This window comes from uncultured Dokdonia sp. (assembly GCF_947492535.1).
Lineage (GTDB): Bacteria > Bacteroidota > Bacteroidia > Flavobacteriales > Flavobacteriaceae > Dokdonia.
In genome coordinates, this window is the sequence record NZ_CANLNH010000012.1 from 1 (window position 1) to 57,671 (window position 57,671).

Consider the following 57,671-nt stretch of genomic DNA (forward strand, 5'->3'; position numbering starts at 1 on the left):
ACTACTGTAGCGGTATCCGTAGAGGTCGATCCATCTGGATTCGTCACAACTACTGTATATTCAAAACTATCCGTTCCGTTAAAATCAGGATCTGGGGTATAAGTCACCGTTCCATCTGATTCGATCGTTACCGTTCCATTGGCTGGATCTGTAACATCAGTCACATCTGAAGTAGCTCCTGTTGTATCATCATTATCTAATACATCAATATTAACAGCAACATCCTCATCTACAGTTGCTGTATCATCTTCAGTGACAGGAACAATTAAGAATCCACTAGATTCTAATTCCACACATACATTATCATCATGCGTAACTACTACAAAAAATTCTGTCCCTCCCAATCCTGTAACATCCACTATAGTAAGTGTTGCCGTGGTAAAATCTTCAAAATTTGTATCAGAACCATCTATCAATACACCTGCTGAATTTGGGTCTCCTTGATACCACTCATAATTAAGTCCTCCATTTGCATTACCTGGAGTCCCATATACAGGCGCGCCAGAAGAATAACTTGTTGCATTATCACCTCGAGCTCCTACAGTAAAGGTTGTTCCTCCAGAAACGATAGCTTGATCAGAAAGATCTGTTGTTATAACAATTTGTGTAGCTTGATTTTCATTTCCATTTACACCATTATATCCTCCTGAAATATCTCCTCCACCAGTTACCTGTCCAGTTCCATTTACTACAGTAGGATCATCTCCTAAAACACCATCTCCATCATCATCTGTTCCTCCAGACTCTAATACATCATTACATCCATCTCCATCTGCATCTGTTTCTAGATGATTAGGAATACCATCATTATCAGTGTCTTCAAATGTACAATATCCAAAATCTGAAAATAGAAAGGTTACATTTCCAGTATTGACATTATCTCCATCTTGTCTTGCTTTTCGAGTTGAAATACTAAAACTAGAAACTATTCCTGTAATTTGGACATCAGAGCTATTTAAAGAGGTATTTCCAGAACCTTGTGTAAAAGAAGTAATGGTAGCAGCGTTTGTATTGTTATTTTCTAGATCAAACAACAATGCTCCACTTGGATTTTGAGATGGAAGCGGGGTCCCATCATAACCACCATCTAAGGCTGTTTTATTTTCTAACGGTCCTAGTTGAACAATTGGAGTATTTGGTCCTACTGCACTTATAGTAACTCTATCTCCTCCATCAATTCCTGAGAATACAAATTGAGGATTCAAAACAGGCTCGCTAAACGTAAATATATAAGTCAAACTTTCACCAATACCATCATCTACGGCTTGTCCTTGTACTCTTAATGTCGTTGCATCTTCAACTAATAATTGTGATAAAGTGGTTGGTGCATTTACATTTACGATAGACGTTGTTACATCTACATCTACACCGTCAAAATCATAAATATCATTAATAAAACCTACCCCATTTTGATTTCCAGAAGGAGCAGTACCTACATTAATGGATGTTGCACAACTAAACCCTTCATTGGTATCTAAAATACCATCGTTATCATCATCTACATCTACAATATCAGACACGTCATCTCCATCAAAATCAGGATTCCCAGAACCTGTTGGATCTGAAGGGTCTGCTACTACTGTAATCTCTAAGATGGCTGTATTAGAAGATGTCCCTAAGTCATCTTCTACTCTAAATGTTATATTAGCCGGGCCCGTATAGTTAGCTGCAGGTGTATAGGTTACATTACCTGTTGCATCTACTACATAGGTACCCACTCCGGGAATTACTAAAGGACTCCCCACAGTGCCAATATTTGTAGGATTATTAGGGTCTATTAATGTAACTGCAGAAGAGTCTAAATTACCATCAGGATCTGAAGATCCTGCTAACACATTTATTGGAGTATTTCCTGTTGAATTTGCTTGAACTGTATTATCTAGATTATTGACAATTGTAGGAGGGTCATTGGTTGCTACACTTGTAGGATTCCCAAAAACAACTTCTCCTAAAAAGCCTATAGAAATCTGCCGTGTTGTAACTGGATCATTATTTGCTCTTCCTAATGTAAAATTAATATTACTTGTATTCACATAATTGAGTCGAACTACAGATCTTGTATTTGCAGCATCAACTCCTGGATCTGTGATATTTGCACTATCAAATCGTATGGTACCTCCCATAGGAGCTCCCGCAGTAATTATAGTTCCAGGAGGTGTTTGACCTTCTAATTCATAACTAGCTGGTATCGTAACTATTGCAAATTCTTGAGCATCCATGTCTATGATTTCCATACTATAGGAATCTAGAGGGATTGAAACTGCGTCTGCTAGGTTTGGTTCCGAAGAATCTGCAATAATAAATTGAATATTCCAAGTTACCGCATCACCAGGAGTTCCATAAGTAATGGAAGGCTCAAATCTGTTTACAACAGCTGTGGTTCCATCTACCGTATTTACTACTGGAGTTCCAGTAAAACTCACTAGTGTCACTAGCGCATCTACATTCAATGTTCCTCCATTAACATTTAATGAAACATCTGAAAATCTATAAACAGATCCTGGTTGGTTTATAGTACCAGATACCAACACTTGATTATTAGGAAAAACAGGTGTTTCTTGACTATAAACAGGTATAGTAGCAAACAATGTTAAAACACAAAGCACACCATATATAAATATAGTATGAATTTTGTTTAAAATGATTGAGAATCGAGTATTGATTTTCATACGCTTCTTCTTTTAACACCTGAATATATCAGATGCATATTATTTTGATGTTGAGTTAGTGTATCTATATTGTATGTACGTGAAAAAGAACTCAATAGCCTTTTTAACGCATTCATTTTAATCAATTCACTAAAAACAATTAGAGAGCCAAGTGTAGTCACAGCAAAGAAATCACTGTGTTGTTGAAGAAAAATTAGAAACACATACCATAATAGCATTATCAAATTTGATATGCTTTTTAGGATTACACATGTTTCTGACAACAAGGCGAGGGCTACCTTATTATTCATAGGGTTTTTTTGGTTTGATTATTATTTATTCAAAAAAATTAGGAACCTTTTATATAGTAGGGAACCATATAAAAGATTGAACATTCTAATCATTATGCTAAAATAAAAATTACTGTTTTAACTCATTTTTAAGGCTATCAATATTCCAAATAATCGATAAAGTGCTTAAAAAAATCGACAAGATACATAATTTTATTCACATAGTTATTAACAATATGTGTTTTTTACGGAAAAACCATAAAAAATTAATTTAACCACACTATAAGGGGGTGATAATATAGATGGCTAATCAAAAAACCTTTTCAAGTTATATATAGAAACTATCTTTTTTTAAGAAAAACTACAAAACTTAAAATAAAGCATTTTAAGGACTGTAAAGATGAAAATACTATCTAGGGTAGATAAAATACAAAAAAGAGATTTAAGACGTCTTAAAAAAGTTAAGAAAACTCAAAACTATAACAAATGGCTATTGATATTAATTAAATAATAAGATTTTACTATTATACGCTTTCGCGAAAGCAAAAGAATTTATTTAAACAAATTCCAGATATCATTTCCAAAAATTACGACCATTAACCCCATTACTATAATGAACCCAATTATTTGACCACGTTCTAGTGTTTTTTCTGAAGGTGCTTTTCCAGAAATCATCTCATATAATAAAAACATTACATGACCTCCATCAAGTGCAGGTATAGGTAATATATTTACAAATGCTAACCAAACAGAAAACATAGCCGTAAAAGACCAAAATGCAGTCCAATCCCAAGTAGGTTCCATCATCTCAACAATTCCAATAGGCCCTTTTACATTTTTATATCCTTGGACTTCTTTATTAAATATAAGTTTGAATTGTTTTATCTGATTTTTTAACACTCCAATGGTTTGGTTCCATCCTTCAGGAATGGATGATAAGATACTATACTCATCTGTTTTAGAATATCCTTTGGTATCTGCAAAAACTCCAAATGTTCCATTCATTGGTAAGTGAACAAATTTATGAGAGAAATTTCCATTAAGAGCATACTTAATTTCTAGAACATCTCCTTTACTATCTTGTATAGCGGTATGCACATCACTCCAGAAATTAACTTTCTTATTATTCATACTCAAAATCTCTGAGCCAACTTCTAAACCAAGGGCTTCTGCAATACTACCTTCATCTATATCACCAACTTTAGGAGCAAATGCAGGAGTAATAAATCGTCCTCTCTCAGCATTAAGTACCAGTTTTTTTCCAGAGTCTTTAATAGGAAACGTCATTTCTTGATCCCCTCTTAGGACTGTCACCTCGTCTCCTAACAGCACATCCATAGGTAAAAACTTATCAAATCGCTTTACTGGTTTTCCATCTATTGCAAGAATTTGATCTCCATTTTTAAAACCTAAGCCTTCACCCGCTTCACTGACATCAATTCCATATTTTAAATTATTTGCAGGTATATAAGTATCTCCATTTACAACAAGCATTGTACTATAAATAACCCAAGCGAGTATCACATTTACTGTTACTCCTCCTACCATTACAATAAGGCGTTGCCAAGCTGGTTTTGATCTAAATTCCCATGGCTCAGGATCTTTTTTCATTTGCTCCTTGTCCATACTCTCATCTATCATACCCGCAATCTTCACATATCCTCCTAATGGTAACCAACCAACTCCATATACAGTTTCTCCTATTTTCTTTTTAAAAAGGGCAAACTTCACATCAAAAAACAAGAAAAACTTTTCTACTTTAATTCCAAACCAGCGTGCTGGTAAGAAATGACCAAACTCGTGTAAGATCACTAAAATAGAAATGGCAAGGACAAATTGTGATATCTGTATAAATAGCTCCATGGCTGTTGTAAGTCAAAATTTAAAACGCACAAAAGTAACCTTTTCACATGGTTTAAGAAAGCAATTACTACTTTGTACATGCCTTTTCACTTTTTTTTAAGGTAAAAAAGCATATCAACTCGAATTCCAGTCGTAATTTTGCAAAAAATGAGTTGTATGTTACACTTTTTTAAGCGGTATAAAATTTTTATCATCACAATGACTACTTTGTCCGTTATTATTATGATATTAATATATAGTCAACTTAAACCTCAAAAGAGATTAGGCTATATTAAAGCAAAAGATATAAATCGCGCTTTAGTAGATTCTACGTTACAAGACAGTAAAAGAAAGCAACGTATAGGAGATTTTTCTTTAATTAATCAAAATAATGACACCATCACCCAAGATAATTATAAAGGAAAGATTTACATAGCAGACTTTTTCTTTACTACGTGTCAAACAATCTGTCCTATTATGACAGAACACATGGTGGAGATTCAACAAGAACTCAAGAATGATCCTGAAATAAAATTATTATCACATTCTGTTATACCCGCATATGATACTCCTGATATCCTCAAAAAATATGCTATCCAAAAAGGCGTTGATGATACTCGTTGGAATTTAGTAACAGGCTCTCAAAAGGAAATATTTACGCTTGCGCGAAAACATTATTTAGCTGTTCAAGATATCCCTGGAACTGAAGACGATCTTGACATGGTGCATACAGAAAACTTTATGCTCGTAGATAAAAAAGGATATATCCGAGGATATTATGATGGAACTAAGGATGAAGCTATTCTAAACTTATTAGAAGACATTGAAATTTTGAAAATGGAGTATGAACCAAAAAAGGGATGGTTAGAGAAATTATTAAATTAATCTTATTGAAAGTCAATTCATCTTTTTAACAAAAAATTCCCTTTCTCCTTTCCTAGAAATACAGTATTTTTGCCTTGTTTAAATTTAATCTAAATAAGCATTGAAGAAAACAGTTGCTCACTTACAGAAAGGAGAAAAAGCTATTATTAAAGATATAGCAACAGATAAAGTTCCTCTTAAGTTACTTGAGATGGGCTGTCTTCCTGGCAATGAAGTGCAACTTTTGCAACTAGCCCCTTTTTCTGATCCAATGTATATTAATGTAAATGGGAGTCATCTTGCCATACGTAAAGAGACTGCTTTACATATATTAATAGAAACGCCATCTTAATTTTATGGCAAAACAACTCAATGTAGCACTTATAGGAAATCCTAATACAGGAAAGACTTCTGTATTTAATCATCTTACAGGGCTTAACCAGCAAGTAGGAAACTACCCAGGTATTACAGTAGAAAAAAAAGAAGGAATTTGCAAACTCGCCAGAGGTGTAAAAGCTCATATTCTCGATCTACCAGGCACCTATAGTCTTAATGCTTCTTCTCTTGATGAAAATGTCGTTATTGAACTATTACTCAATAAAAAAGACAAAGATTTTCCCGATGTCGCTGTTGTTATATCTGATGTTGAAAATTTAAAAAGAAATCTACTCCTTTTTACGCAGATAAAAGACCTTGGTATCCCTACTATTTTAGCGATCAATATGGCTGATCGCATGAAACGCAAAGCCATCAGTTTAGACATTCCAAAAATGGAAGAGCATCTAAACACAAAAATTGCTTTAATAAGTAGCCGAAAAAATCAAGGAATAGATTATCTCAAGCAACTTATTTCTGAATATAAAAATATCTCTACAAAACCTTGTGTAAATGCTTCTGTTATTGCACCTGATTATTTTGACAGGTTACGAAAGGCATTTCCTAATCAAGACTTATACAAATTATGGCTTGTCATTACACAAGACGTAAATTTTGGAAAAGTAGAACGTAATGAGATGAATACCATTGCTTCTTTTAAAACAGAATCGGTAAGTAATCTTAAACGCTTACAACAAAAGGAAACCATTATCCGCTATAAGTTTATCAATGATGTTTTAAAAGAAACATTAACGATAGATAGTGCTAATGCAAAAGATTTACGCACGCGTTTAGATAGAACGTTGACTCATAAAGTATGGGGGTATGTAATTTTCTTTGCCATATTAATGCTCATTTTTCAAGTAATTTACAATTGGTCTCAATATCCAATGGATTTTATTGATGCTAGTTTTGCTTCTTTAAGTGAGTGGGTTAAAAATACGCTTCCCTCTGGCGCACTCACCAATCTCTTAGCTGAAGGTATTATTGCTGGATTAGGAGGGATTGTCATTTTTATACCACAAATAGCCTTTTTGTTTTTATTCATTTCTATTTTGGAAGAAAGCGGCTATATGAGTCGTGTGGTATTTCTCATGGATCGAGTGATGCGTCGTTTTGGTTTGAGTGGAAAAAGTGTTGTTCCGTTAGTTTCAGGGACTGCCTGTGCAATTCCAGCGATTATGGCAACACGTAATATTGAGAGTTGGAAAGAACGCCTTATCACGATTTTAGTTACTCCTTTCACAACCTGCTCGGCAAGATTACCTGTATATCTTATTATTATTTCATTAGTCATTCCAGACGAGAAGTTTTTATTTTTCAACCTACAAGGACTTACCCTTATGCTATTATATCTTATAGGATTTGGAACAGCTATTGGGTCTGCATGGTTACTCAATAAAATACTCAAGATAAAAAGCAAGTCTTTCTTTGTGATTGAAATGCCTAATTATAAGCTTCCGTTATTTAAAAATGTTGCTATTAACGTTTTAGAAAAAACGAAATCATTTGTGGTTGATGCAGGTAAAATTATCCTTGCGATTTCTATTGTTTTATGGGTATTGGCTTCTTACGGACCTACGAAAGATTTTTCAAATGCAGAAGCTATCGTCACTGCTCAAATGGAAGAGGGCGCTTTCGCGAAAGCGGATTTAGAACAAAAAATTGCTTCCTATAAATTAGAAAAAAGTTACATAGGATATCTCGGAAAGTTTATAGAACCTGCTGTTGAGCCTTTAGGATATGATTGGAAAATAGGTATTGCATTGATTACCTCATTTGCTGCGAGAGAGGTTTTTGTAGGTACGCTTGCTACTATATATAGTGTTGGAGATGATGAAGAAGAAACTATTAAAAATCGTATGGCTCAAGAGTTAAATCCTGTTTCTGGAAAACTTCGATTTAATTTTGCTAGCGGTCTTTCTCTACTGTTATTTTATGCATTTGCCATGCAGTGTATGAGCACATTAGCTATTGTAAAACGGGAAACCAACGGCTGGAAATGGCCCATGCTTCAATTAGGAGTCATGAGTGCTTTTGCGTATCTTGTAGCTTTAATAGCTTATCAAACTTTTAAGTAGTAAAGAAATCTTTTTCAGTACGACTTATCGTAGAGAATTTATTAAATAGTTTGTTTTATGGATCAATTTCAAAACATCATTGTCTTTTCAGTCTTTCTAATTGCTATAGGCTATTTAGTCTCTAAATTTGTATGGACACCTTCTTTTCTAAAGAAAAAATCGAAAGATGGATGTGGTGATGGTAATTGCGGATGTCACTAGATGGGTCTACTCTTTGTCATTATAGGCTATATTTTTGATTACAAAAATGATAAAGACAATTTCATTAAGGAACTGGCTGTAGGTTTCGACTATTTTGTTGGAAATTTTATTCTAGCGCTTATTCTCTATTACATATTTGGCATTCATTATCTCTTATGCATTTTTGCTTTTGCCATAGAAATCGTATTGCTTTTTTCTGCCAAAGCATATATACAAACTAAAGAAGCTTCATAAAAACAGCTAAAATTACACTTGTAATTCTAAATAATACACACGATTATTTTTAGCTGTACTTGTTTCAGGATATGGAGATAAGCGAACTGCTTTTATAACTAAATCATCAGAAATATGTAAGATATTATCTTTTCCTGATGCATCAAAAACCACCTCTTTTTCTACAGGGTTCAGTCCTTTTTCTTCAATACGTACTTTAACTTTTGCTCGTCCAGCCCATACACAGTCTACATCTTTTGGACATCTAGAATCTTCCATCACTTCTAAAAAAGTAACTTCTACAGCATTGATTTGCTGATGTTCTCCGATGCCAAGTTCAAATGCGAGATGATCTACAGAACTTGTGGTTGGTGCGTTTTGTGCTTTCGCGAAAGCGCAAAAAGAAATAAGAACTAGGAATATACGTATGGTTTTCATAAAGTCTGATTTACTATATATTAACGACAAGAATAATGCCATGTTGCATATTTATCCTCTAAAAAGGAAAAAATTGTCTTTCATGTGCTCAATTTTTTCATCTTTATTGGTAATGATATACTCCAGCGCAAGATCAGTAAACTCTTTTCCTTTGGAAGTTAATGTGACGATACTATCTGTAATCGTAATCATATTATTCTTCTGAGCGAGATCTAATACCGTTTGTGATCGTACTCTTTGCCAATTAATATGCTCGTTAAGGTGATTGATATGACGTTCACTTTCTTCTGTGTGATTATTCAAATGCAACAAGAAGGTAAGTAATGACACCTCTGTGCGTTGTTGCTTTTGTCTATACATAACAGCAATCAATCCTTTATTAGGAGCAAATAGATATACCATTAAAAACACAACACCTAATACCGTAGTCATAGATCCCGAAATAGAGGCATCAAGTAAATGAGCTACCCAATATCCTGCAATGGCAGAACTCACACCAAACAGAATCGATAGTCCTAGCATCTTTTTAAGATCTGAAGTGAGTAGATACGCCGTAGCAGCTGGTGCAATCATCAGTGCAACTACAAGAACGGCTCCTACCGCATCAAAAGCACCTACCACAGTAACTGATGATACAGACATTAATCCATAATGTAATACCACTGGAGAAAACCCTAAGGCAGAAGATAATCCTGCATCAAACGTGCTTACTTTAAGTTCTTTAAAAAAGGCAATTAATAATCCTATCGTGATGCTTAAAATAATTCCCATTACCCATAATGATTTAGGACCTATATCTGTTCCAGCAACCATAAGACGATCAAAAGGGGCAAATGCTAATTCCCCAAGTAATACAGCATCTACATCTAAATGAACATCGTTTGCATTTTTAGCGATTAAAATAACGCCAATACTAAATAATGCTGGAAACACAAGCCCTATAGCCGTATCTTCTTTGACTAAGCCTGTTTTTTGAATAGCCTCTACTAAAACTACTGTAATTACACCTGTAACAGCGGCTAGCAAAATAAGCCAAGGAGAATTCAAATCTTCTGTCAGGAAAAAACCTATTACAATACCTGGAAGTATAGAATGGCTTATCGCATCGCTAATAAGTGCCATTTTACGCAATACCAAAAACACGCCTGGTATGGCACAAGCAATGGCAACGATAGCGGCTATTAATTGTATTTCTATTTGAGGTAATGACATTATTGTTTATATAAGTTTTCGGCAGCGTTATAACCGTCTTGTGTGAGTGACCATTTTTGTCCTTGCACTTCTACCCATTTTTTTTCTTCCATTTCTTTTAACGATCCTCTAGTAAATCCTTGGAAGTTATTCAATATTTTAATGGCATGTGGATGCGATATATCTTCATGTGTTTTTGCAATATCAAACATGAATTGTAATGTTTTTTGAAGTTTTAAATCTCTTCTATTTTGCCAGAACCGAATTTGTTTAAAAAGAATCCCTCTTCCGGGAGAAAAGATAAATGAGAATAACACAAATACAGCTGCTACTAATACAATAACAGGACCTGTGGATAGATTATTTTGACTTGCACTGATGGCTGTTCCGAACACTCCAGAAAAAGCACCAAAAATTGCTGCGAGTACAATCATAACACTCAGTTTATTTGTCCATTGTCTAGCTGCAGCAGCAGGTGCCAATAACATCGCACTCATTAATACCACTCCTACTGTTTGTAACCCTAACACAATAGCTAATACAATAAAAAAGGTAATCAGTACATCTATAAATCGTGTATTAAATCCTAGTGTCTTGGTATAATCTGCATCAAAAAGTAATATTTTAAACTCTTTCCAAAATAGCAATAGCACGACAAGACACACTCCAGTTACTATTGCCATAAGGGTGACATCTTTCTCAACTAAAGTAGCTGCTTGTCCAAACAAATATTTATCTAGCCCTGCTTGATTTGCATTGGGTTGTTTTTGGATAAAAGTGAGTAGCAACATACCAAATCCAAAAAACAATGATAAAATCAGCCCTAAAGCTGTATCACTTTTGAGGTGTGTTTTTGTAATCATACCTCGTATCCAAAACGTCCCTATTAATCCACTTACTAACGCTCCTAATAATAGCAAGTTTGTGTCTTTTGTACCTGTAATAATAAACGCCAATGCAATACCAGGCAATGCAGCATGTGAAATAGCATCTCCTAAAAGGCTTTGCTTCCGAAGTACTGCAAAACTTCCTAACATACCACAAATAGCACCAAGAATAGCGGTGCCTAACGTAATAGTACGCAAGGTATAATCTGAAAATACTAAACTAAAATACTCTTTGATGTCCATAGTCTTTAGCTTTTGGCTATTAGCCTTTAGCTATTGTTCTTAATGAATTTTTTAATTCCTTGAATCATTTTTGCCAGCTCTTGAAGTTTTTCTCTAGATTGATAATCTTCTTGTTCTGAAATATAATTTTGTCTTCTTGCAACTGTCGAACACACAACGCATTCTTTTAAAGAATCTAACGTTATATTTAAATATCTATTAAATTGAGCATCGGAGCTACCTTGACCTTCTCCAATATTTAAAGATATCGACAAAGCTGCTCTTTTATATTGTGAACTAAGACCATATAACTCTTCTTTTGGAAATTTTTTTACTAAAACATATATCTCATCTACAAAATCTAGTGATTTTTGATATACATTAAGTTTTTCAAAATTAAAAATTATCTCCATCTACTATGTTTTACTATTTTATCTAATAGCTAAGCACTAAAAGCTGAAAAGCTATTGATTAACCGCTACTTTATAGTTAATTCCATACGTCTTGGTCAAATTATCGTCATTAAAAATATCTTTCACAGGACCTGTTGCTATTTTCTTGACATTTAAAAAAGTCACCCAATCAAAATATTCAGGTACAGTTTGTAAATCATGATGAACAACTACTACTGTTTTTCCTGCTTTACGTAATTCTTTTAAAATATTAATAATTGCTATTTCTGTTGTCGCATCTACTCCTTGGAAGGGCTCATCCATAAAGTAAATAGCTGCATTTTGCACTAAGGCTCTTGCTAAAAACACACGTTGCTGTTGCCCTCCACTTAATTGACTAATTTGTCTGTTTTTAAAAGGAAGCATTCCTACTTTTTCTAATGCTTCGAGTGATGCTTTTTTCTCTTTTTGACCAGGTCGTTTTATCCAACCTAGTTTCCCATAGGTACCCATCATCACAACATCAAGTGCTGTGGTAGGGAAATCCCAATCTACACTTCCTTTCTGAGGCACATAAGCAACTAGCTTACGTTGTTTTGCATAAGGTTTATCATAAATGGTAACACTGCCCGCAATAGGATCTATAATCCCTAAAATTGATTTAATTAGCGTAGACTTACCGGCACCATTAGGACCTACAATAGCCATTAACACACCTTCTGGAATGGTTAAATCAATATCCCACAATACAGGCTTATAATTATAAGCTACCGTTAAGTCATCTACACGAATGGCTATTTTTTTTGAACTCATTTTTATGTTGTTTTTGCTTTAACGCTTCGCTCTCTCTATGGTTGTGAACCTGCTTGCCAGCAGGCAGGTCTTGCAAGTTCGATTTCGCGAAAGCGTATACAATTTACTTTAGCGAGTTTACAATGGTTTTTACATTATAGGTAAACATTCCTATGTAGGTTCCTTCAATGGTTCCTGCATCCCCTAAAGCATCGCTGTATAAAGACCCTCCAATAACTACTTCATGATCTTTTGCTTTTACAGCCGCTTCTAATGCTTCTATAGTACGTCTAGGCACTGAACTCTCTATAAAAATTGCTTTCACATCGTTATCTATAATAAATTGAGACAAACGTTGTACATCTTGTACCCCTGCTTCTGTTGCTGTAGATAATCCTTGTAATCCAACTACATTAAAATCATAACTCTTTCCAAAGTAATTAAACGCGTCATGTGCCGTTACTAAAATTCGCTTTTCTTTAGGAAGCGTTTCTATAATTCCTTTTACTTCACTTTCAAGTACATCTAATTTTTCAAGATATATTTTAGCATTAGCTGCATAACGATCACTATTCTTAGGGTCTTTTTCAGAAAGGACTTCTACGACAGCATTTACAAATTGTTTAAAATATTGAATATTAAACCATACATGTGGATCATAATTTGAAGCAAAATAATCAGATCCTATAAGGGTTGATTTATCTAAACGTTCTCCTAATGCTATTTGTGTTTTTGAAGACGACCCCATCTTTTCAAAAACCTCTACCAGTTTCCCTTCTAGATGCAACCCATTATAAAATATGATATCTGCACCAGAAAGTTTTGTTACATCTCCTGCACTTGCTTTGTAAAGATGCGGATCTACACCTGCACCCATAAGTCCTTGTAAATCTATCATATCACCACCTACATTCTTTACAAGATCTGTAATCATAGATGTTGTTGCGACTACATTTAATCGATCGCTTTTGGTTGTCGTATCGTTTTTACAGCTTAGTACGCTTAAAGCGAAAAGAAATACGAGTATATTTTTACTGTTCATTGTTTATTTTTTATCAATTCTAAAACTAACACCTACACTAAGCAGTATGTCTTGACCTTCTGTAATGCTCTTCCCTACGGTAGCATCTAATTGGATAAGTGGTGCAATAGCGTAGGTAAGACCTGCATCCCAAAAGTGATTAGCACTACTATCTTCTGGCAAATCCCCATATACTTCTACGTAAGCTCCTAATTTATCTGTAATTGAATACCCGTACGCAAGTGTATATATATAGGCAAACTCAGCAGATTCACCTCCTAATTGACCTCCTACATTATAAGCTATACCAGAACGTTCACTTAACGTATGATTAAACGCAAATCTAAAATCGGCGGCTGTAAATTCTGATTTAAAGTCAGAACTTGCTGTAAAAGGCAAGAATATATGGCCAATTAATCCTATTTCTGGAAACCACCTCTTTTCTTCACTTATAGCTACTTTAGCCCCAAATAACAAAGGAGATAAACCACTAGCGACATCACCAGATTCCATTCCATTAATTGTGGTCTTCACTTCTTCAAAATTCCAACCTATTCTCAACTCTAGATTATCTAAAATCCCATAACGTAATAAGGTTGTATTGTAGGTGAAAACTTCTTCTTTGATGCCGTTATCTTCAAACGAGGTTGTAAATGCACCTGTTTCTACTTGTAAACTTCCTACAGGTACCACTGTGGGTGCTTCTGTAGCATCAGGACGATCTGTAACAAGCCCTGGGGTTGTTTCTGTTTCTTGGGCTATTGCTTGTAAACTATGTGCCAAGAGGAATAATATGATTATTGATTTTTTCAAAAAATTTAGTTTTAACATTGTGTATTATACTTGGATATATAAATTTTCGGCTATCTTTTTTGAGATGAAAAATTGTTCTTTTTTAACTTGAATAATCATTGAACCATCAAAAAATTCTTTCCCTAGCACTTTTATTTTGGTCCCTATAGCGATGTTACGCTTATCAAGATATTGTAAAAACTCGCCGCTAGTTTCACGTACCCCCACTAAAATACCATGTTGACTTTTACTCATTTCTGAAAGTACTTTCTTTTCGGTTTTCTTAATATTTCCATCTTTATCGGGTATAGGATCTCCATGCGGATCATAATCTGGATGATCTAAAAACTTATCAAGTCGTGTGATTAATTCTTCCGATTGGATGTGTTCTAATTGCTCAGCTATTTCATGAACTTCGTCCCATTGAAAGTTGAGTTTTTCTACTAAAAACACCTCCCAAAGTCTGTGTTTTCGTATCACAGCAACAGCAACAGCAATACCTTCTTTTGTCAGCGTAGTTCCCTTGTACCTTCGATAGGAAACGAGTTCTTTATCTGCAAGACGTTGTATCATGTCTGTTGCAGACGATGCTTTTGTACTCATCATTTGAGCAATGGCATTTGTTGCAACAGCTCCTTTGTGCTCTTGTTCTAAATGAAAGATACATTTCAAATAATTTTCTTCTGCTCTCGTATACATATACGGCAAAAGTAAATTAATTATGTTGGGTAATAAAAAACTTATTTTAGATTAGACTAAAAATATACTCTTGCGGGGCTAATTATATAATTTCTTACTATAAGAACACATAAAGTTTTATAAAACAATTATTTAAAATCTATTAGAAGTTATTTCTGATTTTCTGGAAAGCAATTCTTATTTGAGATTCGACTGTTTTTATGGAGATATTTAATTCGACAGCAATTTCTTTATTCTTCAAACCCTTCTCTTTACTTAACAAAAGAATCTCTTTACATTTATCTGGCAAGTCATTTATAAGTTTTCTAATTTTTTTTGATCGCTCTATACTCACTTCTTTATCTTCTTCTATATATGAAGTAATAATTTCATATTTCATCTTTTCTAGCATAGATACTTTACGATTTTGTTTTTTAGTCTCATCTATAAACAAATGATAAGCTGTCTGAAATAAGTATGATTTTAGAGATGTTGTAATATGTATTTTATGTCGTTTTTCCCAAAGTTTAATGAATGCCGTTTGAACTATATCTTCAGTATCATTCACATCATTTGTAAACTGTAAAATATAAGAGCACATTATTTTATAATATAATTCAAACACTTTTTTCAAAGCTAAATGATCATCTTTTTGTATTAGTTGCCATAATAATTTATCGTTCATAAATTTCTAAAAGAAATAAAAAAGTTAAGTGCATTAAAAATAAATATAAAAAAGTTAAGGGTAATTTATTGTTTTGTCGTCATATAGAATACATAATTAAAATTATTTTGGAAAAAATTATTATAAAGTACTTAACGAGTAACATTTCATCAGAAGAGTTGAAATTACTAGAAAATTGGATGCTAGATCCAGAGAATAAAAAAGAATTTGAAAAATTAATTAAAACCAATCAAGAATTAAACGATACTTATTTGACAATCGACACAGACAATGCCTTTGATATAGTGTCAAAAAAGTTAGATTCAATAAATAATACTGCAAAATATAATACACAAAAAAAAATATTACACTATGCAGCATCAATAGTATTATGTATAGCAATATCTATTAGTTCTTATTTTATTTTCAAAACGAACAATACTATAGCTCAAAATGAAATTATATTAAGACTAGGGGACGAAAACATAGCAATAATTAATGACTCTTTAAAAAAGAAAATTTTTAATAATGAAGGAGATCTTATCGCCACTTTAAAAGAGGATACCTTATTCTTTGAAGCTAGAATACAAGAGAAACATCCATTTAACTCGGTTAGTCAACTTATTGTACCTAACGGGAAACAATTAAAAACGAAATTACCTGATGGAACTTTAATTAATATTAATTCAGGTAGTATGATAAAATTTCCTAGTTTATTTGACGGAAGGAAGATAATCTTAGATGGCGAAGCTTTTTTTGATGTTCGTAAAAATAAAGAATTCCCTTTCATTGTATCTACGAAACAGATGGATATAAAAGTATTAGGAACAAGATTTAACGTATCAAATTACCCCAATAATGAGACGTCATTTGTAAGTTTAGAAGAAGGAAGTTTAGCAGTAAAGAGACCTTCTATTAACAGTTACGAAATGCAAAATATTATTATAGAACCTGGAGAACAAGTTTCTGTAAAAGGAGAGGTCTTTAATGTTAAAGAAACCAATATTGAAAAGGATATTGCTTGGAATTTTGGGAAATTATATTTCGAAAATGATCGATTTGAAGATATTATTAAAAAACTGGAACGTCATTATAATATTCGTATCCAAAACAAATCAACAAAACTAAATAACACAAGATATACAGGAACTTTTACAACAGAAACTATCATCGAAGTACTAGATACATTTAATGAGCTATCTGAATTTGAATATCAAATACTTGGACAGAAAATCATAATGGATGCTAAGTAAAATTAAATTTTACAATACATGAAAATAACTAAATATAAGAGAACTATAATCTATAAAACATCTTTCGGATTACTTATCAGTCTATTTTTTATTTCCAAAATTGGAAATGCAAGCACCTTAAAATCTGATCAAGATATAGTAACTGTAGATTTAGAATCAGTTACACTTGAAAAAGCATTAGCGACCATAGAAGGCATAACTGAATACAAATTCTTTTATAGAAATGAAGATATTAACCTAGCTCAAAAGGTAACTGTTAAAGCAACTAACAAATCATTAAATTATGTGTTATTAAAACTTTTTAAGAAAGATGATATAAATTTTAAAATAATCAACCATCAAATTATTCTTAAAAAAAATGTTTCAAATGTATTACTACAGAAAAATCACAAAGTAAAAGGTAAAGTTATAGATATCAGTACAGGCAACCCTATTTACAATTGTAATATTAAATTAGCAAATACATATACTGGAACGGCAACTAATGAGCTTGGAGAGTTTGTCATTCAGATCAACTCTTTTCCTGTTCAACTTGTTTTTTCTCATTTAAATTACGAATCACAAGTTATAACACTTTCAGACACAAAAACAGCACAAGTCCAATTAATTCCGCGTATTAATACTTTAAATGAAGTTATTATATCAGGAACAGATAATTATGCTATTGACCTTGCAAAAAAGGCATTCAAAAAAACAATAAAATCATCTACTACTAACAAATTTGGGACAGCATTCTATCGTCAAACTATTAAAAATGATGAAGATTATTCCGAATTCTCTGAAATCATTTATGATGCCCAGTACTCTACCGCAGGTATCGAAAAATGGGATATTATTGAAGGTCGTTACGCTATAAAAGAAGAAAAAATAAATAATAAAAATTACACATTACTTTCTAAATTATTAAAATCAATTCAACCAAATACTGAAGAAATTTTATTTCCCTTAAACAAGCACTTAGATAAATTATATACTATAAAAACACTACAAAAAATCAAATCTAAAGATAATACCGTCGCTGTACTTTGGTTTGAACCTAAAGAAAAAAACCCATCTATTCCTTCATTTGAAGGAGAAGTATATATAGACACAAAAACTCATGATGTATTAAAAGTAACTGGGGAAATTTCAAGAGATGATCTTGAATTAATACGATTAACTAAAAAAAATACTACAAAAAGAAATTACAACTTATCATATGAAATGACATTTAAAGTTGATTCCATTTTAGGTCTTGTCATAGATTATATAGATGTTAAGCAAGAATTTGATTATTACCAAGACAATATTTTTCAAACTCATATATCTTCAAAATCAAGTCTTAATTTCTTTGAATATTACATTCCTACTAATAAAAAAAAATTAGGACGACAGTTTGAAAAAAATATAAGTGATTGGCAGCGTTTAGATGAAATAGGTTATAATAAGAAGTTTTGGGAGGATAACCCTATTATAAAACGTACTCCTGTTGAAGAAGAGGTAATTACCTCATTTGAAAAAAACAATGCTTTTGAGTCTATCTTTTTAAATAGTAGAAATCAGATTGCTATAGAACAATCAGACATCTCTAATTATACATTTATAGAAAAACTTAATAAACAATTCCAAATACATAATGATCATACTAAAATAGAGAAGGTATATCTACATACAAATAAAGACATATGTATTTCTGGGGAAAACTTATGGTACAGCGCTTATGTTACTTTAGGTTCTTATCATAACTATTCTCTAGCTAGTAATGTCCTTCATATTGATCTTATAGATCCAAATGGAGAAATTATAAGCACACAGAAACAAGAACTAATAGAAGGAAGAGGTTATGGCACTATATCGATCCCTAAAAACCTTGAAGTAGGTATCTATCAATTACGATCATATACTAATTGGATGCGTAATGAAAATAGTGCGTTCTTTTTTACTAAGACAATAAAAATAGTAGATAATAAAAATATCGAGTCTCATCCCATTTCAAAAAAAGACTCCATTGATTTACAGTTCTTCCCAGAAGGAGGCAATGCCATTGCTGGAATAAACAATACTATTGCTTTTAAAGCAATAGGATCAGACGGATTAGGTGTTAATATTAAAGGAAGAATAGTCGATTCAAACGGAACAACCATAGCTCATATAAATTCCCTCCATAAAGGTGCTGGAATATTTAACTTAAATCCTCAAAAAGGAGAACAATACAAGGCTATATTAGAAGATAACTCTGAAGTATCTCTTCCTAAAATACAAGATCAAGGTTATGCATTTTCTATAGACAATAAAAATGAGCGTACTATTCGTGTGAAAGTTCAGGCAACCGAAGCATTAAGAAGTAATGCATTTTATATTATTGGACATGTACGAAATCAAAAGTATTATCAAGCACAATTAGAATTTGGAAATACTAACATAGTTGACTTCGAAATTCAAAAAAAACGTATCCCTAGTGGCGTTATGACATTAACCCTCTTGGACCAAGATATGAAGCCTTGGTGTGAACGTGCTATATTTATAAATAATCAAGAAGAGTTAGTCATTACTACGCAAGTAGATGAAGCAAATTTAAAGCCAAGAGGTGAGTTAACAGTAGATATCAAAGTTACAGACCCTTATGGAAATCCTATTTCTACAGATCTATCCATATCAGTAACTGATGCAGATAAAATCAACAAAAATAAATATAGTTCTAATATTTTAACTCAACTTCTATTAGAATCTGACATAAAAGGACATATAGAAAACCCTGCATTTTATTTCCAAGACACACATAAAAATACACACGCAAAATTAGATTTATTGATGCTTACTAATGGATGGCGTAGATTTAATTGGGGAAGTATGCAAAATGAAAAAAAGAAATTCTCATTTACAAAAGGATTACATATCTCTGGAATTATTAAGGATAGAAAAAATAAAACTTTGAACAATACTAAATTAGATATGATTGCAAAATCTAATAACAGTTTTAGGTTATATTCATCCAAAACAGATTATAAAGGACGATTTGACATTTTAAATTTCAATAATATTGATTCTACAAAACTCATGTTTAAAGTGTATAATGAAAAAGGAGCTATCGTAAAGGCTAATGTTTATCTCGATAAAAATGAAATAAAACCTCCTGTATCTAATTTCAGAAGTAACATCTTAGAAACATTTATTGATAATGAACAGAATTCAAAGTATATAAACACAATAAAATATAGAAAAAGAGAAGATTCATTATTGGATTTAAGCAAAACTATAGCGTTAAATGAGGTTTTCCTTAGAGGAAAAAAGAAGGTGAAAAAACTTAAAGAAACACCTAATTTTTATGGAGTAGAACCAGATGCTACATTATTTATAACTGAAAAAAATAACATAGGTAGCCTTATTTTACAAATTGCCAAATTGCCAGGAGTTTCTGTACTTGGAAGTGGAATTGATGCAAAAGTAAGTATTAATAGATCTCAAGCACCACTATGGGTTTTAGATGGCGTACCTATTTTTAATAAAAATGTAGTTTCAAGTGATGGTCCTTCTCGAAAATTTTTACCCTATCCTCAAGGTGTCGTAAAAATACCTAGTATTATTTCTCAATTATCGCTGTTAGATATCTACAGAATTGATGTTTTAAAACCAGCTAAAGCAGCTGTTTATGGATCTAGAGGATCAGAAGGTGTTATTTCAATAGAAACAAGGCGAGGTAAAAACATTTTATTTAATAGTGCTTCTGAAGAAAATAAACCCTTATGGACACACTCTGTTATGGGATATAACGTTTCTAAAGAGTTTTATAATCCTAAATATGATGTCAAGAATAGTGAACAAAATAAAACAGATTATCGCACAACGCTCCTATGGAATCCTAATATCACAACTAATACTGAAGGAGAAGCGTCAATATCTTTTTTTAATTCTGATATAACAAATCAAATACAAATCGTTATAGAAGGATTATCAACAAATGGAATTCCGGGCGTACACATAAAAAAAATAGGAAAAGAAAAGCCGAATGATTAAATTATATTGATACAGTTTTAAATGTCTTTAAGGAACTAATTCTCGCACTTTTTCATATACTAGGTTTCCTTCCCATCCTCTATACAGCAGATAATCAGCAAGTTTTTTTCTTTTCTTGTATTTCTCTTTTTCTGAAGATAATTGCTGTATACGCTTTCGCGAAAGCGTATCAAACACCTTTTCATAGTCTTCATCTGAAATTTCTAACAACCCTGTTTTGATAGTATATTCTGAGAGTTTTCTTTGTTTTAATTCTCTAATGATACGTTGTTTTCCCCAGGATTTATGATTGAACTTCCCTCTTACAAATGCTTTTGCAAATCGCTCTTCATTTAAAAATTCATGTTCGATAAGATGCCCCACTACAACATCAATAGCATCAGGTATCATACGCATTTCTAAGAGTTTTTTACGCACCTCTTGATGGCAACGATCTTGATAAGCACAATAGCGCTCTAAGCTTCGTTTTGCCTCTTCTACTGTATAGGTTTTTATAGGTTGCATCACAATGTTAAAAATACTATTTCCTTTTATTTTTGGGCATAAAAAAACCCCATTCCTTTACAGGAACAGGGTTTAAATTCTATATTTTAATTTCCTTACCGCTTTTATCTGTAAAGCGATATTCAAGATACGTGTAAGCGTCTCTGGGCATTATTTTTACCCATTTTTTGTGTTCTAAAAACCATTTAGAACGAATAGATGGAAATCCTTTGGTTAGAAAAGCTGCAACAAAAGGGTGTGCATGTAGCGTCACCTTATTGTTACCGTTTTTAAGAATTTTATCGAGTTTACCTTCCATTTTTTGCACCATTACAATAGGTGCTTCTATTTCTCCCTTAGATCCATTAGGATCTTCTTCACGGGTTTTAATATTCATTTCTGGTCGTACTCGCTGTCTAGTAATTTGAATCAATCCAAATTTACTAGGCGGTAATATTTTGTGTTTTGCGCGATCTTCTTTCATTTCATCCTTAAGATGATTAAAGAGTTTTCTACGGTTATCTGCATTGTTCATGTCTATAAAATCGACAACAATAATTCCTCCCATATCTCTTAAGCTAAGTTGACGTGCCATTTCTGAAGCGGCGATCATATTTACTTCTAGCGCGGTGTCTTCTTGACTCTTTGCTTTATTTGATCTGTTACCACTATTTACATCAACTACATGCAGTGCTTCTGTATGTTCTATAACAAGATACGCTCCTTTACTCATTGAGACTGTTTTTCCGAAAGATGTTTTAATCTGTCGTTCTATCCCAAATTTCTCAAAAATTGGAGTTGAATTCTTATATAGTTTTACAATGCTCTCTTTTTTTGGAGCAATCTCGCTTAGGTATTCTTTGATTTGATAATAGAGCGTTTCATCATCTACAGTAATTCCTGTAAAAGTATCATTAAAGATATCTCTTAATATTGAGGATGCTCGATTCATTTCACCAAGCACTTTACTAGGATGATGTGCGCCTTGAATTTTTTTACTCATGGTAGCCCATTTGTCTACCAAATTTTGCAGGTCTTTATCTAGTTCGGCGACCTTTACTCCTTGTGCAACTGTGCGTACTATCACACCAAATCCTTTAGGACGGATGCTTTGTACTAATCGTTTAAGACGCGCTTTTTCTTCTTTGCTTTCTATCTTTTGTGAAATAGAAATTCTATCAGAAAAAGGCACGAGAACAATATATCTACCAGCTATAGAAAGCTCACTGCTTATTCTAGGGCCTTTTGTAGAAATAGGTTCTTTGGCGATTTGTACCAGTACACTTTGTTTTTGTTTTAAAACATCAACGATTTTACCGTTTTTGTCTATATCCTTTTCAAAAGGAAAGTTGTTTAAAGAATAGTCTTTTAATTTACCTGTGCTTACACGTTTTATGTAACTTAGAAGAGTTGGAAGTTTTGGACCTAAATCATGATAATGCAAAAAGGCATCTTTTTCATAACCTACATTAACAAATGCAGCATTTAATCCAGAAACTGTTTTTCTAATGTTTGCAATATAAATATCACCTACATTAAATTTATTTCCATCTTCTTCTTTGTGAAGTTCTATAAGTCTTCCATCTTTTAATAAGGCAAAATCAACTGCCGAGGAACTAGATCTTATAATTAATTCTTTATTCACTCTTTAGTAATTTTCATTAATGATGCTAGGCATCACAAATGGATTATACAATAATTTATCACAGGTATCATAACGTATAACTATGTATACAAAATGTAATAAATACGGTGTAACTTGAAGGCCTCAAGGTGTAAGGCATTTTATGTTACGATGTCAAAGAACTATGAATAATATATACCAATAATAACATCTAAAAAAGATGTACCTAATAAAAAACAATCACTTTTTGGTTATAGTAACCACATAGGTATACCTATACAAAACTAAGTGAAGTCATTTTATGCACATATATTTAGAAATCTAAGTACCTTAGATTATTGGCATTATATATAATTCAAAAGAAAAAGTAGTCTAAGACTACTTTTTCTTCTTGTGACGGTTTGCTCTACGTCTTTTTTTACGTTTGTGCGTTGCTACCTTGTGTCTTTTTCTTTTTTTACCACTTGGCATAAAATGATTCTTTTATTAGGTTACTTAAATTATACTGCAACGTTCGTCTTTACACCTTCTACAAATACTTTTGCAGGTTTGAACGCAGGTATGTTGTGCGCTGGAATTTTGATGGTAGTATTCTTAGAAATGTTTCTACCAGTCTTTTCAGCTCTTGTTTTAATAATAAAGCTACCAAATCCTCTTAAGTAAACATTATCACCACCTTCTAAAGAAGTTTTTACTTCACTCATGAATGATTCGATAGTTGCTTGTACGTCATTCTTCTCGATACCTAATTTTTCAGATACCTTTGCTACAATATCAGCTTTTGTCATTTTAATTATTGTTTAGGGGTTAAAATTTCAAGTTCGCAAATATAAGCATTAAAAACTCAAACTTTCAAGCATAATCTTTTAAATTATAAGAAGATAAGTATATATTTCAACAAAAAACCTTTATTTCCTATTGAAATTCTCTAAAAAACTTATCCCGTGGTATTTAGAAAACAAGCGCGAAATGCCTTGGAGAGAGACCACTGATCCGTATCGGATTTGGCTATCTGAAATCATCCTTCAGCAAACTAGAGTTGCACAAGGACTCCCCTATTATTTGAAGTTTACAAAAGCTTTTCCAACGGTAAAAGATTTAGCTAACGCCTCTGAAGAAGAAGTATTAAAATTATGGCAAGGTTTAGGGTATTATTCTCGCGGAAGAAACTTACATGCCGCTGCAAAATATATCATAGAAGAATGTGATGGTATTTTTCCTAATACCTATAAGGAATTATTAAAATTAAAAGGGGTTGGCGATTATACCGCTAGTGCTATTGCAAGCATTAGTTTTCATGAACCTACTGCAGTCGTCGATGGAAATGTATATAGAGTGCTTTCGCGCGTTTTTGGCATTAGTACTCCTATTAATAGCACACAAGGCATTAAAGAGTTTAAAGCACTTGCTCAAGAACTTATAGACAAAGAGCAACCTGCAAATTTCAATCAAGCAATTATGGAATTTGGTGCGATACAATGCAAACCTCAAAACCCATATTGTTTGCATTGTATTTTTAATGATTCGTGTGTTGCCTTACAAAAGAATAGCATCGCTTCCTTACCTGTAAAGCTCAAAAAGGCAAAAGTAAAAAATCGTCATCTACACTATTTAGTGTTTAGATCTCCAGATCACAAAACAATCATTGAACAACGCACTGGAAAGGGGATTTGGCAAGGTTTATATCAATTTCCAATGATTGAAGGGGAGTTTGATATTAACCGCTTTCGCGAAAGCGAACCCTTCCTGAAAGAAACGGCTTCATATATCATAAAAAACGTATATCCATATAATACAACGCCTATCATTCATAAATTATCACATCAGCATTTACATACTACTTTTTGGATTATAGATGTTGAAAAACTAACAGATGATGCTATAGAAATTCAATTCATAAATTCGTATCCTGTACCTGTGCTTATTGATAAATTTATAGAAGCCTATTTTTCCTAATCTAGGATCGTCTTAATTTGTTTTCTATATGCCGAAGGGCTTTGGCCTGTAAAAGCTTTAAATCTTTTATTAAAGTGTGAGAAATTATTAAACCCGCTTTCAAAACACACGTCTGTGATTGTCATAGCATGTTCAGAGAGCAATTTAGAAGCGTGTACTAAGCGATACTCATTTACAAACTGAGTAAATGTTTTATTGGTTATTTTTTTAAAATAACGACAAAAAGACGGAACCGTCATATGCGTTAATCCTGCAATCTGCTCTAGAGGAATTTCTTCCTTAAAGTGAGTTTTTACGTGATTGAACACTAAATTAATCCTATCATTATCATTTACATTAGATAATAAGGTAAACCCATCGGCATTAAGAATTCTAAATTCTTTTGTAATTGCTAGTCTATTTAGAATTTTTAGATACGATACTAAGCGTTCAAAATCAGACTGATCTTCCATTTCTTCTATAAGAGCTCCTACTTCTACCTTCGTAGCTCCTGAAAAAACAACACCTCGTTTTGATACTTGTAAAAGTCTTTTAATATTGGCCATTTCTGGGATATTAAAAAAATCGTCCCCAAGAAAATCAGCTTTCATTTGGATGACAGTTTCATACTTATTGCCTGTTTGATGATCGGTAAATCCGCAATGAGGCAAATTACTGCCTACTAAAATTAATGTCCCCCATGTATAATAAGAAAGATTACTACCTACTAACCTTCTTCCTGTACCTCCATTTACATATACAAGTTCTAACTCAGGATGGTAATGCCATACGGTATTATCATTTCTATTTTCCTTATCAAATTTCTGATACAGAAAAGAATTTCCAAAATTGGGAGTAATCGCTTCTAAAGTAGGTTTCTGTAAAATCATATCAAGCTTTTATGGCTAAAGTTAAAAACGCTTTTGAAGTTAAATCGTTAGAAAATTATCCTAAATATGTTCTAAATTAACATAATGATAAAACCTAAATTTAATAACGGGTAATTTAGAACATTAATGTGGAAATAATGTAATAGCAGGGAGCAGAATCCTGATGTAAGTTTGTATCATAATAAATTAGTCATCAATTATTTAAATCGAATATTATGAAAAACACATTAAAATTATCACTGCTCCTTGCACTTTTAATCACTAGTGTAAACATACACGCTACAACATTAAAAACATTTGTAGCTACTGAAAAATCAAATCCCACAACCATTGCAGATGATTTAGTCATTAGAGAAAAAGATGAAAAAGTTTCTGTAATCCTTTTAAATTTGGATTTAAATCCTGTAAAAATTACTATCAGAGATGGTTTTGGACGCATTGTTTTTTCTGAAACAATTAATGATAACAAGACTATTCATAAGTCTTTTAATTTTAAGAAAGCTTATAAAGGAAGTTACAGCATTAAAGTAAAAAATGGTTTAACCACTTATAGTAAAGAAATAGAAATTATCTAAATAGTTATTTCTTTTACTCACAACGTTTAGTTTGCTTAGCGAGGTCTCTTTTAGAAAATTCTAATAGAGGCCTTTCTTCAGTTTTTCTATAAAAGTCATAGTCCTATTCTGGTTTGTCAATATAGAAAAACTAACAGATAATACTACAGAAATTAATACGACAAAAGGGATTAAATCCTAGAAGAAGCTCTAAATCCGAATATACAGAATCGACCTAAGTGTCGAAGAATTAAACCAAGATTTCGCTGAAAAAGCGGGATTAGAAGATAGGTTCAACTAGACATCTTGAGTACATTTTACAGACTTCTCTAAATTAATTTTTACGAATAAGATCTTATCCAGTACCCGTACTTATCTCTAACTTTATTGATACCTTTGACTTCTAAATAAAGCGCTTTTATCGCAACGTATAATTTTGTACATTTAACAATATGGCAGGAACTATTAATAAAGTAATTCTCATTGGTCACACAGGAGACGAAGTAAAAATGCACTACTTTGAAGGAGGTAATAGCATAGGACGTTTCCCATTAGCAACTAATGAAGAATATACCAATCGAACAACAGGAGAACGTGTAAGCAATACTGAATGGCATAACATTGTTGTACGAAATAAAGCTGCTGAAATTTGCGAAAAGTATCTCAAAAAAGGAGATAAAGTATATATAGAAGGTCGTTTAAAAACTCGTAAATGGACGGATGACAAAGGTCTAGAGCGTTATAGCACTGAAATACAATGTGTAGATTTTACATTTCTTACTCCTAAAGGAGAGGGACAACAACAAAGTAATACGCCTACACAATCATCACAACCTATTCAGTCATCGCAACCAGCTCAACAACCACCATCAACACCTTCACAGACGAGTCCTGCAGAAGATGTAGATGACCTCCCATTTTAAAACTACGTATAACGAACTTAAAGACGATTGGATCCTGACCCTGAACCCTTATTTATAGTATTAGCATTTGATAGTACCATTCTTATTAGTAGTATTCTGCTAGTAGTATTATTTATATGCTCAGCTCTTATAAGTGGTGCTGAAGTTGCTTTCTTTTCATTAACGCCAACAGATTTAGAAGAACCTGAAGCAACAGACCAACAAAATCCTAGATTAAAAATAGTTGCAAGACTATTACAGACGCCCAAAAAACTCCTAGCAACTATATTAGTAGCAAATAATACGATCAATATTGCTATTGTGCTCCTTTTTGCAAGCGTAGGCGATGTTTTGTTTAATGACATTAACACTACATTTCTGGGTATCTCAGTGAGATTTATTGTCGAAATCATCATTATTACATTCTTGATTTTATTATTTGGTGAGATTTTACCTAAAATCTATGCGAGTCGTAATAATATTAAGTTTGCAAGTTTCATGGCAACCCCCCTTCGTGTATTAGATGTCATTTTCACACCATTAAGTGGTCCAATGCGTTACATTACATTACAGATACATAAGAAACTAGGAGACCAAAAATCAAACTTTAATGTAGATCAATTATCACAAGCATTAGAGCTTACCAGTGAAGGAGACACCACTAAAGAAGAACAAAAAATACTACAAGGCATTGTTGCTTTTGGAAATACTGACACAAAACAAGTCATGCGTCCTCGCATGGATGTATTTGCATTAAATAAAGAAGATTCTTATACAGATATCTTAGCACAAATAACAGATAAGGGATATTCTCGTATTCCAGTATTTGAAGATAGTATAGATACCATTGTAGGTATTTTATACGTAAAAGATTTACTACCTCATCTTTCTGATAAGAAATTTGAATGGACTACTTTATTACGTGAACCTAATTTTGTGCCAGAAAATAAAAAATTAGACGATTTACTTGCTGAGTTTAAAGAGAAGAAAAACCATCTTGCTATTGTAGTAGACGAGTATGGAGGTACCAGTGGGATCATTACTTTAGAAGATATTATTGAAGAGATTGTAGGTGATATCAGTGATGAATTTGATGATGAGGATATCATCTACTCTAAGATAGATGACAACAATTACGTATTTGACGGAAAAACCTCCTTAAAAGATTTTTACCGTATCATACATCTAGAAGATGATAGTATCTTTGAAAATCAAAAAGGAGAAGCAGAAACAATTGCTGGTTTTATATTAGAGATATCTGGAGGATTTCCTAGAAAGAATGAAGTAATAAACTATGAGCAATATACGTTTACAGTGGAAGCCATAGACAAAAAACGCATAAAACAAATTAAATTCACAATACGACCTTGACTTTACGTACTTACATATATAGCATAATGGGTTGCATCCTATTCATTTCTTGTGGAGATGACGTATTGCCAAAACCAGAAGCATTTTTAAGTCTTGAATATCCTAATGCTGCTTATGTTGTAGCTCCTTCTGAGTGTAATTACAGCTTTGAAAATAATCATATAAGCACGACTAGTTTTAAGGATAATTGCTCGGCCACTATTAAATATCCTGGTCTTGATGGCACTTTATTCTTAACCTATCGAAAAGTAGATAATAACATAAACGCCTTATTAAGAGATGCTCAAAAACTCACCTATGAGCATGTCATAAAAGCAGACGATATAATTGAAGAGAAGTATGTGAATGAATCACAAAATGTATATGGTATGTTTTACGATGTGAGAGGAAATGCGGCATCTCAATCTCAGTTTTATGTAACTGATAGTACAACACATTTCATTACGGGTTCTATTTATTTTAATGTAAAACCAAATTACGACAGCATATACCCTGCGGCAGTATATCTTAAAAATGATATTCGCCACCTTATGGAAACTATTACATGGTCAACTAAAGATTAGTACGCTTTCGCGAAATCGAGCTCACGAGATTCACGACCAAAGGGAGAGTGAAACGGTAAAGCGTACCCAGCAACAAAATAACTTATAATAATCATATCATTTCCCTACCACTCTCTTTATAAACAGAAGTTACTACCACCTAATTTATAGAAAGTAATTTATTTTTAAAGGCATAAATTGATAAACTCACCAAGGAATTCCCGAACTTTGCATATCTAAAATTTTGCAATGCAAAACAGCACATTAAAATGGATATATCTTGTGATATTATCCATTATTTGGGGAAGTTCTTTTATACTCATCAAAAAAGGACTCGTAGGTCTCACACCTATCCAACTCGGGGCTTTACGTATTTTATTTACTGCATTTTTCTTATTACTCATTGGCTGGAAAAGCCTGCGTACCATTAAAAAAGACGAATGGAAATGGATTATCGTTTCTGGAGTGTTAGGTACAGGTCTTCCCGTATTTCTATTTGCCTATGCCGAAACAGAAATAGACAGTGCTATTGCCGCCATATTAAACTCCAGCGTACCTTTATTGACCCTTTTATTAGGTTTAGTCCTATTTGGCGCTACATTCTTAAAACGTCAATTAGTCGGTGTTTTAGTAGGTTTAAGTGGAGCAACTGCTTTGATTCTTATAGGCGCCAGTATCAACCCTAGTCAGAACTATTGGTATGCATTATTAGTTATTATTGCAGGCGTCATGTATGCACTTAATGTCAATATTATTAAGCGGTATATGCAGGACATTTCTGCCATTGCTATTGCTACCGGAAATTTTATATTTTTAATTCCTCCTGCATTGATTTTATTGGCCTATTCTGATTTCTTTAATCAAGAAGTATTACGCTCTCAAGAAGTACAAATATCACTAGGATATATTGTCATACTAGCATTATTTGGAACCGCCATGGCAAAGGTGATGTTCAATAAACTAGTGCAAATAAGCAATCCTGTATTTGCCTCTTCAGTCACTTATTTGATGCCTATCATCTCCGTCATGTGGGGATTATTAGACAATGAGAAATTTACAATTTGGCAACTCTTTGCCTCTATTATTATTATTCTTGGTGTATACCTTGTCAACAAGAAAACGAAAACATCATAACTATGGAAGGGGTGGTTGTATATTTTATTTTGGATATTTTTCAAATTCAAAATAAGAATATACTTTCCGTAACATACTCATAGAAAATTTACAATTTGGCAGTTTTCGAACCTCATTTATCAATAAGAAAATAAGCAACGTACTTAATACCCTTTAATTAAAACAAAAATAACAAAGCATATAGATATTAATAATAATACAAGTACAAGAACTCTATCAAAGACAGTATATGGCTTTTTTTTAGCCCAACTTTTTTTAGATGATTCCCAATTTAGAAACGTACTTAAAACTCCATATATACAAATTGCAAGAAGGAGAATAGAAAAAATAAATGCTTCGCTCATACATATTAGTATTCTAAAATTATGAGAAGTTACAAGCAAAAAATAATTATCACTTTATCTCAATTTTCTCTCCTAAAAATTTAGGCTCTACTCCAAATAGTATATCTAAAAATACTTTTGTTCTTGCTAAATATTCTCTTAATTGTACTTTCAATCCATAACGTCTAGATACATCTTGGGCATTAAAACCAACAGCATTGATATCATTTTTACCCGCGAGATACACGGCACGTTCATTATGAAACTCTTGAGAAATAATAGTGATGTTATCTTGCCCAAATATTTCTTTAGCTCGTATTACAGAATCCAATGTTCTAAATCCTGCATAATCCAAAAATATTCGATCCTCGGGAATTCCTCTTTTTATAAGTTCTTCTTTAAAATCTGTAGGTTCATCATATGCCTTCGTACTATTATCACCACTTACTAAAACAAATTCAATTTTACCTTCTTTATATAAAGCGACCGTTGCTTCTACTCTATATGTAAAATATAAGTTTACGTGCCCATTCTGTAAAAGCTTGGAAGTTCCTAAAACGAGTCCTACTTTATTTTTTTGAATCTCAGAAACCTCACTAAACGTTTTGTCACTCGCATAAGACTCTATGGAATAATTAGAAATAACGATAACCAATAAAGTAATAACTATTAAAAGTATTAGAGCTTTTATTTTTTTGCGCATGCTGCAGTTTTTATTATAAACTTAAGAATACAAATTGTATTGCTGAAAATCACATCAATTTAACGTATTATTAATTGAATTTACTACAAACAAAAAGCGATTGTAAAAACAATCGCCTTTCATCCCTAAACAAACTATCAAGAGATCTTAATAGTTTTTGAAAAAAGAGATTTTAATAAATCTCCTTATATTATATTTCTAACCTAACGGTGGTTGACCATTCATAATTTCTTCATTAGCATATGCTTCAAACTTTTTAAAGTTTTCTTTGAACGACTTCGCTAGTTTATGCGCAGTTTCATAATATCCTTTATCATTATTCCACGTTGCGCGTGGAGATAATACTTCTGTAGGAACCCCTGGACATGTTCTAGGTTGCGCTACTCCAAATACTGAATGTACATGATAATCATCATGTGTAACTTCAGATGGCAATTCTCCATTCATTGCTGCAGAGATCATCGCTCTTGTATACTTTAATTTCATACGAGACCCAACCCCATAAGGTCCTCCAGTCCAACCCGTATTCACTAGCCATACATTTACACCAGCTTCTTGCATTTTCTTACTTAGCATCTCTGCATATTTTGTAGGATGCAACGGCATAAATGGCGCCCCAAAACAAGCAGAAAAAGAAGGTTGCGGTTCTGTAACTCCAGCTTCAGTTCCTGCAACTTTTGCTGTATACCCACTTATAAAGTGATATGCCGCTTGACCAGGTGTTAATTTTGAAATAGGAGGCAGTACCCCAAAAGCATCTGCTGTTAAGAAAAATATGTTTTTAGGATTGTTTGCCAATGAAGGCACTTGGATATTATTGATATGATCAATTGGATAACTTACACGTGTATTTTGGGTAATAGACGTATTTTCAAAATCTACATTCCCTTCAGCATCCATGATGATATTTTCTAAAATAGCACCTGGTTTTATAGCATTATAAATATCAGGCTCATTTTCGGCAGATAGGTTGATTACTTTTGCATAACATCCGCCTTCAAAATTGAAAATTGTGTTCTCTGCGGTCCATCCATGCTCATCATCACCTATTAATTTACGGTTTGGATCTGCAGAAAGAGTTGTCTTTCCAGTTCCAGAAAGTCCGAAAAATATAGCAGTTTCTCCATTGTCTCCTACATTAGCAGAACAGTGCATTGGTAACGTATTTTTTTCTACAGGTAAAATAAAATTTAATGCAGAAAAAATTCCTTTTTTAATTTCTCCTGTATATCCAGTTCCTCCAATGATAATTGTTTTTTCTGTAAAACTCAAAATAGCAAAGTTACTCTGGCGAGTCCCATCTACTTCAGGGTCTGCTAAAAACCCAGGAGCATTAAGAATCGTCCATTCTGGGTCAAAGTTTTCAAGCTCGTCAGATGTAGGTCTTAAAAACATATTATACGCAAACATGTTTGACCAAGGGTATTCATTAATCACACGAATATTCAATCTGTAATTATCGTCTGCACATGCATAACTATCTCTTACATATAATTCTTTATTAGAAAGATAATCTGTGATTTTGTTTTTTAATTTCGCGAAAGCGTCAGCCTCAAAAGGGATATTAATAGATCCCCACCATACTAAGTCTTCGGTTTTTGCATCTTTTACAATAAAACGATCTAATGGTGATCGTCCCGTAAACTTTCCTGTGTTAACTGCAAGAGCCCCACTAGAAGCTGTCTTACCCATATCATTCTTTACAGAAATAGCGTGTAAGTCTTGAGGTTCTAATTGATAATGGGCGTTTGCGTTATCAATTCCATAAGATTTTAACGAAATCGTTTTCGTAACTGAAGTGTCAGAAGCCATAAAAATGGTATTTGTTGTGTTGTTTTTAAAGCGCAAAGGTAAAAAAAACCTTATCGTTGGAGCAGTATTTTTATGTTATTTCTCTTTCTTCATTTGGAAGAATTTAACAATAAGGAGTCCCCAAGCTACAATTAAGAGTGTTCCCCCTATAGGAGTCACGATCCCTATCGTTGTAAAATCAAAGCCTGTAAGCACATTTGTAGCAAGTCCATAGATAGATCCTGAAAACAATATAACTCCAGTAAGAATCAATACATGAATTATTTTTTTTGTTTTTTCGCTTAAAGCGAAAATAGACACTAAAAGCATTAATAATGCATGGTACATTTGATACTTCACACCTGTCTCAAAAGTAGCAAGTGCATCAGCATCTAAAGACTTTTCCAATCCATGTGCTCCAAATGCTCCAATCACTACAGCTAAAAACCCTAAAATACTACCCGTAACTAAAAGTCGTTTATTCATAAAAATAACTTGTTATATAATTAATCAAATAACTACATTCGTACTCCACAAATTTACAACCAATATGTCTACAAGAACAATCTTAGTTATAGGAGCCGGAAAATCCACCTCTCAACTAGTAAATTATTTTCTTAACAAAGCTACCGCAGAGAATCTAGAAATTATTGTGGGTGATATTTCGATAGAAAACGCACAAAAACTTGTAGGCAATCACCCTAAAGGAAAAGCGATAGCGCTTGATGTATTTAATCAATCTCAACGTGCAAAAGCAATTCAAGAAGCAACTATTGTTGTTTCTATGCTTCCAGCTCGTTTTCATATAGAGGTAGCTCGCGATTGCATTACCTATAATAAATCGATGGTTACCGCTTCTTACATTTCTAAAGAGATGCAAGCACTAGATGAAGCTGCCAAAGAAAAAGGGCTCATTTTTATGAATGAAATAGGCCTTGATCCTGGTATTGATCATATGAGTGCGATGCAAGTCATAGACCGTATACGTGACAATGGAGGTAAAATGATGCTGTTTGAAAGTTTTACAGGAGGTCTTGTCGCTCCAGAAAGTGACACCAACCTGTGGAACTATAAATTTACTTGGAATCCTCGTAATGTCGTACTTGCTGGACAAGGAGGCGCTGCAGAGTTTATACAAGAAGGAGCCTACAAGTACATCCCATATCAACGCCTTTTTAGACGTACTGAGTTTTTAGAAATAGAAGGATATGGTCGCTTTGAAGGCTATGCAAATAGAAATTCATTAAAATATAGATCTGTATATGGCCTAGATGATATAGACACACTATATCGTGGTACGATACGACGTGTAGGGTTTTCTAAAGCATGGCATATTTTTGTGATGATGGGTATGACAGATGATAGTTATACACTTCAAGAAACAGAGACTATGAGCTATAGAGATTTCCTAAATCTTTTCTTACCCTACTCGCCTACTGATTCTGTTGAATTAAAATTACGTCACTATCTCAAAATAGATCAGGATGATTTACTCTGGGACAAATTGGTTGAATTAGATATTTTCAATCCTGATAAAAAATTAGGCCTTAAAAATGCCACTCCTGCAAAATGCTTACAACGTATTCTAGAAGACAAGTGGACACTTGCTCCTGATGACAAAGATATGATTGTGATGTACCATAAATTTGGATACGAACTTGATGGAAAACGCAAACAAATAGATGCTACTATGGTAAGCATAGGAAATGATCAGGTTGAAACCGCTATGGCGAGAACGGTCGGTCTTCCTGTTGCCATGGCAACTCTTCGCATCTTAAATGGAGAAATCAAAACACCAGGAGTGCAACTTCCTATCAAGAAAGAAGTCTATACGCCTATCCTTAAAGAACTCGAAGAATACGGAATTACGTTTAAAGAATATCAAGTTCCATATCTAGGATATAACCCAAATAATGTAGGTGGATAAATATCTTAACCATTTTCTCTAAAAATAAGCAGTTCAGGTTTTTCAAAAAGTTTTAGTACTTTGAGATACTAAAATTGCTTTACTATGAAGAGACTATTACTCTTTTTTATTCTTAGCGCACAATACCTATTTGGACAGGTTGAATTTAGAAATGATGAGTCTGCACTCTTCAACCAAGAAACTGTATATGGTGTAAGCGTATTAGGTCCTAGTATTTCTTTCTTTGATTTTGATCAAGATGGATGGGATGATATCACGATACCTGCATCAAATTTACATGACTTTCAATTTTTCAAAAATGTAAATGGTAATTTTCAAGCTATAGATCTAGGAATAACAAGCAATGCTATTCAAGCGAGACATGCTATATGGGTAGATATAGATAATGACGGAGATCATGATTTTTTTGCCACGAGTGACCTTGGATATTTATGGCTTTATAGAAACGATGGAGATAATACATTTGTTAATATAACTGACACATCGGGATTACCTGATATTGATATTCCATACTGGGGCTCTTCTTGGGGAGACTACAACAATGATGGTATTTTAGATGTCTTTATAAGCATACGTGATGCTGATCTATTACAAGGTAATTTATTGTATCAAGGGAATGGAGATGGCACATTTATAGACACCACAACAAGTGCCGGAATAGATCCAGCAGGATATATTACATTTTGCTCCTCTTTTTTTGATTATGATAATGATGGAGATCAAGATATTTACACCGCTAATGATAAATGTATCACGCCTAATACGCTGTATATGAATAATGGTGATGGCACATTTACAGACGTAAGTATCGAAAGTGGTACAGATTTATATATGAGTGCAATGTCTACGACCATCGATGACTTTAATAATGATGGTTGGTTAGATATTTATATAACTAATTTTTACCCGCCTTTTGAAGAAGATGTTACTGTAGGCAATGCCTATTTGCTTAATAATGGTGATGGTACATTCACCAATATAGCTTTAGAAAACGGAACTCGCTTTGACAGTATAGGATGGGGTGCGGTATGTATAGATGCGTTAAATAATACGTATAAAGATGTATATGTAAGTGGTAGTGTAAATGGTGCAGACGGGAGACTTTCTTCAGCACTCTATCTTAACGATGGTCTAGGCAATTACACTATATCTACAAATACAGGCATTGAAGAAGATAGTTTTATAAGTTATTCAAATGCAATAGGAGATATTCAGAACGATGGTCTACAGGACATTGTAGTCATTAATGCAGATAACGACCCCATTTCACTATGGAATAACACGTCTACTACAGATAATAATTGGTTAAAAATAACATTAGAAGGCACCACAAGTAATAAAATGGGGATTGGTTCAAAAATAAAGGTAGGTATAGAAGACAATGTATATTATGGATATACATTATGTGGAGAAGGATATATGAATCAGAATAGCAATGCAGAATTTTTTGGTCTGGGTGACGCAACAACCGTCGATTATATTGAAGTTACTTGGTTAAGCGGCATGATAGACCGTATTGAAGATATAGATGCTAATCAAACAATCAATATTATAGAAGGCTCCAATCCTTTAGATACTGAATCTTTTAATATCTCTAATTTTGATATCTACCCCAATCCTACATCAGATACTTTTAACATCACTTACAGTGGTAGTGAACAATCAATAAACATCTACATTATTGATATACAAGGCAAAATTATAAAAGAAAAAAGATTTGAGACCACCAGTCAAGAAAAGTATATTGACGTTTCTGATGTCGTCCCTGGCATTTATTTCATGTCCGTTTTTGAAGGAGACAAAAAAACTGTTAGAAAAATAGTAGTTCAATAAACTTTATACTTAGTAACCTTAATGGCTATTTATGGTTGTAAAAATGACACTATACATATAGTACTCAAAACTCATTTTAGGTACGATTCATTTAGAGATAATCAACTTGATATTATACAAAGTATCATCTCAGATTTAAAAAAAATTTAGTACTTTGAGATACTAAATTGCTTTACTATGAAGAGATTATTACTCTTTCTTATTCTTAGTGTACAATACCTATTTGGGCAGGTTGAATTTAGAAATGATGAATCTGTACTCTTTGACCAAGAGACTATCTATGGCACAAGTGTACTAGGACCAAGTATTTCTTTCTTTGATTTCGACAAAGATGGATGGGACGATATCACAATGCCTGCATCAGCGATTAATGATTTTCAGTTTTTTAAAAATGTAAATGGCAATTTTCAAGCTATAGATTTAGGGATAACAAGCAATAATATTCAAGCCAGAAATGCCATTTGGGTAGATATAGATAACGATGGAGATAACGATTTTTTTGCTACGAGCGATCTTGGGTACTTATGGCTTTATAGAAATGAAGGGAACAATATATTTACCAATGTGACAAGTTCTTCAGGATTACCAGATACAGATACAAATATTCCTTATTGGGGATCGTCATGGGGAGATTATAATAATGATGGTTTTTTAGATCTTTTTATTAGTGTGCGAGATTTTGATCAAGAATATGGAAACCTTCTTTTTCGCAATAATGGAAACGGAACGTTTATAGACGTTACAGAAAGTGCAGGGATACCACTTCAAGGACAAATATCTTTTTGTTCAGCATTTTTTGATTATAACAACGATGGACATCAAGATATTTATATTGCAAATGACAAGGAGATAAGCCCCAATTCCCTCTACAGGAATAATGGTAATGGAACATTCACCGATGTTAGTCTTGTATCTGGCACAAATCTGATTATGAGCGCAATGTCTACTACAATAGACGACTACAATAATGATGGCTGGTTAGATATTTATGTAACTAATCTTTTTCCTCCATTTTTTGAGGATGCTACTGCTGGGAATGCATTTTTAGTAAATAACGGCGATGGTACATTTACTAATATCGCCTTAGAAAACGGAACTCGTTTCGAGAGCATAGGGTGGGGAGCTGTTTTTCTAGATGCATTAAACAATAGTCACAAAGATTTATATGTAAGTGCTAGTGCTTCAGGAGAAACAGGAATTTTATCTTCTGCTCTATACTTAAATGATGGTCAAGGAATTTATAGTATATCTACAAATACAGGTATCGAAGATGATCAGTTTATTAGCTATTCAAATGCAATAGGAGATATTCAGAACGATGGATTACAAGACATTGTAGTCATCAATGCAAACAATGAACCTATATCTTTATGGAATAATACATCTACTACAGATAATAATTGGCTTAAAGTAACATTAGAAGGCACCACAAGTAATAAAATGGGGATTGGTTCAAAAATAAAAGTAGGTGTAGGAGACCATGTATATTATGGGTATACATTATGTGGAGAAGGATATATGAATCAGAATAGCAATGCAGAGTTTTTCGGTCTGGGTGACGCAACAACCGTCGATTATATCGAAGTCACTTGGTTAAGCGGCATGATAGATCATATTGAAAACATCGATAGCAATCAAACAATCAATATTATTGAAGGGTCTCACCCTTTACGTCTTGATGAATTTACGATTAATGACATTACACTCTATCCAAACCCAGCAACAAATGCTATTCATTTTACACATCCAGAAAACCAACAAGAAATAGCTATTTCTATTATAGATATACAAGGAAAAGTGATTAAAAAACAACATTTTGACAGCACAATTCAGGAACAAACCATCAACATCTCTGACATCGCTAGCGGCATTTACTTTATATCCATAGACGATACACAAAAAACTGTTATCAAAAAAATTGTCATTTTATAAAGACCCTATATTTATCTATAGAATTATTCTAATTACATTACATATTTAGTAGCTTGCACTTTGACTATGACTACAGAAAAAGACAAACTACATACGCTTCTTAAAACCCATTTTGGGTATGATCACTTTCGTGAAAACCAACTCGACATCATTCAAGATATCATTGCAGGAAAAGACACACTAGTCATCATGCCAACGGGTGGAGGAAAATCCATGTGTTTTCAACTTCCTGCGCTTGCATTATCTGGAACAGCTCTTGTCATTTCACCACTTATCGCCCTTATGAAAGATCAGGTGGATGCCTTGAGAGCAAATGGCATCAAAGCCGCATACTATAACAGCACACAAGCACCAGAAGAAATTGAAAAAGTAACGCAAGACTTAAAACAAGATCAACTCGATCTTATTTATGTAGCTCCAGAAAGTTTATCATTACTAGATGCATTATTACAAGAAGTTCAGATCAGTTTAATTGCCATAGATGAAGCCCATTGTATTTCATCTTGGGGACATGATTTTAGACCCGCCTACACACAATTAGGGTATCTTAAAAATAGATTTCCAAAAACCCCTTTAGTAGCACTTACAGCTACCGCAGATGTTTCAACACAAGACGATATTGCAGAACAACTCTCAATACCACAAGCAAAGCGTTATGTAGCCTCTTTTGATAGACCCAATCTATTTTTGGATGTAAGACCTGGGCAAAAAAGAATACAACAAATCCTTACTTTTTTAGATAGTCATCCTTTTGAAAGTGGTATCATTTATTGCTTGAGCAGAAAAAGTACAGAGCAGCTTGCACAAAAACTACAAGATGCAAATCATACTGCAAAAGCATACCATGCTGGACTTGACGCACAAGAACGTGCAAAAATCCAAGAAGATTTCATCAATGACAAAACTCCAATTATTGTTGCAACTATTGCTTTTGGAATGGGTATTGACAAAAGTAATGTTCGCTGGGTGATTCATTATAATATGCCTAAAAACATCGAAGGCTATTATCAAGAAATAGGCCGTGCAGGTAGAGATAGCCTTCCATCGCACACCTTGCTTTTTTACAGTTATGCAGACACGATACAACTACGTAAGTTTATAGAAAACAGTGCCAATATTGAATACCAAACCGCAAAACTAGATCGCATGCAACAGTATGCAGAAGCCTTGAGCTGTCGTCGTAAAGTGCTGCTAAATTACTTTGGTGAATTTCTAGCAGAAGACTGTGGCAATTGTGATATCTGCAAAAACAACCCTGAATACTTTGACGGCACTATCATTGCGCAAAAAGTACTTTCTGGCGTCGTTCGATTAAAAGAACAAGAAGCTTTAGGAATGGTGATAGATGTGCTTAGAGGTGCTCAAAATGCTTCCGTCTACGACAAAGGATATCAACATATCAAAACATTTGGTGCTGCTAAAAATATCGCTTGGAAAGATTTACAACAATACATTATTCAAATCATCAATCAGGGGTTATTAGAAATACGCTTTCGCGAAAGCGGACGACTCCTTCTCACACCATTAGCTAAAAAGGTATTATTTGAAGGAGAGAAGGTACAACTAGCAAACCTCATCCAACCCATTGTTGAAATTGTTAAAGAACGAAAACCGAAAAAACCAAAAGGCACTTTATTTGAAAAACTTCGTGAATTACGCAATGAGTTAGCACGTGACGAGAATGTACCTGCGTATATCATTTTTAGTGATGCCAGTCTTAAAGATATGGAAGATCAAGAGCCAACAACGGAGGCTGAATTCCTTCAAATAAGTGGTGTTGGACAAGCAAAATTAGAACGATATGCCGCCGATTTCCTCCATGTAATTAAATCACATATTAAAAAACCAAAAAAAACCAAAGTTGGCAAAACACATGAGGAAACTCGCTCCTATATTGAAGAAGGACTCTCTATAGAAGAAATCGCAGAAGCCAGAAATCTTACCCTAGGGTCTATATTTAATCATGTTCTCAAATTACATGAAGGTGGTATGCATATCGATTTTGATCAGTTTATAACGACACAAGAAATAGCACAAATCAAGAAAGCACAACATGAGGTTGAAGATGCTTCTAGTTTAAAATCGTACTTTACCTACTTTGAAGAGCAAGTGCCATATTGGAAAATAAAAATGGGATTGTATCTTATAGAAAAAGAGCAATAACTATATTAAAATCAATTATCTCAAAAAAATAAATAAAAAATATATCATAATTGTCGTCTGTAGTAACTTCTATTTTTTTAAAACTATATCCTAAAGACACATTTATTTATTTTTGAGTAATCATAATTTTTTAATTATTGAAAACGCTAACTAAGTATTGGTTTTTAGAAGAATTTAATCTCTTCAGAAAATTAGGCATTGTCACGATGATGTCCATTTGTGAAATTCTGGAAATGGATTATATTAATAAAGGTTCAGTTATTAACCTCCAAAGTGTAGACAAAAAATGTATTTTCTTCCTAAAAAAAGGGGTTGTAAAAATTGTAGACAAGAATACACATACGGTAAAATATGTGGCAAAACGCGGTAATATATTTGGAGAACTTTCCTTATATGATGAAGAAATGGCGTCTGAAGAAGTTGCATATGCACTTGAAGACTGTGTGATTTGTTATATAGAATCAGAACGAATGGAAGCACTAATGCAAAAACACAAATCACTTAAAAATGGTGTTTTGAAGATATATGGCACACGTATAAAACGCTTAGAACGCAAATTACACGATCTTTTATATAAGGATAGTCATGTAAGAATTAAAGAGTTTATAGCAGACTATGTAAGTGAGTTCGGGACTCCAAATGAAGAAGGAAATCTAGTGGCAAAAAACCTACTCACCCATAAAGATATTGCTGGACTTACCAATACATCACGACAAACGGTAAGTAATGTATTGAGTTCAATGCGTAAAGATGGAGATATTCAATATGACACAAAATTTATTACTAAACTTGAAAAATAAATCATTCAGAAACACATAAGTAACACAGTACCTTATGATGATTTTGGGATATTTTTAAATTTTCATGAAAGGAATTTTAGAACACTTCGACAGATGCAACAACAACCGATCACATCATGAAATCACTAAAAACACTAGCACATATGTGCTTTTTTGGATATATTCTCGTACTCTTAAGTGAATATATAACACAGCATTTATTATATACTTTAGGAAGTACTGACAATTATGAATTCTTTAGACTTGCATCTTTAGATCACTTACAAAGTGTCATTTTATTTACTATCAGTAGTTTTTTATTTTATTTTATTAGACACAATCTCCTCTATAAAGCACATACACCAAATAAGCTATTAGTTAGTATATAACACCTTAAAAAGAAGCATCAAAACAAATTATAGTATCTTAATAGAATAAAATATAAAGTACCATTATTGGCCGAAAAGGCCCTAGATGTAAAACTATATATAAAAAATACATTTTGTTGATGATATTTTACCCCTAGCATCATCAATAATTAATATAACATTATTACAAATTCCGTATCGAAAGTAGTCCTATTATACTTTCGAAGGAAAGCTAGTTTTTAAAATCAACCAACATCAAACATAAACTCACTACTAATGAACTCTAAAAACCATATTTACAAAGTATTCTTTGTTCTTATACTTTGTATAACATCGTATTCGTATGGACAAGAAAAAGAAGTCTCTATATACATTACCGGAAACACAAATACAACAGAAGGAATAAATACGTTACGCACTATTATTGAAGATGCACCTGAAGATTCTAAACTACTTTTATTAGGAAATGCAACTCCCGAAACTGGATTTAATGACAATGCAACTTCTATAGTAGATGATCAACTTAATATTGTTTCTTCTTTAAAAAAGAATGTCATCTTTACATCTGGACATAATGAATGGGAATATAATGGTTACAAAGGAGTAAAGGCTTTTGAAAAGTACATCCAAAAAAACAGCGATGCTAAATTTTATCCAGACAAAGGATGCCCTATCAAAAAAACAAACCTTACTGATAATGCAATCCTTATCACTATAGACTCTCAATGGTATCTTGAAGATTGGGACAAACAGACCTATCTCAATGAAGATTGCGATATCAAAAATAGAAATGATTTCTTTTTAGAGTTTGAAAGCATCTTAAAAAAAGCGCAAACTAAGACAAAAATCATTGCCATTCATCACCCTATGTTATCCTTATCTAAAACGAGTTTTTTTGCAAGAACGGGAGGGTTTTCTCAGGAAGATTTTCAACATACACAATATAGAAGCTTACGTAATAGACTTCTCACCATAGCACAAGAAAACGAAAAAATAGTATTTGTATCAGGTAGTGACAAGAATCTACAATACATAAATGATTTTGGAGTTCCACAAATTATAAGTGGAGCAGCTGGTGATACGAAAGGAGTACAAAAAGCAGCTAAAGGAAGTAATGATTTCACTTCAAGTGAAAAAGGATACGCACGTCTTGATATACATTCGGATGGTAGCTTATCTGTACATTTCAAAAATAAAAATAGCGTACTATTTACGACAACACTTTTTGAAGATACAAAACAGACAAACACTATCTCTTTCGAACCTAAAGACTCCTACCCAGAAACCAAAAAATCTGCTGTGTATGCTAGTGAAGAAACTGAGAAAAGCAAACTCTACAAAGGGCTTTGGGGAAAACGCTATCGCGAATTTTATAGTAAAGAAGTTGAAGCTCCCGTTGCATTTATAGACACCCTACTAGGAGGACTTACTCCTGTAAGACGCGGTGGTGGACACCAATCTAAATCACTACGACTAGAAGACAAGGATGGTAAGCAATATGTGATGCGTGCCTTACGTAAAAGTGCCACCAAGTTCTTACAAGCAACTGCTTTTAAAGAAACCTATGTAGAAGAAGAGCTTGAAGGCAGTTTTGCAGATCGTTTTGTGTTAGATTTTTATACCGCAGCACACCCGTACACTGCTACAACAATAGGAGATTTGGCAGATGCTGCAAAGGTATATCATACCAATCCTAATTTATATTACATTCCTAAACAAGAAGCTTTAGGAGAATACAATGATGAATATGGTGACGAATTATATTTACTAGAAGAACGTGTAGAATCTGGACATAAAGATGCCAAAAGCTTTGGATATCCTGAAGATATTGTAAGTACGGCAGACGTACTTCAAGAAATTCATAAAAATGGCAAATCTGCTGTAGATGAGCCTTCTTATATCAGAGCCCGTTTATTTGATATGCTTATTGGAGATTGGGATCGACATGAAGATCAATGGAGATGGGCCGTATATAAAGAAAATGGCAAAAAAATATACAAACCTATTCCTAGAGATAGAGATCAAGCCTTCTCTGTATTTGATGGAAGTATTTTTGGATTTTTACGTGTAGCAGTACCTGCTTTACGAATGATGCAATCTTTTGACGACGAACTCAAAAGTCCAAGATGGTTTAGCTTTGAACCCTACCCTTTAGACGAATCATTTATTAATACATCAGATTGGGCAGCTTGGGAAAAAGAAGCTAAATATATTCAAGATAACGTTACAGACGATGTCATTGCAAAAGCCTTTGAAAATCTACCTGAAGAAATGAAGGGAGAAACTATAGAAGAAATCAAATCAAAATTAAAAGGAAGACGTGGCAATATCTTAACTATTGCAAAATCATATTTTGACTATGTAAATAAGCATGCTGTATTAATTGGAACTCAAAAAAGTGATGTTTTTAATATAGAAAGACTTCCTAATGGGCAAACACGCGTGGAGATTATGCGTAAAGACAACGGTCTTTTTGAACGAACCTATAATGCATCAGAAACAAAAGAAATTTGGATATACGGTCTCGAAGGGAAAGACACATTTAATGTTACAGGAGAAGGAAATGATCTTATTAAGATTAAAGTAATCGGTGGTAAGAAAAATGACACCTATGATTTTAAAAACACTAAAAAGGTTAAGATATACGATTATAAAAATAAAGAGAATACTATCGTTAATAAACGATCAAAAAAATGGCTAGTAGATGATTATGAAATCAATAATTATGATTACAAAAAAAGAAAAGAAAACGTAAATCAATTCCTGCCTATTATTGGAGCTAATCCTGATGACGGTCTTAGAATAGGGTTTACAAATACATTTACCACGCATGGTTTACAAAGCAATCCGTTTACAACAAAACACATTATAGCTGCTTCTTTTTATTCAGGAAACTCAGGGTATGACGTGAGTTATCAAGGAGAATTTGCAAACATATTTCACAATTGGAACTTTGGTATCCAATTTAAATACAACAGTCCTAATTTTGCTCAAAATTTCTTTGGATTTGGTAATGACACAACATATGATAGAGACGAAGTAGAGTTAGATTTTAACCGGGTACGTATACGTCAATTACGAGGTGCTGTATCTTTAATAAGAAGAGGAAACAATGGAGGATACTTCGAAATCAAACCCCTCATAGAATCTTTTGAAGTAGAAAACACCGCAGAGCGTTTTATTGTTACAGAAAATATAGGAGGTGTAAACGCTCTTACTTTTGAAAATCAAACCTATGCAGGAGGTGAAGTCTCTTATGGTTTTAAAAATAAAGACAATGTTGCTTTCCCTACCTATGGTCTAGACACAGAAATCACTGCTGGGTATAAAGCAAATATTGACGGAGGAAATAGTGACAATAAATTTGGGTATGTAGAATCTCATTTTGCGTTTGATTATAAGATTTCTAAAAGTGGCAACTTAGTCTTTGCTACAAAAATAGGAGGCGAAGCCATTCTTGGTGATAATTTTGAATTCTTCCACGGAGCTACTTTAGGAGGTAATCATAGTTTACGAGGATTTAGAAATGAGCGCTTTATTGGAAAGTATGCTTTTTATCAAAACACAGATCTACGATTAAAACTAGGAAAATTCAAAAGCAGCTTCATTCCTTTAAACTACGGTATTACAGGTGGATTTGATTACGGAAGAGTATGGGAAGGTAACGAAGCCTCTGCTATCATTAATGAATCTAACACCCTAAATACAAGTGTTGGAGGATCTTTCTGGATCAGTGGACTTGACGCATTTACAGCAAATGTAGGCTATTATGGAAGTAATGATGGCGGACGTGCGGTATTCGTACTCGGATTTGCATTTTAAAAACATATTTAACGAATAACAATAGTAGTAAGACCTATGAAAAAACCAATTTCAATTGCAAAAGTATCCCAATTAAAAAATAAAGAGCCTGAGCATGCGCTCGTAAACGGACTCGATTTAGTGATTGTAAAATTTGATGATGATATTTCAGTACTATACGGTCGTTGTCTACACAGAGGCGCCTTAATGTCTGATGGATATGTAGATGGACATAACCTCATCTGCGGTGTTCATGGCTGGGATTATCGTGTAGATTCGGGAGTGTCAGAATATAATAACAAAGAGGTTTTACATAAATTCTCCACAAAAATTGAAGGAGATGATTTACTTGTAGATGAATTTGAAATAGATACCTACCTAGTAAATCATCCGCAACCTTTTAACCGTGATCAATACTTAGGCGCTTATGCAGACACGCATCCTGAAGAAACCGAACCGTATACCAACTATATAAAAGAACTGGCTCAAAATGGATTGAAAAATATTGGGCATCACGGGTTTTCTGCATCCATGGGTGTCGATAGAAATACCCTTCCAAAATGGAATGACATTCAGTTTTTACCAGCGCAATTGGCATCACGTCCTTTGCTGGATGAAGATGCGGTTGCGACCAAAGTCGTGATTGGTAAAAAAGCAAAAAAACCACTGCATTTAGACATCCCATTGTTTGTAAGTGATATGAGTTTTGGCGCTTTATCACGTGAAGCAAAAATTGCGTTATCCAAAGGGGCTGAACTTGCAGGCACAGGAATTTGTTCTGGAGAAGGAGGTATGCTTCCTGAAGAGCAAGCCAATAATTCTAAATATTTTTATGAACTCGCTTCCGCGAAATTTGGATTTACCTGGGACAAGCTAGATAACGTCCAGGCATTTCACTTTAAAGGTGGTCAAGGAGCAAAAACAGGAACAGGAGGTCATCTTCCAGGCGCCAAAGTAAGTAAAGAAATTGCAGAAGTACGTGGTCTTAATGAAGGCGAAACAGCTATTTCTCCAGCAACTTTTCCAGATTTTCATGGCGTAGAAGATTTTAAAGCCTTTGCTGCCGAAGTAAGAGAACGTACAGGGGGAATTCCTATTGGTTTTAAACTCGCTGCCAGTCATATAGAAAAAGACATTCAGTTTGCACTTGATGTAGGGGTAGATTATATCATACTTGATGGTCGCGGTGGCGGGACAGGATCTGCACCAACTATCTTAAGAGATCATATCAATGTCCCTACGATACCTGCTTTGGCTAGAGCCCGAAAATACTTAGATAAAGTAGGTGCTACCGATGTGACATTAATCATTACAGGAGGATTGCGCGTTGCCGAAGATTTCGCGAAAGCGTTAATGTTAGGAGCAGATGCAATAGCCGTATCCAACTCGGCATTACAAGCCATAGGATGCTTAGGAATGCGTGCCTGTGGGAGTAATAACTGTCCTGTTGGAATTGCCACTCAAAAAGAGTCCTTACGGAGTCGTTTAATTATTGATAGTTCTGCCAAACAACTACATAATTACTTTGATGCTACAAACAACTTGATCAAAGTAGTCGCAAGAGCATGCGGATATGATGATATCAGCAAATTTAATCACGACGATCTATCCACATTTAACAAAGATATGCACAAACTAACAGGAATCAACTATGCCGGAATATAAATCAATGAAAGATCAATTACATCTTGCGTCGCAGTATTTAGCTGCCGCAAACATGAGTTTTTTAGAGAAAAAAGCAGATGATAGTCATACCAATGTTGGTTTTGATTTAAAAACCAAGCGCATGGAAACTTATGACTTATCGCCTTCTGGAGATCGATTATCATTAAATTATAGAACATTTTCTTTAGAATGGGTATCTCAAAATAATATCGATTCGCTTTCGCTTGATGGAAAAACACATGGAGAAGTGCTTAAATGGTTACAAGAACAATCCCAAACACATCTTGCTAAAAAATATAGTTATGAATTTCATTATGAGTTACCATATACTATAGCTAGCGACTATCAATTTAAACGTACAGACATTAGTCAACTAGAGCATTTATGCAACTTAAGAATTCTTGCAGAATACACCTTAGAAAGTATTGTTGAAACAAATCATTTGGATTCACCTATACGTATATGGCCACATCATTTTGATACAGGAGCCTATGCTCCATTAGGAGATACAGGCATTTCTGTTGGCATAGGAATGGCCATCCCAGATACACTTTCTGATGTGCATTATTTTTATATCAGCGGGTATAAAGATGGGAAAGCAATTCTTCCTTCTTCTCAAAGTGATTTGCGTCTTGGAAAATGGATGCAAGAAGGTTTTACGGGTGCTATACTCCCAGTTACAAATCTAGTAGAATCTGAAGCGATTCAGTTTTTTCAAGAAACTATAGATCAGTATAAGAACTAAAATATACACACATCATGGACAACTGGTATATCCCTATCACAATTATTCCTGGGATAGGATTATTAATCCTATCGACCTCCAATTTAATGGTCACATTATCTACAGAGATCAACACCCTTATCCATAACACCGACGAAAATGATGTGATTATTAATAGAAAGCTAATTCAATTAAAACTATTAAATAGAGCGATGGTGCTCTTTTATATTGCTATTTCTTGCCTCGTAACCGCAGCACTTATTGGAGGGATTAGTTTAAAACTAGCTATAGAAACAACACTCGCATTATATGTTATTATTCTAGGTATTATCATGCTACTTTTCGGACTCTTCTGGCTTATTAAATATTCCTATAGAGCAGTAAGCATACGACAAGATCAATTCAAAATAAAATTCAATAAAAAATAACACGCATGGCTACAACTAAAAAATGGTATAAAGTTCTCGAAAACAAAAACGTATTACCCGAAGGGCGTGTCCAAACAGTAACCGCTGGTCATCAGGGAGTTTGTTTGACACATTATGACGGGAAGTTTTCTGCTTTAGATAATAAATGCCCCCATCAAGGAGGACCGCTTGGAGAAGGATCTATTGAAAATGGGATGTTACGTTGTCCATGGCATGGTTGGGATTTTCATCCTTGTACAGGATTACCTCCAGGAGGTTATGACGATGGGATAAAAACATTTGAAGTAAAAGAAGAAGGTGATGTCATTTTTGTAGCCGTTGAAGAAGAAGACACACACCAAGACACCATCTCTGATGTGATGATAGAAACTATGATCAATTGGGGTGTAGATACTGGTTTTGGTATGGTAGGTCATTCTAATCTTGGTGTAGCCGATGCCATGATGCGACAAGAAGAAAAAGGGAAATTTCAATTCTTTGGAATTCGTCATGAAGGTGCCGCTGCTTTTGCAGCCTCTGCTTATGGAAAACTAATGGGCAAACCTGCTGTTTGTTTCGGAATTGCAGGTCCTGGTGCTACTAATATGTTTACCGGAATGTGGGATGCCAAAGTAGACCGCGCTCCCCTATTTGCCATTTCTGGACAAATTAACACACAAGTGTTAGGCACAGGCGCTTTTCAGGAAGTAGACCTTGTAGGTGCTTTCCAAACCGTAGCGCATTTCAACCATAGTGTACAACAAAACTCTCAACATAGCGAGTTAATGAGTCTTGCTATAAAAAGCGCCTTGCTAAATAGAGATGTATCACATATCACCTTCCCAGATGAAGTAGCTTTTATGCCAAAACCCGAAGGTGAAGAAGCACAAACTCCAGAGGGTAGAATCACACCTATGAATATTTCGCCGCCAAGGCAAATGGTAGCAAAGGCTGTAACCATGCTCGCTGCTTCAAAAAAACCTGCGATCATTGTAGGTCATGGAGCGCGTTTTCATATGGAAGCCATTACCGCTTTCGCGAAAGCGTTACACTGCCCAGTCATTACTACATTTAAAGGAAAAGGTCTTATTGCCGACTCACACGAATTAGGATGTGGGGTATTAGGAAGAAGTGGGACTCCGATTGCTTCTTGGTTTATGAATGAAAGTGATTTATTACTCGTATTTGGAGCTTCATTCTCTAACCATACAGGAATCACTCCTAAAAAACCAATCATTCAAGTAGATTATGACCCAACTGCCTTAAGTAAATTCCATAAGGTAGATGCGGCCCTTTGGGGAGAAATCTCTGAAACACTTACCATACTTGAAGAAGAAACTAAAGGAAAATTAAATACTCTAGACAGACGTCCAGAAATCGCCGAACGTTGGGCAATCTGGAGAGAAGAAAAAACAAGTCGATTAAAAGATGAAAGCGAAATAGGACTAAGTTCTATTGCCGTATTTGATGCGATGAACCAAGTCGTTCCTGATGACGCTGTCATTGCCGTAGATGTAGGAAACAACACCTATTCTTTTGGACGTTATTTTGAACCTACAAATCAATCTGTTTTAATGTCTGGATATCTAGGGTCTATAGGATTCTCTCTACCTGCAGCTATGGGTGCATGGGCAGCACAAGGAAAAGAAAGACCTATTTGGTCTATCTCTGGAGATGGAGGTTTTGGTCAATATCTTGGTGAGATGATGACCCTTGTTAAGTACAATATGAATATCAAACACGTACTCCTTAACAACTCAGAATTAGGTAAAATTTCTAAAGAGCAGAAAGCAGCAGAATTAGATGTTTGGAAAACATCACTACACAATGTGAGCTTTGCCAAATATGCTGAAAACTGTGGTGCTTTAGGAATTAGAGTGACCAAAAGAGAAGAACTACTTCCTGCACTAGAAAAACTGAAAGCACATAAGGGACCTGCTTTATTAGAAATCATTACAGATCCAAGTTTAATATAAAAATATGGAGACATTCGTTCAGATTATTCCAACCATCATTCTGATCTATCTAGCCATAGGCCTCGTATTTGGAATTTACTTTTTTATACGCGGAGCTGCACAGATAGACGAGCTTATTAAGGACAGTAAATGGATCGTACGCCTTTTACTCATACCTGGTGCTATAGGGCTTTGGCCTCTTTTGCTATTAAAAATATTAAACCCTTCAAAAACAAACCTATGACTTCAGGATTACGAAAAGCCCATAAGGTGATTTGGATGGTGTTAGGCATCTTAGGAGTTGTGCTCATTATAGCATCCATCAACAGTGTAAAAGAACCATTAGGCATCGATAGTGACACCTCTATTTCTTCAACAAAAAAGAACGTTCGTACTATTGAGGAAAATGCGCAGTTGTCTGTAAATGTAGAAGAACTAGCGAATATCAACAAACTACATATTGTCATAAAAAAACCTCTAAAAAGTGCTGCGACGGGCGTCTATGTACTAACGAATGATCAAGAAAGAGGTGCTTTTTTAGGAAGCATAGACAACAAAGGGTTGTATACGTTTACTATTGAAAAAACAGCAAAAAAAATTCAATTGTACGATGGAATAAAAAAGAGTGTCATCCGTAATATCGATCTATCATGGGAGTAAATTATCAACCTGTGCTTTGGAATAAGCATAAGAAAACATATGACAAATGGATTGCAATAGGGATGCTTCTATACCTCATCAGTTTTATAGGAATCACCATTATCACCAATGGAGAAACAAGCCCTGAAACACTTATCATTAGAGCTTTTGGAACCTTAGCTATTATTTTATTACATATCATATTATGCATTGGCCCTTTGGTTAGGTTAAACCCTAGATTATTACCTATCTTATACAACAGAAGGCATTTAGGCGTAAGCATGTTTATTGCCGCACTAATTCATGGCGGATTCTCGCTCTTTCAATTTCATGCGCTAGGGAATGTAAATCCTATATATGCCTTATTTACGTCAAATATGGAGTATACCTCTTTGGCTAATTTTCCTTTTCAAGTATTAGGCTTTTTTGCGCTGGTTATTTTATTTCTAATGGCTGCGACTAGTCATGATTTTTGGCTTAAAAACCTCTCTCCAAAAACATGGAAGCGATTACATATGCTCGTGTATGTAGCATACATCTTAATTATTCTTCACGTATTTTTAGGCGCATTTCAACAACAACCATCTATCGCTGTGATTGCCTTTTTAGGAGTAGGGTTCTTAACAATCTCCTCTTTACACATCACCACTGCTTTTAAAGAAGCTAAGACAGATAATATCAAAACAACACAAAAAGAAGAAGGTTGGGAATATGTATGTGAAATAGATGAAATATCTGAAAACAGAGCAAAGATTTTTGTAGTAGGAAGTGAGCGTGTTGCTATTTTTAAATACGATCATAAACTATCTGCAATTTCAAATGTATGTAAACACCAAGGAGGCCCTTTAGGAGAAGGCAAAATTGTAGACGGTTGTATTACGTGCCCCTGGCATGGATATCAGTATTTACCTCATAACGGGCAATCCCCTCCTCCGTTTACAGAGAAAGTAGCTACCTATCGTATAAAAAATAAGAATAATAGCATCTATATACTTCCAGAAGCAATGGCCGAAGGAACCGAAATAGAACCTGTCACATTTTAATCAAACATTATGAAAGAAGAAGACGATTTTTATATTGGGTATCTAGATACGGTATCTCCCAAAACAAAAAAAGGAATCAAATCATTTGTGCTCTTTGGAATATTGTTATTAGTAGGCGGTGCGCTCCTATTTGCCTTTACTCAAAACACTTTTAAAAATAGCACCTTTGAACTAACAACAAGCACAAAAATAACAGGGGTTTATCATGAAATGCCCTACCCTATGTTACGTGTGCAAACTGATGAAAATGTATACAAGAACATCTTATTATTAGGGTTTGGGAAATCAAGTGCTAATCCTTTTTTACAAAAAATAAGAAACGAAGCTGGTCCATTATCAGGTAGCGTATTAAGTATCGAAGGAAACCTCATCTACTACAATGGAAAAACACTTATACAAATTACAAGTGACGAAAAAATCACATTGGTAGAAAAAGCAAATCCAAATCGACTTCCTAAAACAGAACAACTTATTTCAGGAATGGAGCTACAAGGAGAAATTATTGATCCAAAATGTTATTTTGGCGTGATGAAACCTGGTAAAGGAAAGATACATAGAAGTTGTGCTACCTTATGTATTTCAGGAGGAATTCCACCTGTATTGGCAACTACAGATAAAAACAATATCGCTGAATATTATTTACTCACAGATACAGATGGCAATCCCATAAACGAGCAAATATTACCTTATATAGGCAAACCATCTATACTCACAGGAAACGTAGTAAAAATGCAAGATTGGTATCAACTGCGTATCAAGACAGAAGATATACATGACCTTGATTTGCCTTCAAAAATATATTAATGCTTAGTACGCTTTCGCGAAAGCGTACTACGGCACAAAAACAGCAAAGCCATGTTCGAATCTTTTAGTATCATCTTTACCATTGCCGTTTTATTTAATTATATAAACAGTAAATGGATAAAGCTCCCATCCACTATAGGGTTATTACTGTTGAGTTTAGTGTTAGTAATTATAATCACGATAAGTGAGTCTGTCGTTCCTACTTTCTATAAATTTTTCTGTGATATTATTGTTAATGCAGATTTTAAAACATTGCTACTAGATGGGATCTTGAGTTTTATGTTATTTGCGGGAGCATTACACGTGGATTTTGGTGCTCTGGCTGAGCAAAAAAAATCGGTGCTCTTGTTTGCAACTATTGGTGTCCTTATCTCTACGTTTATTGTTGGAGGACTTGTTTTTGGAGTTGCTATGTTAATAGGATTAGAGCTTCCATTTATTCATGCCTTATTATTTGGTGCTTTGATCTCTCCTACAGATCCTATTGCGGTGATGGCGATCTTAAAAAAAGCGAATATTGCCGAGAGTTTAGGGATCAAAATAGAAGGAGAATCTTTATTTAATGATGGTATTGGTGTGGTTGTATTTTCTGGAATTTTATTAATTGCGACCGCTACAGGCGAGCATAGTCAATCTGAAATTGGTGCAGAAATCGGGACATTATTCCTTGAAGAAGCTGTGGGTGGTCTCTTCTTTGGCTTACTCATAGGGTTTATAGGCTTAAAGCTAATACAGAGTTTAAAAGACAATTCAAACTTAGCTGTTATGATTAGCCTAGCCGTAGTGATGGGAGGATATACCATAGCGTCTATGATTCATGTTTCAGGACCTCTTGCTATGGTCGTAGCAGGATTACTTATAGGAAACAAGATACACATCAATGAAAATAAAAATAAGTTACAAATGTCTCTTAATGAGTTCTGGGAAATTCTGGATGATGTCTTTAACGGGATTTTATTTGTATTGATAGGATTAGCTATACATTTGTTAGCATTTAATATCAACTATTTAATCCTTGGTATAATTACAATTATTATCGTATTATTAGCAAGATTTATTTCTGTATTTGTCCCGTACTCTTTATTAAAACATGAAGAAGAAAAACCGATAAAGACAATTGCTATTTTAACATGGGGTGGTTTACGAGGCGGAATTTCGATTGCGCTTGCGTTAAGCCTTCATGAGTCTTTATCTAGTGAATTAATTGTATACATCACCTATGTCGTTGTTTTATTTTCTATCATTGGTCAAGGATTGAGTATTGGTACACTTGCAAAAAAATTATATAGTTAGATGCATATGCTAAAAAAAATAAGAATAATAACATGCTTACTCCTTATAATTACAGGTGTCTCACAAGCTCAAATTTCAGAATTAGCACGTTTAGAATACGTAGGGCTACCTGAAAGAGCAGAAAATACCGGCACCTCTTTCAATAGGTTTAGAGGAGCTGCAAATTACCCTATAAAACTTAAAGAGGATACCTATTTTGTTATTGGAGCTGATTATAGTTATATAGATTTTAATGTAGATCAAGATCTTGTTGGATTTAATTCGGACAGATTAGATAGGTTTCAATTATTAGACATTAACTTAGGATATACAACCAAAATTAATAAAGATTGGCGTATTGCAGTTCAGATACAACCTGGTTTTAGCACCAATGCAACCGTAAAAGAGCTATCATTGAGAGATAATGGACTTATCTCTGGAGGTCTATTTTTTTTAAATGATAAGAAAAAAGAAAAAATACCTCACCAACTCATTTTAGGAATTTCAGTTTCTGGTACTGGAGGTTTTCCAGTGTTACCATTTATAAGTTACTATCGTAAGTTTCATCCAAAATGGTCTTATAAGGTAGGGGTTCCAAAAATGAATATTCAATACCATATATCTACAAAAAATAGATTAAAATTTGTAGTGAGACTTGATGGTTTTAGAACTAATTTACAAAGAGATGTTTTTGTAGAGGGAGAAAGTGGACCACAAAAAGTAGATTTTTTAAGACAACGATTAGTTTTAGGAGGACTTCGTTATGAATATAAGTTTACAAAAAATCTAGAATATTATATGAATGTGAGTTATGTAATTGATAATTCTTTAGAGTTTAGAGATCGTAGTAGAAATACCCTCTTAGAATTACCTGAAGACAATATTTTTTATTTAAAAACAGGTATCCGATTTAAGCTATAGTCTTATGGAAGCATCAAAAAAAGAAATCGAAAAAGAAAAAGACAAATTCTTAATGTCTGATCTTAATATCAACAAAGAGGAGCTAAAATCTCTTAAGAAAAAACTCTCCAAAATTGAACCTAGACCTGAAAAAGGAGTGGAAACATTATTTAGGTTGCTCTCAAAAAATCAATATACGTTGAATGCTATGATTGATCGAAAATCAAATATCTTGATTTCTATCAATGCCCTTATTTTATCTATTGTTTTAGGAACTGTACTAGATCAATTAGATAGAGATCCGCATTTGATTTATCCTGCCATCTTAATCTTAATGACCAATCTTGTATCTATAGGATATGCAGTAATTGCAACCAGACCCGAAAAGAAACATGGAAGCAGAAGTACCAACAATCTTATGTTTTATGGTAACTTCCATGATATGGAAGAAGAAGCCTACGTCAATCAGATTTCAGATTTAATGAATCAAGGTGACGAACTTTATAAGACGATTGCCAAAGACACGTATTACTTAGGAAAAACAATTAATAAGAAGTTTAAGCTCCTACGATCTTCCTTTACCATCTTTCTTATTGGAATTATTCTGTCTGTCATTGCATTCTTATTATGTCACTTGCTATTTGGAGGCTATTTTGGATAAGAACTGTTTTATAGAATAGTTGACATACGGGATCTTTTTCCGTAGCTTTATTCCCAATGAATACATTTCCACTTTCTAAGAAAATAGGGTTTCTAGCAGGACCATTATTGTGCATTCTAATATTACTCTTACCCTTTGATATTGTAAATCCCGCCATAGATCGTGTGATTGCTATCGCCATTTGGATGGTTGTATGGTGGATTACTGAAGCAGTATCTATTTCTGTAACGGCACTCATTCCACTGGCGCTATTCCCATTGTTAGGCATTGGAGATATTAAAAGTGTTGCGAGCAATTATGCAAATCCTATTGTGTATTTATTTTTTGGAGGTTTTGTGATCGCGCTTGCCTTAGAAAAAGTACAACTACATAAACGCATTGCGCTTTCTATTCTTAAGATTACGGGTACCAAGGCTAATGGAATTGTCTTAGGATTTATGATTGCTACTGCTTTAATGAGTATGTGGATCTCTAACACAGCAAGTACTGTCGTCATGCTTCCTATCGCCGTTTCTGTCATCCAATTACTCATGAATGATGCAGATGGCTTTACTAAAAACGACAAGAATTTTGCCCTTTCTATCATGTTAGGGATTGCTTTTGCTGCGAATATTGGAGGGATGTCTACTTTAATTGGAACACCGCCTAACTCTGTAATGCTTGCCTTTTTAAATGATAGTTATAATATTGATATCGGGTTTTTTCAATGGATGCAAATGGGCGTTCCTTTTGCTATTTTGATGTTAGCCATTACCTATTTCTGTATTACGCGTATTTTCTTCCCCAATCGACTTGGGAATATAGGTGGTTCGGGTGCTATTATTCAAACAGAACTCAATAAGCTTGGAAAAATGAGTCGTGGAGAAAAGATTGTATTAATCATTTTCTTATGTACTGCCGTTGCATGGATGTTACGTAGTTACCTCAACACATTACTCCCAAGCATCACACTTACCGACACGACGATAAGTGTGATTGCAGCACTTGCCATGTTTATTATTCCTTTAGATCTAAAAAAAGGTGAATTCCCTTTAGATTGGAAAGACACTTCGCGTTTACCATGGGGAATTTTAATTCTATTTGGTGGTGGTCTTGCCCTAGCATCTGGTTTAAAAGATGCTGGGTTTATTGCGATGATAGGTGATTATATCTCAGGTCAAACCGATTGGAGCATGTGGGTCGTGACTGCGGTACTGATCTTTTTAATGTTATTTATGACAGAATTAATGAGTAATGTCGCCTTGGTAACGATACTTATTCCTTTGGTTGTTGGGATTGCACTTGGTATGGATGTTCCCATTTTACAAATGGTCATTCCTGTGACCTTAGCTTCAAGTTGTGCCTTTATGCTTCCTATGGCGACACCACCCAATGCCATTGTTTTTGCAAGCGGTCATGTGCGTGTGAGTCAAATGGCACGTATTGGGATTGTACTGAATCTAATTTCTGTAGGATTACTCTTTGCGATTGCGTATTGGATTGTACCGTTATTGTTTTAAAAATAAGAAAATGATTAGACAGGTACTCTTAGCATTTATTCCCATTAGATATTGGATTGCATTAATTTTTGCTATCATATTAATAAGTGTAGGAGGAGAATATATTCATCTTGCAAAAATCATAGGAAATGTTTTACTAATAATCATTAGTGTAAAGTTTGCTATTCTTTTACATGAAATAGGACATTTACTTTTCGCCAAACTCGTTGG

51 protein-coding genes (1 of these 51 running past the window's edge) are annotated in these 57,671 nt (G+C 33.9%); 33 read left to right on the forward strand and 18 right to left on the reverse strand.

The annotated features are described in order from the left end of the window. A partial coding sequence (locus Q1A60_RS15185) for an Ig-like domain-containing protein (RefSeq protein WP_299766690.1) occupies positions 1 to 2,669 on the reverse strand: 2,669 nt, incomplete at its 3' end. An 821-nt stretch (positions 2,670 to 3,490) separates the two neighbouring features. Further along, the gene (rseP, locus tag Q1A60_RS15190; RefSeq protein WP_299766692.1) at positions 3,491 to 4,801 is read right to left on the reverse strand and encodes an RIP metalloprotease RseP; all 1,311 of its coding nucleotides are present in this window, start codon (positions 4,799 to 4,801) and stop codon (positions 3,491 to 3,493) included. A gap of 156 nt (positions 4,802 to 4,957) precedes the next feature. Here rseP and Q1A60_RS15195 point away from each other — a divergent pair, with 156 nt between their 5' ends. The 5 genes from Q1A60_RS15195 (at position 4,958) to Q1A60_RS15215 (ending at position 8,535) form a co-directional block, all read left to right on the forward strand. Next, on the forward strand, positions 4,958 to 5,665 hold the full coding sequence (locus Q1A60_RS15195) for an SCO family protein (protein ID WP_299766694.1): 708 nt from the start codon (positions 4,958 to 4,960) through the stop codon (positions 5,663 to 5,665). Between the two features lie 100 nt (positions 5,666 to 5,765). Then, positions 5,766 to 5,996, forward strand: coding sequence for a FeoA family protein (locus Q1A60_RS15200; RefSeq protein ID WP_299766696.1), 231 nt, complete (start codon positions 5,766 to 5,768; stop codon positions 5,994 to 5,996). 4 nt (positions 5,997 to 6,000) lie between these two features. Continuing rightward, positions 6,001 to 8,100, forward strand: a complete 2,100-nt coding sequence (gene feoB, locus Q1A60_RS15205; RefSeq protein ID WP_299766699.1) for a ferrous iron transport protein B — start codon at positions 6,001 to 6,003, stop codon at positions 8,098 to 8,100. A 57-nt stretch (positions 8,101 to 8,157) separates the two neighbouring features. Beyond that, positions 8,158 to 8,301 carry a hypothetical protein gene (locus Q1A60_RS15210; RefSeq protein WP_299766701.1) on the forward strand — a complete coding sequence of 48 codons (144 nt, stop codon included), beginning with the start codon at positions 8,158 to 8,160 and terminating at the stop codon, positions 8,299 to 8,301. Further along, positions 8,302 to 8,535 carry a hypothetical protein gene (locus Q1A60_RS15215; RefSeq protein ID WP_299766703.1) on the forward strand — a complete coding sequence of 78 codons (234 nt, stop codon included), beginning with the start codon at positions 8,302 to 8,304 and terminating at the stop codon, positions 8,533 to 8,535. 12 nt (positions 8,536 to 8,547) lie between these two features. Here Q1A60_RS15215 and Q1A60_RS15220 read toward each other — a convergent pair whose 3' ends face one another. The 9 genes from Q1A60_RS15220 to Q1A60_RS15260 all read right to left on the reverse strand — a co-directional run bounded on the left by Q1A60_RS15220 (position 8,548) and on the right by Q1A60_RS15260 (position 15,612). Further along, positions 8,548 to 8,952 carry a hypothetical protein gene (locus tag Q1A60_RS15220; RefSeq protein WP_299766705.1) on the reverse strand — a complete coding sequence of 135 codons (405 nt, stop codon included), beginning with the start codon at positions 8,950 to 8,952 and terminating at the stop codon, positions 8,548 to 8,550. Positions 8,953 to 9,003: 51 nt separating this feature from the next. Next, on the reverse strand, positions 9,004 to 10,164 hold the full coding sequence (locus tag Q1A60_RS15225) for a metal ABC transporter permease (RefSeq protein WP_299766708.1): 1,161 nt from the start codon (positions 10,162 to 10,164) through the stop codon (positions 9,004 to 9,006). Then, complete coding sequence (locus tag Q1A60_RS15230) at positions 10,164 to 11,273, reverse strand: metal ABC transporter permease (protein ID WP_299766710.1); 1,110 nt, start codon at positions 11,271 to 11,273, stop codon at positions 10,164 to 10,166. The genes Q1A60_RS15225 and Q1A60_RS15230 overlap by 1 nt, the downstream gene beginning before the upstream one ends. 26 nt (positions 11,274 to 11,299) lie before the next feature. Continuing rightward, complete coding sequence (locus Q1A60_RS15235; protein ID WP_299766712.1) at positions 11,300 to 11,665, reverse strand: four helix bundle protein; 366 nt, start codon at positions 11,663 to 11,665, stop codon at positions 11,300 to 11,302. A 51-nt stretch (positions 11,666 to 11,716) separates the two neighbouring features. Beyond that, a complete protein-coding gene (locus tag Q1A60_RS15240; protein WP_299766714.1) occupies positions 11,717 to 12,457 on the reverse strand; it encodes a metal ABC transporter ATP-binding protein in 741 nt (246 codons plus the stop codon). Between the two features lie 103 nt (positions 12,458 to 12,560). Continuing rightward, positions 12,561 to 13,478, reverse strand: coding sequence for a zinc ABC transporter substrate-binding protein (locus tag Q1A60_RS15245; protein WP_299766716.1), 918 nt, complete (start codon positions 13,476 to 13,478; stop codon positions 12,561 to 12,563). A 3-nt stretch (positions 13,479 to 13,481) separates the two neighbouring features. Next, positions 13,482 to 14,270, reverse strand: a complete 789-nt coding sequence (locus tag Q1A60_RS15250) for a transporter (protein WP_299766718.1) — start codon at positions 14,268 to 14,270, stop codon at positions 13,482 to 13,484. 24 nt (positions 14,271 to 14,294) lie between these two features. After that, positions 14,295 to 14,948, reverse strand: coding sequence for a metal-dependent transcriptional regulator (locus tag Q1A60_RS15255; protein WP_299766720.1), 654 nt, complete (start codon positions 14,946 to 14,948; stop codon positions 14,295 to 14,297). A gap of 142 nt (positions 14,949 to 15,090) precedes the next feature. Beyond that, on the reverse strand, positions 15,091 to 15,612 hold the full coding sequence (locus tag Q1A60_RS15260) for a sigma-70 family RNA polymerase sigma factor (protein ID WP_299766722.1): 522 nt from the start codon (positions 15,610 to 15,612) through the stop codon (positions 15,091 to 15,093). Positions 15,613 to 15,719: 107 nt separating this feature from the next. Between Q1A60_RS15260 and Q1A60_RS15265 the strand changes: the two genes are divergently transcribed. After that, on the forward strand, positions 15,720 to 16,844 hold the full coding sequence (locus Q1A60_RS15265) for a FecR family protein (RefSeq protein WP_299766724.1): 1,125 nt from the start codon (positions 15,720 to 15,722) through the stop codon (positions 16,842 to 16,844). Between the two features lie 18 nt (positions 16,845 to 16,862). Next, on the forward strand, positions 16,863 to 20,837 hold the full coding sequence (locus Q1A60_RS15270) for a carboxypeptidase-like regulatory domain-containing protein (RefSeq protein WP_299766726.1): 3,975 nt from the start codon (positions 16,863 to 16,865) through the stop codon (positions 20,835 to 20,837). A gap of 27 nt (positions 20,838 to 20,864) precedes the next feature. On the opposite strand, the gene Q1A60_RS15275 is transcribed toward Q1A60_RS15270, so the two are convergent. The 3 genes from Q1A60_RS15275 to Q1A60_RS15285 form a co-directional block, all read right to left on the reverse strand. Next, entirely contained in the window at positions 20,865 to 21,341 is a 477-nt protein-coding gene (locus Q1A60_RS15275; protein ID WP_299766971.1) for a regulatory protein RecX, read from the reverse strand. 79 nt (positions 21,342 to 21,420) lie between these two features. Continuing rightward, entirely contained in the window at positions 21,421 to 22,965 is a 1,545-nt protein-coding gene (locus tag Q1A60_RS15280) for a ribonuclease E/G (protein WP_299766728.1), read from the reverse strand. A 479-nt stretch (positions 22,966 to 23,444) separates the two neighbouring features. Further along, positions 23,445 to 23,732 carry an HU family DNA-binding protein gene (locus tag Q1A60_RS15285; RefSeq protein WP_089370712.1) on the reverse strand — a complete coding sequence of 96 codons (288 nt, stop codon included), beginning with the start codon at positions 23,730 to 23,732 and terminating at the stop codon, positions 23,445 to 23,447. Between the two features lie 130 nt (positions 23,733 to 23,862). Here Q1A60_RS15285 and mutY point away from each other — a divergent pair, with 130 nt between their 5' ends. Further along, a complete protein-coding gene (gene mutY / locus Q1A60_RS15290) occupies positions 23,863 to 24,900 on the forward strand; it encodes an A/G-specific adenine glycosylase (protein ID WP_299766730.1) in 1,038 nt (345 codons plus the stop codon). Here the strand turns inward: mutY and Q1A60_RS15295 are convergent. Further along, positions 24,897 to 25,769: an AraC family transcriptional regulator gene (locus Q1A60_RS15295; RefSeq protein WP_299766732.1), complete on the reverse strand. Its 873-nt coding sequence runs from the start codon at positions 25,767 to 25,769 to the stop codon at positions 24,897 to 24,899. The genes mutY and Q1A60_RS15295 overlap by 4 nt on opposite strands. 215 nt (positions 25,770 to 25,984) lie before the next feature. On the opposite strand from Q1A60_RS15295, the gene Q1A60_RS15300 reads away from it, so the two are divergent. The 5 genes from Q1A60_RS15300 to Q1A60_RS15320 all read left to right on the forward strand — a co-directional run bounded on the left by Q1A60_RS15300 (position 25,985) and on the right by Q1A60_RS15320 (position 30,272). After that, positions 25,985 to 26,344 carry a hypothetical protein gene (locus Q1A60_RS15300; RefSeq protein WP_299766734.1) on the forward strand — a complete coding sequence of 120 codons (360 nt, stop codon included), beginning with the start codon at positions 25,985 to 25,987 and terminating at the stop codon, positions 26,342 to 26,344. 431 nt (positions 26,345 to 26,775) lie between these two features. Beyond that, complete coding sequence (gene ssb / locus Q1A60_RS15305) at positions 26,776 to 27,246, forward strand: single-stranded DNA-binding protein (protein WP_299766736.1); 471 nt, start codon at positions 26,776 to 26,778, stop codon at positions 27,244 to 27,246. A gap of 27 nt (positions 27,247 to 27,273) precedes the next feature. Next, positions 27,274 to 28,596, forward strand: a complete 1,323-nt coding sequence (locus Q1A60_RS15310; RefSeq protein ID WP_299766738.1) for a gliding motility-associated protein GldE — start codon at positions 27,274 to 27,276, stop codon at positions 28,594 to 28,596. Between the two features lie 26 nt (positions 28,597 to 28,622). Further along, entirely contained in the window at positions 28,623 to 29,159 is a 537-nt protein-coding gene (gene gldD / locus Q1A60_RS15315) for a gliding motility lipoprotein GldD (RefSeq protein ID WP_299766740.1), read from the forward strand. A 228-nt stretch (positions 29,160 to 29,387) separates the two neighbouring features. Next, a complete protein-coding gene (locus Q1A60_RS15320; RefSeq protein WP_299766742.1) occupies positions 29,388 to 30,272 on the forward strand; it encodes a DMT family transporter in 885 nt (294 codons plus the stop codon). Between the two features lie 393 nt (positions 30,273 to 30,665). On the opposite strand, the gene Q1A60_RS15325 is transcribed toward Q1A60_RS15320, so the two are convergent. The 3 genes from Q1A60_RS15325 to Q1A60_RS15335 form a co-directional block, all read right to left on the reverse strand. Beyond that, a complete protein-coding gene (locus tag Q1A60_RS15325; RefSeq protein ID WP_299766744.1) occupies positions 30,666 to 31,298 on the reverse strand; it encodes an ElyC/SanA/YdcF family protein in 633 nt (210 codons plus the stop codon). A 198-nt stretch (positions 31,299 to 31,496) separates the two neighbouring features. Beyond that, the gene (gene pckA, locus Q1A60_RS15330; RefSeq protein ID WP_299766746.1) at positions 31,497 to 33,110 is read right to left on the reverse strand and encodes a phosphoenolpyruvate carboxykinase (ATP); all 1,614 of its coding nucleotides are present in this window, start codon (positions 33,108 to 33,110) and stop codon (positions 31,497 to 31,499) included. 75 nt (positions 33,111 to 33,185) lie between these two features. Continuing rightward, positions 33,186 to 33,575, reverse strand: coding sequence for a DUF423 domain-containing protein (locus Q1A60_RS15335; protein WP_299766748.1), 390 nt, complete (start codon positions 33,573 to 33,575; stop codon positions 33,186 to 33,188). 64 nt (positions 33,576 to 33,639) lie between these two features. Here Q1A60_RS15335 and Q1A60_RS15340 point away from each other — a divergent pair, with 64 nt between their 5' ends. From Q1A60_RS15340 to Q1A60_RS15435, 20 genes are all read left to right on the forward strand, one after another. After that, complete coding sequence (locus Q1A60_RS15340; RefSeq protein WP_299766750.1) at positions 33,640 to 35,016, forward strand: saccharopine dehydrogenase C-terminal domain-containing protein; 1,377 nt, start codon at positions 33,640 to 33,642, stop codon at positions 35,014 to 35,016. Positions 35,017 to 35,100: 84 nt separating this feature from the next. Then, on the forward strand, positions 35,101 to 36,849 hold the full coding sequence (locus Q1A60_RS15345) for an FG-GAP-like repeat-containing protein (protein WP_299766752.1): 1,749 nt from the start codon (positions 35,101 to 35,103) through the stop codon (positions 36,847 to 36,849). Positions 36,850 to 37,026: 177 nt separating this feature from the next. Beyond that, the gene (locus Q1A60_RS15350) at positions 37,027 to 38,781 is read left to right on the forward strand and encodes an FG-GAP-like repeat-containing protein (protein ID WP_299766754.1); all 1,755 of its coding nucleotides are present in this window, start codon (positions 37,027 to 37,029) and stop codon (positions 38,779 to 38,781) included. Positions 38,782 to 38,847: 66 nt separating this feature from the next. Next, entirely contained in the window at positions 38,848 to 40,944 is a 2,097-nt protein-coding gene (recQ, locus tag Q1A60_RS15355; RefSeq protein ID WP_299766757.1) for a DNA helicase RecQ, read from the forward strand. Positions 40,945 to 41,081: 137 nt separating this feature from the next. Beyond that, positions 41,082 to 41,744: a Crp/Fnr family transcriptional regulator gene (locus tag Q1A60_RS15360; RefSeq protein WP_299766759.1), complete on the forward strand. Its 663-nt coding sequence runs from the start codon at positions 41,082 to 41,084 to the stop codon at positions 41,742 to 41,744. Between the two features lie 116 nt (positions 41,745 to 41,860). After that, on the forward strand, positions 41,861 to 42,112 hold the full coding sequence (locus tag Q1A60_RS15365; protein ID WP_299766762.1) for a hypothetical protein: 252 nt from the start codon (positions 41,861 to 41,863) through the stop codon (positions 42,110 to 42,112). 255 nt (positions 42,113 to 42,367) lie between these two features. Then, positions 42,368 to 45,913 (forward strand): hypothetical protein, encoded by a 3,546-nt coding sequence (locus Q1A60_RS15370; protein WP_299766764.1) that lies wholly within the window; start codon positions 42,368 to 42,370, stop codon positions 45,911 to 45,913. A gap of 36 nt (positions 45,914 to 45,949) precedes the next feature. Continuing rightward, entirely contained in the window at positions 45,950 to 47,557 is a 1,608-nt protein-coding gene (locus tag Q1A60_RS15375; RefSeq protein WP_299766766.1) for a glutamate synthase-related protein, read from the forward strand. Between the two features lie 4 nt (positions 47,558 to 47,561). Then, complete coding sequence (locus Q1A60_RS15380; RefSeq protein WP_299766768.1) at positions 47,562 to 48,302, forward strand: hypothetical protein; 741 nt, start codon at positions 47,562 to 47,564, stop codon at positions 48,300 to 48,302. A gap of 14 nt (positions 48,303 to 48,316) precedes the next feature. Further along, positions 48,317 to 48,709: a hypothetical protein gene (locus Q1A60_RS15385; protein WP_299766770.1), complete on the forward strand. Its 393-nt coding sequence runs from the start codon at positions 48,317 to 48,319 to the stop codon at positions 48,707 to 48,709. 5 nt (positions 48,710 to 48,714) lie between these two features. After that, positions 48,715 to 50,664: a thiamine pyrophosphate-dependent enzyme gene (locus Q1A60_RS15390; protein WP_299766772.1), complete on the forward strand. Its 1,950-nt coding sequence runs from the start codon at positions 48,715 to 48,717 to the stop codon at positions 50,662 to 50,664. A 4-nt stretch (positions 50,665 to 50,668) separates the two neighbouring features. After that, on the forward strand, positions 50,669 to 50,887 hold the full coding sequence (locus Q1A60_RS15395) for a hypothetical protein (protein ID WP_299766774.1): 219 nt from the start codon (positions 50,669 to 50,671) through the stop codon (positions 50,885 to 50,887). Next, positions 50,884 to 51,303, forward strand: a complete 420-nt coding sequence (locus Q1A60_RS15400) for a hypothetical protein (protein ID WP_299766776.1) — start codon at positions 50,884 to 50,886, stop codon at positions 51,301 to 51,303. The genes Q1A60_RS15395 and Q1A60_RS15400 overlap by 4 nt, the downstream gene beginning before the upstream one ends. Continuing rightward, complete coding sequence (locus Q1A60_RS15405; protein ID WP_299766778.1) at positions 51,294 to 52,325, forward strand: Rieske 2Fe-2S domain-containing protein; 1,032 nt, start codon at positions 51,294 to 51,296, stop codon at positions 52,323 to 52,325. The genes Q1A60_RS15400 and Q1A60_RS15405 overlap by 10 nt, the downstream gene beginning before the upstream one ends. 9 nt (positions 52,326 to 52,334) lie before the next feature. Further along, positions 52,335 to 53,129, forward strand: a complete 795-nt coding sequence (locus Q1A60_RS15410; protein ID WP_299766780.1) for a hypothetical protein — start codon at positions 52,335 to 52,337, stop codon at positions 53,127 to 53,129. A 51-nt stretch (positions 53,130 to 53,180) separates the two neighbouring features. Continuing rightward, a complete protein-coding gene (locus tag Q1A60_RS15415; protein WP_299766782.1) occupies positions 53,181 to 54,422 on the forward strand; it encodes a sodium:proton antiporter in 1,242 nt (413 codons plus the stop codon). Positions 54,423 to 54,428: 6 nt separating this feature from the next. Beyond that, on the forward strand, positions 54,429 to 55,322 hold the full coding sequence (locus Q1A60_RS15420; protein WP_299766784.1) for a DUF6268 family outer membrane beta-barrel protein: 894 nt from the start codon (positions 54,429 to 54,431) through the stop codon (positions 55,320 to 55,322). A gap of 4 nt (positions 55,323 to 55,326) precedes the next feature. Then, the gene (locus Q1A60_RS15425; RefSeq protein WP_299766786.1) at positions 55,327 to 55,962 is read left to right on the forward strand and encodes a Pycsar system effector family protein; all 636 of its coding nucleotides are present in this window, start codon (positions 55,327 to 55,329) and stop codon (positions 55,960 to 55,962) included. A 56-nt stretch (positions 55,963 to 56,018) separates the two neighbouring features. Further along, positions 56,019 to 57,461 carry a DASS family sodium-coupled anion symporter gene (locus Q1A60_RS15430; RefSeq protein WP_299766788.1) on the forward strand — a complete coding sequence of 481 codons (1,443 nt, stop codon included), beginning with the start codon at positions 56,019 to 56,021 and terminating at the stop codon, positions 57,459 to 57,461. Positions 57,462 to 57,471: 10 nt separating this feature from the next. Continuing rightward, positions 57,472 to 57,671, forward strand: partial view of a hypothetical protein gene (locus tag Q1A60_RS15435; protein ID WP_299766790.1) — the 5' portion only. It continues 988 nt past the right edge of the window; the window shows 200 of its 1,188 coding nt (coding positions 1-200); its start codon is at positions 57,472 to 57,474; its stop codon lies beyond the right edge, outside the window.

Coding starts and splice junctions, on each gene's coding strand:
- rseP (WP_299766692.1), bottom strand. CDS start 4,801: ATGGAGCTATTTATACAGATATCACAATTTGTCCTTGCCATTTCTATT.
- Q1A60_RS15195 (WP_299766694.1), top strand. CDS start 4,958: ATGTTACACTTTTTTAAGCGGTATAAAATTTTTATCATCACAATGACT.
- feoB (WP_299766699.1), top strand. CDS start 6,001: ATGGCAAAACAACTCAATGTAGCACTTATAGGAAATCCTAATACAGGA.
- Q1A60_RS15210 (WP_299766701.1), top strand. CDS start 8,158: ATGGATCAATTTCAAAACATCATTGTCTTTTCAGTCTTTCTAATTGCT.
- Q1A60_RS15215 (WP_299766703.1), top strand. CDS start 8,302: ATGGGTCTACTCTTTGTCATTATAGGCTATATTTTTGATTACAAAAAT.
- Q1A60_RS15220 (WP_299766705.1), bottom strand. CDS start 8,952: ATGAAAACCATACGTATATTCCTAGTTCTTATTTCTTTTTGCGCTTTC.
- Q1A60_RS15225 (WP_299766708.1), bottom strand. CDS start 10,164: ATGTCATTACCTCAAATAGAAATACAATTAATAGCCGCTATCGTTGCC.
- Q1A60_RS15230 (WP_299766710.1), bottom strand. CDS start 11,273: ATGGACATCAAAGAGTATTTTAGTTTAGTATTTTCAGATTATACCTTG.
- Q1A60_RS15235 (WP_299766712.1), bottom strand. CDS start 11,665: ATGGAGATAATTTTTAATTTTGAAAAACTTAATGTATATCAAAAATCA.
- Q1A60_RS15240 (WP_299766714.1), bottom strand. CDS start 12,457: ATGAGTTCAAAAAAAATAGCCATTCGTGTAGATGACTTAACGGTAGCT.
- Q1A60_RS15245 (WP_299766716.1), bottom strand. CDS start 13,478: ATGAACAGTAAAAATATACTCGTATTTCTTTTCGCTTTAAGCGTACTA.
- Q1A60_RS15255 (WP_299766720.1), bottom strand. CDS start 14,948: ATGTATACGAGAGCAGAAGAAAATTATTTGAAATGTATCTTTCATTTA.
- Q1A60_RS15260 (WP_299766722.1), bottom strand. CDS start 15,612: ATGAACGATAAATTATTATGGCAACTAATACAAAAAGATGATCATTTA.
- Q1A60_RS15270 (WP_299766726.1), top strand. CDS start 16,863: ATGAAAATAACTAAATATAAGAGAACTATAATCTATAAAACATCTTTC.
- Q1A60_RS15275 (WP_299766971.1), bottom strand. CDS start 21,341: ATGCAACCTATAAAAACCTATACAGTAGAAGAGGCAAAACGAAGCTTA.
- Q1A60_RS15285 (WP_089370712.1), bottom strand. CDS start 23,732: ATGACAAAAGCTGATATTGTAGCAAAGGTATCTGAAAAATTAGGTATC.
- Q1A60_RS15295 (WP_299766732.1), bottom strand. CDS start 25,769: ATGATTTTACAGAAACCTACTTTAGAAGCGATTACTCCCAATTTTGGA.
- Q1A60_RS15300 (WP_299766734.1), top strand. CDS start 25,985: ATGAAAAACACATTAAAATTATCACTGCTCCTTGCACTTTTAATCACT.
- ssb (WP_299766736.1), top strand. CDS start 26,776: ATGGCAGGAACTATTAATAAAGTAATTCTCATTGGTCACACAGGAGAC.
- gldD (WP_299766740.1), top strand. CDS start 28,623: ATGGGTTGCATCCTATTCATTTCTTGTGGAGATGACGTATTGCCAAAA.
- Q1A60_RS15320 (WP_299766742.1), top strand. CDS start 29,388: ATGCAAAACAGCACATTAAAATGGATATATCTTGTGATATTATCCATT.
- Q1A60_RS15325 (WP_299766744.1), bottom strand. CDS start 31,298: ATGCGCAAAAAAATAAAAGCTCTAATACTTTTAATAGTTATTACTTTA.
- pckA (WP_299766746.1), bottom strand. CDS start 33,110: ATGGCTTCTGACACTTCAGTTACGAAAACGATTTCGTTAAAATCTTAT.
- Q1A60_RS15335 (WP_299766748.1), bottom strand. CDS start 33,575: ATGAATAAACGACTTTTAGTTACGGGTAGTATTTTAGGGTTTTTAGCT.
- Q1A60_RS15340 (WP_299766750.1), top strand. CDS start 33,640: ATGTCTACAAGAACAATCTTAGTTATAGGAGCCGGAAAATCCACCTCT.
- Q1A60_RS15345 (WP_299766752.1), top strand. CDS start 35,101: ATGAAGAGACTATTACTCTTTTTTATTCTTAGCGCACAATACCTATTT.
- Q1A60_RS15350 (WP_299766754.1), top strand. CDS start 37,027: ATGAAGAGATTATTACTCTTTCTTATTCTTAGTGTACAATACCTATTT.
- recQ (WP_299766757.1), top strand. CDS start 38,848: ATGACTACAGAAAAAGACAAACTACATACGCTTCTTAAAACCCATTTT.
- Q1A60_RS15365 (WP_299766762.1), top strand. CDS start 41,861: ATGAAATCACTAAAAACACTAGCACATATGTGCTTTTTTGGATATATT.
- Q1A60_RS15370 (WP_299766764.1), top strand. CDS start 42,368: ATGAACTCTAAAAACCATATTTACAAAGTATTCTTTGTTCTTATACTT.
- Q1A60_RS15375 (WP_299766766.1), top strand. CDS start 45,950: ATGAAAAAACCAATTTCAATTGCAAAAGTATCCCAATTAAAAAATAAA.
- Q1A60_RS15380 (WP_299766768.1), top strand. CDS start 47,562: ATGAAAGATCAATTACATCTTGCGTCGCAGTATTTAGCTGCCGCAAAC.
- Q1A60_RS15385 (WP_299766770.1), top strand. CDS start 48,317: ATGGACAACTGGTATATCCCTATCACAATTATTCCTGGGATAGGATTA.
- Q1A60_RS15390 (WP_299766772.1), top strand. CDS start 48,715: ATGGCTACAACTAAAAAATGGTATAAAGTTCTCGAAAACAAAAACGTA.
- Q1A60_RS15395 (WP_299766774.1), top strand. CDS start 50,669: ATGGAGACATTCGTTCAGATTATTCCAACCATCATTCTGATCTATCTA.
- Q1A60_RS15400 (WP_299766776.1), top strand. CDS start 50,884: ATGACTTCAGGATTACGAAAAGCCCATAAGGTGATTTGGATGGTGTTA.
- Q1A60_RS15405 (WP_299766778.1), top strand. CDS start 51,294: ATGGGAGTAAATTATCAACCTGTGCTTTGGAATAAGCATAAGAAAACA.
- Q1A60_RS15410 (WP_299766780.1), top strand. CDS start 52,335: ATGAAAGAAGAAGACGATTTTTATATTGGGTATCTAGATACGGTATCT.
- Q1A60_RS15415 (WP_299766782.1), top strand. CDS start 53,181: ATGTTCGAATCTTTTAGTATCATCTTTACCATTGCCGTTTTATTTAAT.
- Q1A60_RS15420 (WP_299766784.1), top strand. CDS start 54,429: ATGCTAAAAAAAATAAGAATAATAACATGCTTACTCCTTATAATTACA.
- Q1A60_RS15425 (WP_299766786.1), top strand. CDS start 55,327: ATGGAAGCATCAAAAAAAGAAATCGAAAAAGAAAAAGACAAATTCTTA.
- Q1A60_RS15430 (WP_299766788.1), top strand. CDS start 56,019: ATGAATACATTTCCACTTTCTAAGAAAATAGGGTTTCTAGCAGGACCA.